Annotated in this window: 45 protein-coding genes, 1 tRNA gene and 1 pseudogene (1 of these 47 only partly in view); 23 read left to right on the top strand and 24 right to left on the bottom strand. The window is 71.6% G+C overall.

From position 1 onward, the window contains the following. Both nagA and ACZ49J_RS36975 read left to right on the top strand, forming a co-directional pair. Positions 1-706, top strand: the 3' portion of a protein-coding gene (gene nagA / locus ACZ49J_RS36980) for an N-acetylglucosamine-6-phosphate deacetylase (protein ID WP_467455068.1). Its footprint begins 563 nt before the window's first position; only the last 706 of its 1,269 coding nucleotides appear in the window; the start codon falls outside the window, past its left edge; the stop codon is at positions 704-706. A gap of 927 nt (positions 707-1,633) precedes the next feature. Beyond that, positions 1,634-2,560: a 1-phosphofructokinase gene (locus ACZ49J_RS36975; protein WP_467455069.1), complete on the top strand. Its 927-nt coding sequence runs from the start codon at positions 1,634-1,636 to the stop codon at positions 2,558-2,560. 206 nt (positions 2,561-2,766) lie between these two features. Here the strand turns inward: ACZ49J_RS36975 and ACZ49J_RS36970 are convergent, their stop codons facing one another. After that, positions 2,767-3,732, bottom strand: coding sequence for a CBM35 domain-containing protein (locus ACZ49J_RS36970; protein ID WP_467455070.1), 966 nt, complete (start codon positions 3,730-3,732; stop codon positions 2,767-2,769). A 208-nt stretch (positions 3,733-3,940) separates the two neighbouring features. Continuing rightward, positions 3,941-5,650, bottom strand: coding sequence for a diguanylate cyclase CdgB (gene cdgB, locus ACZ49J_RS36965; protein ID WP_467455072.1), 1,710 nt, complete (start codon positions 5,648-5,650; stop codon positions 3,941-3,943). Between the two features lie 468 nt (positions 5,651-6,118). On the opposite strand from cdgB, the gene ACZ49J_RS36960 reads away from it, so the two are divergent. Next, positions 6,119-6,628 carry a flavin reductase family protein gene (locus ACZ49J_RS36960; RefSeq protein ID WP_467455073.1) on the top strand — a complete coding sequence of 170 codons (510 nt, stop codon included), beginning with the start codon at positions 6,119-6,121 and terminating at the stop codon, positions 6,626-6,628. Between the two features lie 137 nt (positions 6,629-6,765). On the opposite strand, the gene arfB is transcribed toward ACZ49J_RS36960, so the two are convergent. Next, positions 6,766-7,203, bottom strand: a complete 438-nt coding sequence (arfB, locus tag ACZ49J_RS36955; RefSeq protein ID WP_467455258.1) for an alternative ribosome rescue aminoacyl-tRNA hydrolase ArfB — start codon at positions 7,201-7,203, stop codon at positions 6,766-6,768. 167 nt (positions 7,204-7,370) lie between these two features. On the opposite strand from arfB, the gene ACZ49J_RS36950 reads away from it, so the two are divergent. Continuing rightward, positions 7,371-7,946, top strand: coding sequence for a TerD family protein (locus ACZ49J_RS36950; RefSeq protein WP_467455074.1), 576 nt, complete (start codon positions 7,371-7,373; stop codon positions 7,944-7,946). 390 nt (positions 7,947-8,336) lie between these two features. Here the strand turns inward: ACZ49J_RS36950 and ACZ49J_RS36945 are convergent, their stop codons facing one another. Further along, positions 8,337-9,752 (bottom strand): M1 family metallopeptidase, encoded by a 1,416-nt coding sequence (locus ACZ49J_RS36945; protein WP_467455076.1) that lies wholly within the window; start codon positions 9,750-9,752, stop codon positions 8,337-8,339. A 36-nt stretch (positions 9,753-9,788) separates the two neighbouring features. Here ACZ49J_RS36945 and ACZ49J_RS36940 point away from each other — a divergent pair, with 36 nt between their 5' ends. Next, the gene (locus tag ACZ49J_RS36940; protein ID WP_467455077.1) at positions 9,789-10,289 is read left to right on the top strand and encodes a hypothetical protein; all 501 of its coding nucleotides are present in this window, start codon (positions 9,789-9,791) and stop codon (positions 10,287-10,289) included. A gap of 193 nt (positions 10,290-10,482) precedes the next feature. On the opposite strand, the gene ACZ49J_RS36935 is transcribed toward ACZ49J_RS36940, so the two are convergent. Beyond that, the gene (locus ACZ49J_RS36935; RefSeq protein WP_467455078.1) at positions 10,483-11,193 is read right to left on the bottom strand and encodes a pentapeptide repeat-containing protein; all 711 of its coding nucleotides are present in this window, start codon (positions 11,191-11,193) and stop codon (positions 10,483-10,485) included. A gap of 139 nt (positions 11,194-11,332) precedes the next feature. Between ACZ49J_RS36935 and ACZ49J_RS36930 the strand changes: the two genes are divergently transcribed. Beyond that, positions 11,333-12,514 (top strand): FAD-dependent oxidoreductase, encoded by a 1,182-nt coding sequence (locus ACZ49J_RS36930; protein ID WP_467455079.1) that lies wholly within the window; start codon positions 11,333-11,335, stop codon positions 12,512-12,514. 16 nt (positions 12,515-12,530) lie between these two features. Here ACZ49J_RS36930 and ACZ49J_RS36925 read toward each other — a convergent pair whose 3' ends face one another. Next, positions 12,531-13,955 carry an NAD(P)/FAD-dependent oxidoreductase gene (locus ACZ49J_RS36925; RefSeq protein WP_467455080.1) on the bottom strand — a complete coding sequence of 475 codons (1,425 nt, stop codon included), beginning with the start codon at positions 13,953-13,955 and terminating at the stop codon, positions 12,531-12,533. Between the two features lie 121 nt (positions 13,956-14,076). Between ACZ49J_RS36925 and ACZ49J_RS36920 the strand changes: the two genes are divergently transcribed. Then, complete coding sequence (locus ACZ49J_RS36920; RefSeq protein ID WP_467455081.1) at positions 14,077-14,958, top strand: aminoglycoside phosphotransferase family protein; 882 nt, start codon at positions 14,077-14,079, stop codon at positions 14,956-14,958. 2 nt (positions 14,959-14,960) lie between these two features. On the opposite strand, the gene ACZ49J_RS36915 is transcribed toward ACZ49J_RS36920, so the two are convergent. Then, positions 14,961-15,668 (bottom strand): AAA family ATPase, encoded by a 708-nt coding sequence (locus ACZ49J_RS36915; protein ID WP_467455082.1) that lies wholly within the window; start codon positions 15,666-15,668, stop codon positions 14,961-14,963. 181 nt (positions 15,669-15,849) lie between these two features. Here ACZ49J_RS36915 and ACZ49J_RS36910 point away from each other — a divergent pair, with 181 nt between their 5' ends. After that, positions 15,850-16,185, top strand: a complete 336-nt coding sequence (locus ACZ49J_RS36910) for a WhiB family transcriptional regulator (RefSeq protein WP_467455083.1) — start codon at positions 15,850-15,852, stop codon at positions 16,183-16,185. A gap of 39 nt (positions 16,186-16,224) precedes the next feature. Here ACZ49J_RS36910 and ACZ49J_RS36905 read toward each other — a convergent pair whose 3' ends face one another. Genes ACZ49J_RS36905 through ACZ49J_RS36895 form a run of 3 tightly spaced genes read right to left on the bottom strand, consistent with a single transcriptional unit; the run spans position 16,225 to position 28,005 of the window. After that, the gene (locus ACZ49J_RS36905) at positions 16,225-17,115 is read right to left on the bottom strand and encodes a mannose-binding protein (RefSeq protein WP_467455084.1); all 891 of its coding nucleotides are present in this window, start codon (positions 17,113-17,115) and stop codon (positions 16,225-16,227) included. A 22-nt stretch (positions 17,116-17,137) separates the two neighbouring features. Further along, entirely contained in the window at positions 17,138-19,774 is a 2,637-nt protein-coding gene (locus ACZ49J_RS36900; protein ID WP_467455085.1) for a right-handed parallel beta-helix repeat-containing protein, read from the bottom strand. Continuing rightward, entirely contained in the window at positions 19,771-28,005 is an 8,235-nt protein-coding gene (locus ACZ49J_RS36895) for a hypothetical protein (RefSeq protein WP_467455086.1), read from the bottom strand. The genes ACZ49J_RS36900 and ACZ49J_RS36895 overlap by 4 nt, the downstream gene beginning before the upstream one ends. A 183-nt stretch (positions 28,006-28,188) precedes the next feature. Here ACZ49J_RS36895 and ACZ49J_RS36890 point away from each other — a divergent pair, with 183 nt between their 5' ends. The 3 genes from ACZ49J_RS36890 (at position 28,189) to ACZ49J_RS36880 (ending at position 29,894) form a co-directional block, all read left to right on the top strand. After that, positions 28,189-29,121: a serine/arginine repetitive matrix protein 2 gene (locus ACZ49J_RS36890; protein ID WP_467455087.1), complete on the top strand. Its 933-nt coding sequence runs from the start codon at positions 28,189-28,191 to the stop codon at positions 29,119-29,121. 105 nt (positions 29,122-29,226) lie between these two features. Next, positions 29,227-29,535 carry a hypothetical protein gene (locus ACZ49J_RS36885; RefSeq protein WP_467455088.1) on the top strand — a complete coding sequence of 103 codons (309 nt, stop codon included), beginning with the start codon at positions 29,227-29,229 and terminating at the stop codon, positions 29,533-29,535. 29 nt (positions 29,536-29,564) lie between these two features. After that, a complete protein-coding gene (locus tag ACZ49J_RS36880) occupies positions 29,565-29,894 on the top strand; it encodes a WXG100 family type VII secretion target (protein WP_467455089.1) in 330 nt (109 codons plus the stop codon). 363 nt (positions 29,895-30,257) lie between these two features. On the opposite strand, the gene ACZ49J_RS36875 is transcribed toward ACZ49J_RS36880, so the two are convergent. The 4 genes from ACZ49J_RS36875 to ACZ49J_RS36860 form a co-directional block, all read right to left on the bottom strand. Further along, the gene (locus ACZ49J_RS36875) at positions 30,258-34,832 is read right to left on the bottom strand and encodes an FtsK/SpoIIIE domain-containing protein (RefSeq protein WP_467455090.1); all 4,575 of its coding nucleotides are present in this window, start codon (positions 34,830-34,832) and stop codon (positions 30,258-30,260) included. Beyond that, positions 34,829-35,971 (bottom strand): hypothetical protein, encoded by a 1,143-nt coding sequence (locus ACZ49J_RS36870; protein ID WP_467455092.1) that lies wholly within the window; start codon positions 35,969-35,971, stop codon positions 34,829-34,831. Before ACZ49J_RS36870 ends, ACZ49J_RS36875 begins: the two co-directional genes overlap by 4 nt. 49 nt (positions 35,972-36,020) lie before the next feature. After that, positions 36,021-36,530, bottom strand: coding sequence for a sigma-70 family RNA polymerase sigma factor (locus tag ACZ49J_RS36865; protein WP_467455093.1), 510 nt, complete (start codon positions 36,528-36,530; stop codon positions 36,021-36,023). Positions 36,531-36,951: 421 nt separating this feature from the next. Further along, a tRNA-Thr gene (locus ACZ49J_RS36860) sits at positions 36,952-37,028 on the bottom strand. Between the two features lie 262 nt (positions 37,029-37,290). Here ACZ49J_RS36860 and ACZ49J_RS36855 point away from each other — a divergent pair. The 3 genes from ACZ49J_RS36855 (at position 37,291) to ACZ49J_RS36845 (ending at position 39,868) form a co-directional block, all read left to right on the top strand. Then, the gene (locus tag ACZ49J_RS36855) at positions 37,291-38,382 is read left to right on the top strand and encodes an ABC transporter ATP-binding protein (RefSeq protein WP_467455095.1); all 1,092 of its coding nucleotides are present in this window, start codon (positions 37,291-37,293) and stop codon (positions 38,380-38,382) included. 195 nt (positions 38,383-38,577) lie between these two features. Beyond that, positions 38,578-39,033 (top strand): hypothetical protein, encoded by a 456-nt coding sequence (locus ACZ49J_RS36850; RefSeq protein ID WP_467455096.1) that lies wholly within the window; start codon positions 38,578-38,580, stop codon positions 39,031-39,033. A 103-nt stretch (positions 39,034-39,136) separates the two neighbouring features. Beyond that, positions 39,137-39,868: a nucleotidyltransferase family protein gene (locus tag ACZ49J_RS36845; protein WP_467455097.1), complete on the top strand. Its 732-nt coding sequence runs from the start codon at positions 39,137-39,139 to the stop codon at positions 39,866-39,868. A 170-nt stretch (positions 39,869-40,038) separates the two neighbouring features. Here the strand turns inward: ACZ49J_RS36845 and ACZ49J_RS36840 are convergent, their stop codons facing one another. The 6 genes from ACZ49J_RS36840 to ACZ49J_RS36815 all read right to left on the bottom strand — a co-directional run bounded on the left by ACZ49J_RS36840 (position 40,039) and on the right by ACZ49J_RS36815 (position 47,112). Beyond that, the gene (locus ACZ49J_RS36840; protein ID WP_467455098.1) at positions 40,039-41,814 is read right to left on the bottom strand and encodes a DoxX family membrane protein; all 1,776 of its coding nucleotides are present in this window, start codon (positions 41,812-41,814) and stop codon (positions 40,039-40,041) included. A 139-nt stretch (positions 41,815-41,953) separates the two neighbouring features. Further along, entirely contained in the window at positions 41,954-42,898 is a 945-nt protein-coding gene (rlmB, locus tag ACZ49J_RS36835) for a 23S rRNA (guanosine(2251)-2'-O)-methyltransferase RlmB (RefSeq protein WP_467455100.1), read from the bottom strand. Positions 42,899-42,995: 97 nt separating this feature from the next. Then, positions 42,996-44,396 carry a cysteine--tRNA ligase gene (cysS, locus tag ACZ49J_RS36830; RefSeq protein ID WP_467455101.1) on the bottom strand — a complete coding sequence of 467 codons (1,401 nt, stop codon included), beginning with the start codon at positions 44,394-44,396 and terminating at the stop codon, positions 42,996-42,998. Between the two features lie 615 nt (positions 44,397-45,011). After that, the gene (gene ispF / locus ACZ49J_RS36825; protein ID WP_467455102.1) at positions 45,012-45,533 is read right to left on the bottom strand and encodes a 2-C-methyl-D-erythritol 2,4-cyclodiphosphate synthase; all 522 of its coding nucleotides are present in this window, start codon (positions 45,531-45,533) and stop codon (positions 45,012-45,014) included. Next, on the bottom strand, positions 45,523-46,287 hold the full coding sequence (ispD, locus tag ACZ49J_RS36820; RefSeq protein WP_467455103.1) for a 2-C-methyl-D-erythritol 4-phosphate cytidylyltransferase: 765 nt from the start codon (positions 46,285-46,287) through the stop codon (positions 45,523-45,525). Before ispD ends, ispF begins: the two co-directional genes overlap by 11 nt. A 342-nt stretch (positions 46,288-46,629) precedes the next feature. Beyond that, positions 46,630-47,112 carry a CarD family transcriptional regulator gene (locus ACZ49J_RS36815; RefSeq protein ID WP_003953493.1) on the bottom strand — a complete coding sequence of 161 codons (483 nt, stop codon included), beginning with the start codon at positions 47,110-47,112 and terminating at the stop codon, positions 46,630-46,632. A 593-nt stretch (positions 47,113-47,705) separates the two neighbouring features. Between ACZ49J_RS36815 and ACZ49J_RS36810 the strand changes: the two genes are divergently transcribed. Next, positions 47,706-48,407 carry a copper chaperone PCu(A)C domain-containing protein gene (locus ACZ49J_RS36810; protein ID WP_467455104.1) on the top strand — a complete coding sequence of 234 codons (702 nt, stop codon included), beginning with the start codon at positions 47,706-47,708 and terminating at the stop codon, positions 48,405-48,407. A gap of 135 nt (positions 48,408-48,542) precedes the next feature. On the opposite strand, the gene phoP is transcribed toward ACZ49J_RS36810, so the two are convergent. Both phoP and phoR read right to left on the bottom strand, forming a co-directional pair. Beyond that, complete coding sequence (gene phoP, locus ACZ49J_RS36805) at positions 48,543-49,214, bottom strand: two-component system response regulator PhoP (RefSeq protein ID WP_464823599.1); 672 nt, start codon at positions 49,212-49,214, stop codon at positions 48,543-48,545. 5 nt (positions 49,215-49,219) lie between these two features. Beyond that, positions 49,220-50,524: a two-component system sensor histidine kinase PhoR gene (phoR, locus tag ACZ49J_RS36800; protein WP_467455106.1), complete on the bottom strand. Its 1,305-nt coding sequence runs from the start codon at positions 50,522-50,524 to the stop codon at positions 49,220-49,222. A 279-nt stretch (positions 50,525-50,803) separates the two neighbouring features. Here phoR and phoU point away from each other — a divergent pair, with 279 nt between their 5' ends. From phoU to ACZ49J_RS36785, 3 genes are all read left to right on the top strand, one after another. Next, complete coding sequence (gene phoU / locus ACZ49J_RS36795; RefSeq protein ID WP_467455107.1) at positions 50,804-51,493, top strand: phosphate signaling complex protein PhoU; 690 nt, start codon at positions 50,804-50,806, stop codon at positions 51,491-51,493. A gap of 160 nt (positions 51,494-51,653) precedes the next feature. Continuing rightward, positions 51,654-51,806: a hypothetical protein gene (locus ACZ49J_RS36790; protein WP_467455108.1), complete on the top strand. Its 153-nt coding sequence runs from the start codon at positions 51,654-51,656 to the stop codon at positions 51,804-51,806. Positions 51,807-52,013: 207 nt separating this feature from the next. Further along, positions 52,014-52,262 (top strand): SCO4226 family nickel-binding protein, encoded by a 249-nt coding sequence (locus tag ACZ49J_RS36785; protein WP_467455110.1) that lies wholly within the window; start codon positions 52,014-52,016, stop codon positions 52,260-52,262. A 121-nt stretch (positions 52,263-52,383) separates the two neighbouring features. On the opposite strand, the gene ACZ49J_RS36780 is transcribed toward ACZ49J_RS36785, so the two are convergent. Further along, a complete protein-coding gene (locus ACZ49J_RS36780) occupies positions 52,384-52,860 on the bottom strand; it encodes an ArsI/CadI family heavy metal resistance metalloenzyme (RefSeq protein WP_467455112.1) in 477 nt (158 codons plus the stop codon). 79 nt (positions 52,861-52,939) lie between these two features. Here ACZ49J_RS36780 and ACZ49J_RS36775 point away from each other — a divergent pair, with 79 nt between their 5' ends. The 4 genes and pseudogenes from ACZ49J_RS36775 to ACZ49J_RS36760 form a co-directional block, all read left to right on the top strand. Next, positions 52,940-53,320, top strand: a complete 381-nt coding sequence (locus ACZ49J_RS36775; protein ID WP_467455113.1) for an ArsR/SmtB family transcription factor — start codon at positions 52,940-52,942, stop codon at positions 53,318-53,320. Beyond that, positions 53,317-54,078: an aquaporin gene (locus ACZ49J_RS36770; RefSeq protein WP_467455114.1), complete on the top strand. Its 762-nt coding sequence runs from the start codon at positions 53,317-53,319 to the stop codon at positions 54,076-54,078. The genes ACZ49J_RS36775 and ACZ49J_RS36770 overlap by 4 nt, the downstream gene beginning before the upstream one ends. A gap of 27 nt (positions 54,079-54,105) precedes the next feature. After that, a complete protein-coding gene (locus tag ACZ49J_RS36765; protein ID WP_467455115.1) occupies positions 54,106-54,528 on the top strand; it encodes an arsenate reductase ArsC in 423 nt (140 codons plus the stop codon). Between the two features lie 319 nt (positions 54,529-54,847). Next, positions 54,848-55,006, top strand: a pseudogene (locus ACZ49J_RS36760) (HD domain-containing protein); the annotation flags it as partial. Between the two features lie 215 nt (positions 55,007-55,221). Here the strand turns inward: ACZ49J_RS36760 and ACZ49J_RS36755 are convergent. Then, a complete protein-coding gene (locus ACZ49J_RS36755; RefSeq protein WP_467455117.1) occupies positions 55,222-55,983 on the bottom strand; it encodes a phosphoglyceromutase in 762 nt (253 codons plus the stop codon). Positions 55,984-56,174: 191 nt separating this feature from the next. On the opposite strand from ACZ49J_RS36755, the gene ACZ49J_RS36750 reads away from it, so the two are divergent. Continuing rightward, on the top strand, positions 56,175-57,440 hold the full coding sequence (locus ACZ49J_RS36750) for an MDR family MFS transporter (RefSeq protein ID WP_467455118.1): 1,266 nt from the start codon (positions 56,175-56,177) through the stop codon (positions 57,438-57,440). Positions 57,441-57,504: the final 64 nt, after the last annotated feature.

Here is a 57,504-nt window from a genome sequence, read left to right as displayed (position 1 = left end):
CGTCCGCAAGGTGATCGACGCGGCGCGCGGCCAGGCCAGGATGGTCACGCTGGCGACCGAACTCCCGGGCGGCATCGACTCCGTACGGCTCCTGGTGGAGCACGGGGTGATCGCGGCGATCGGGCACACGGACGCGACGTACGAGCAGACGGTGGAGGCCATCGACGCGGGGGCGACCGTGGCGACCCACCTGTTCAACGCGATGCCGCAGCTCGGGCACCGTGAGCCCGGGCCGGTGGCGGCGCTCCTGGAGGACGAGCGGATCACGGTCGAGCTGATCAATGACGGCGTCCATCTCCACCCCGCCTCCCTCGAACTGGCGTTCCGTCATGCGGGCGGCTCGCGCGTGGCGTTCATCACGGACGCGATGGACGCGGCGGGGTTCGGCGACGGGCGGTACCGACTCGGTCCGCTGGAGGTCGAGGTCAGTGCGGGGGTGGCGCGGCTGGTGGAGGGCGGATCGATCGCGGGCTCGACGCTCACGCTGGACCGGGCGTTCAGGCGGGCGGTGACGGTGGACCGGCTGCCGGTGGAGGACGTGGTCGCCGCGATCTCCGCCAATCCGGCGCGGCTGCTGGGGGTGTACGACCGGGTGGGGTCCCTCGATGCCGGGAAGGACGCGGATCTGGTGGTCCTGGACGCGGAGTTCGTGGTGAAGGGTGTGATGCGGCGGGGTGAGTGGGTGGTGGACCCGCTGGCCCCCTGACCCACCTGGGTTCGCGCCCCCGCCGCCGCCCCTACCCGTCCCGGGTCAGCGCCCCCGCCGCCCCTACCCGTCCCGGGTCAGCGCCCCCGCCGCCCCTACCCGTCCCGGGTCAGCGCCCCCGCCGCCCCTACCCGTCCCGGGTCAGCGCCCCCGCCGCCCCTGCCCGTCCCGTCCCCAGGGGCTCCGCCCCTTCGACCCCGCCAAGAGGGCTGCGCCCCTTCGACCCTGCCAGGGGGCCGTACCCCCTGAACCCCGCCCACAGAGGCTGCATCTGCTGGGCCCCGGCCATGGGGTGGCTGCGGCCTCCGGGTCCCAGCCACGGGGGGCTGCGGCCTCCGGGCCCCGACCACGGAGGGCCGCGACCTCCAGGCCCCGACCACGGAGGGCCGCGACCTCCAGGCCCCGACCACGGCGGACCGCGACCTCCAGGCCCCGACCACGGCGGACCGCGACCTCCAGGCCCCGACCACGGCGGACCGCGACCTCCAGGCCCCGACCACGGCGGGCCGCGACCTCCAGGCCCCGACCACGGCGGGCCGCGACCTCCAGGCCCCGACCACGGCGGGCCGCGACCTCCAGGCCCCGGATTCGTCGGGGGCGCGCCCCCCCTGCCCCGCCCTTTCGGGGCTCCGGCCCGGACCCCGTTCGAGGGCCAGCCCCCGGACCCCCGCTCCTCAAACGCCGGAGGGGCCGAACTTTCGCGGCGGGGCCGTCAGGCCGACAGCGGGGGTCTGGGGGCGCAGCCCCCAGGGATGGGACGGGTAGGGGCGGCGGGGGCGGAAAACGCCCGGTGGGCCGACCGCCCCCTCTTTTGGCATGATCAGGACTCGCAACAGCCTTTCGGCAAGCGCATTCTGAAGGTCGGGACCACCGCGGCTCCCGGCACGACGAAGCGCGCCATCGAACCTGGGGGGAGGGGCGGCCCGGGTGATCCTCACGGTCACGCTGAACACCGCTCTGGACATCACCTATCGCGTACGGAACCTCACACCCCACACCACGCACCGGGTGACCGAGGTGACCGAACGCCCCGGCGGCAAGGGCCTGAACGTGGCCCGCGTCCTCGCGGCCCTCGGCCACGAGACGACCGTCACGGGCTTCGCCGGCGGCACGACGGGACACGCCCTGCGGGAGCAACTCGCGCACACCAGGGGGGTCGTCGACGCACTCGTCCCCACCGAGGGCACGACCCGCCGCACCGTCGCCGTGGTCGACGCGACAGGTGACACGACTCAGCTGAACGAGCCGGGCCCCGCCATAGCGCCCGCCGAGTGGGCCGCCTTCCAGGAGGCGTACGAGGACCTGCTGCGCGACGCCTCGGCGGTCGCCCTGTGCGGAAGTCTGCCGCCGGGGGTGCCCGTGGGCGCGTACGCGGTCCTGGTCCGGGCCGCGCGCTCCGCGAACGTGCCCGTGCTCCTCGACACCAGCGGCGAGCCCCTGCGCCGGGGTGTGGCCGCCCGCCCGGACCTGGTGAAGCCGAACGCCGAGGAACTCGCCGAGCTCACCGGCTCCCACGACCCCTCCCGGGCCGCCCGGGACGCCCGCCGCCGCGGCGCCCACACGGTGGTCGCCTCCCTGGGCGCCGAGGGCCTGCTGGCCCACACCGCCGAGGGCCACTGGCGCGCGACGCCACCCCGCCGCGTACGGGGCAACCCGACCGGCGCGGGCGACTCGGTGGTCGCGGGCCTGCTGTCGGGACTCGTGGAGCACCTGCCGTGGCCCGAGCGACTGGCCCGGGCCGTGGCCCTGTCGACCGCGACGGTCCTGACGCCGGTGGCGGGCGAGTTCGACCGAGCGGTGTACGAGGAACTGGTAGGGCGGGTGCGGGTGACGGGAGATGCGTCAGCGGCGTAGGTGTCCAAAAAACACTCCTACCGTTATGGCTGATTCAGCAAGATGCAGAAAGCATTCTTTCCCTGCAGATAGCGTTCATGACATGAACATGCCATTGACATGATGCAATGGCCCACCCAACCCCGGGTGGGCCATTGCATTGCTGAACAGTGAGCGTTACGGGCACTACTTGCATTCAGCAGGAATGCTTCGCCCCGCCATGCCCGTCAGTCACGCCAACCCGCCACGAGCCGCAACTGGTCGAGGTTGGCGTCACAGGAGTTGCCCTGTTCGCAGGAGATCTTGATGGCGTTGGAGCCCTTGTTCAGCTGTATCAGCGCGTAGGTGCTGGTCCAGCCCTTCTCGTAGTCGCCCTCGGAAGCCTTCGAGAAGTTGGCCAGATTCAGCGGGCGCGTCTGGGCCGTGCCATTGACCGAGAGCGTGGCATCGGCGTCCTTGCCCGGCACCCCGTAGTTCACGTACAGCGTGTACTTGCCGCTCTTCGGGACGCCGTTCACGTTCCACGTGACGGACGCGCCGACCGTGTTGAAGCCAGTGACGTACACGCCCCCGTCCGCCTTCGCCCCGGAGATGTCCGACGCCGTGGTGGCTCCGCCCGCGAGCTGCAGGGCCTTCGCGTCGATCTTCGGCAGGTCGGCGTCGGCGTCGGGCTTCTTGGAGGCCGACTGGCTGGGCTCGGTGGACTCCTTGCCGGCCGACGGGGCGGTGTTCGCGCCGGTGTCGCCGCCCGCGTTCTCGCTGTCGTCGCCGCCGAGCATGGCCACGCTGATACCGATCACCACGGCGGCGAGCACGGCGATCGCGCCGATGAGGAGGCCCTTGGTGTTGGGACCGCGGCCCCGGCCGCCCCCGCCGTCGCTGTACGCGGGTGTACGGGTCGTGGGGGCGCCGCCGGGGACGGTCTCGGGCGCCTGGTAGTGCGCGTTCGGCTGGCCGTAGGCCTGCTGCTGCGGCACCTGGCCGTACGCGGCCGTCTGACCGGACTGCTGAGGGGCCTGGGCGGCCTGCTGCCCGTACTGGCGCTCACCGACCGCCCGCACCCTGTTGACGGCGTTCGGGTAGCCGTAGCCCCCCGACGGCGGCTGGGCGCCCCGGGCCTGACCATCGGCGTACAGATAGCCGAACGGGTCATCGTCCTCGGGCGTGCTCGCGCCGTTGTTGCCGGGCGTCATCCCAAGATCTCCTCAAGCGGTGCGGTTCAGAAGCGGTACATGCGTGAGGCATGCGTGAATGGCGAGCCTACCCGCTCCGGCTGACCCAAACGGGTGACTCCGGTCGCATCATCTCGTCGGTCATGTCACCCGTCGTCTCCGGGATCAGGCTGCTGACCTGCCGGAAAGGGGTAGTGCACCCGGAGTGCACGGGGAATCCACCAGTGATTCACCCCGCACGCCGGTGCTGTCTGGGACGAGATCGTTTCTCGACGTACATCCGTTCGTCAGCGGACTTCAGCACCTCGTCGGCGGTCATGCCGCAGTGGGCCCAGCCGATGCCGAAGCTGGCGCCGACCCGCATGGCGCGGCCGTCGACGCGGATCGGCTGGATGATCTCGTTGCGCAGCCGTACGGCGAGGTCCTGGGCGTCGGCCCGGCCGAGTCCGTCGGCGAGGACCACGAACTCGTCGCCGCCGAGCCGGGCGACCGTGTCCCCGTCGCGCACGGCGCGGCTGAGGCGCCGGGCCACCTCGATGAGGACGGCGTCGCCCGCGTTGTGCCCGAAGCGGTCGTTGATCGACTTGAACCCGTCGAGGTCGCAGAAGAGCACCGCGAGCCCCTTGGTGCCGTCGTCGTGCTCGCTCTCGGGGGCGACGGTGTGCACGTGGTGGTCGAAGGCGTCGTATCCCCCGGCGCCGGACCCGGGGCCGGCGCCGAAGGTGAAGGCGTGGCCGTGGCCGTTCCCGTCGTACGCCGAGGGGTGGGCCTCGCCGAACTGGTCGTAGTTCTCGAACGCCGCGTTCATCGAGTCCGCCGCGCCGGCCGGCGACGACTGCGGCCGCTGGCAGAGGCGGGCGGACAGGCGGGAGCGCAGCTCGGCGGAGTTCGGCAGGCCGGTGAGCGAGTCGTGCGAGGCGCGGTGGGCGAGCTGGAGCTCGCGGCGCTTGCGTTCCTCGATGTCCTCGACGTGGGTGAGCAGGAAGCGGGGCCCGTCGGCGGCGTCGGCGACCACGGAGTTGCGCAGGGACACCCACACGTACGTCCCGTCACGCCGCCCGAGCCTGAGCTCCGCGCGTCCGCCCTCGGCGGAGGTCCGCAGGAGGGTGCCGATGTCCTCGGGGTGCACGAGGTCGGCGAACGAGTAGCGGCGCATCGCGGAGGCGGGGCGGCCGAGCAGCCGGCACAGGGCGTCGTTGGTGCGCAGGATCCGGCCGTGCTCGTCGCCGCCCATCTCGGCGATGGCCATGCCGGACGGTGCGTACTCGAACGCCTGCCGGAAGGATTCCTCACTCGCGCGCAGGGCCTGCTGCTCCCTTTCGAGCCTGACCAGTGCGCGCTGCATGTTGGCCCGCAGCCGGGCGTTGCTGATCGCGATGGCGGCCTGGAACGCGTACATCTGGAGCGCCTCGCGTCCCCAGGCGCCGGGGCGGCGGCCGTTGCGCGGCCGGTCGACGGAGATCACGCCGAGCAGCTCACCGCAGGAGGCGCCCGGGGCACCCGGGGTGTACATCGGCGCGAACAGGCGGTCGGAGGGGTGCCACTCGTCCTCGAAGCGGGGTGCGGGGCCCTCGGTGAACCACTGGGGGACGTCGTCGTCGTCGAGTATCCAGCCCTCGGTGTGCGGTATGAACCGCAGGTCGCCCCAGGCCTCGCCCATGGCGAGCCGGCGGTCCCAGGAGGCGCGGGAGCCGACGCGGCCGGTGATCAGTGCCTCGGCCGCGGAGTTGCCGGCGAGCGCGGCGACGACGAGATCGCCGTCGGGGCGCACGAGGTTGACGCAGGCCAGCTCGTAGCCGAGCCCGGTGACGATGCCGTTGGCGACGGTCTGCAGCGTGTCGGCGAGGCTGCGCGCGGTGTTCATGTCCGCCATGACCTGGTGCAGCTGCCGCAGCGTCCTCAGCCGGACATACGGCTCCGAGTCGGTGTCGGTCTCCATTCGCCCTCCCCCCGAGATCTCGCAGCAACTCCAGGGTTGTCTTCGGCGTGCTGGTCGGCGTACTACTCGTGCGTACTACTACTGGTAAGCGTCCCCGCCACTGAATCACAGCGCGCTGCCCACTCGGTACACAGGGTCAACAAAAAAGGGCACCTGTGACTCAAGTCACAGCAAAACATGAACAATTGAAGCGGGGTTCTGCGTTTTCGCCATGCGGTTGCTGAACAGATTCCAGGGTTCTTGTGTGAACACTGTGAGCGAACGTGACCGCGGCCGACCGCGAGTCTCCGGCGGCCCTTCCGCGAGTGTCCCGCAGGGCCTTTCTCACGCCCCTCCGGACGAAGGTCCTAGGACCGGCTCCGGACTCTGGTCGGATGTGGTGCCCACCGGACGCGGACTAGCGTCCCCACTGTGCCGAAGATCTCCCCCGCCCCGACCGTCTCCGTCCCCGCCGGGCATGCTGAGGGGGTGACCGAAGACGAGTTCCGTGCCGCCCTGTCCCGCCTGGCCGCGGGTGTGGTCCTGGTGACCGCGCACGAGCCCCCGCTGGACCCCGAGGGGCCGCGCGGCGAGGACGTCGGCATGACGGCGACGTCCTTCATGTCCGTGTCCCTGGATCCGCCCCTGGTCATGGTCAGCCTCCGTGAGGGCTCCCGGATGGACGACCTGCTCGCCGAGCAGCCTCTGTGGGCCGTCTCCGTCCTCTCCCAGAACCAGCGCCAGATCGCGGGCCGCTTCGCCATGAAGGGCCGTGTCAGCGACCGCCTCCTCTTCGCGGACATCCCGTACGAACGCGGCGAGGCCTCCGGGGCACCCCTCGTGAGCGGCGCCCTGGCGACCCTGGAGTGCCGCACCGAACAGCGCGTCACGGCCGGCGACCACACCCTCGTGATCGGCCGCGTCCTGACGGCTGCGGTACCGGGCGGGGACGGGGGGCCGCTGGCGTACTTCCGCGGGCGGTACCGGCAGTTGGGGTGAGGGGGAGCGCGCACCGAACCTGGTCGGCCGGCGTATGCAGAACGGCTGTGGACGCAGCCGAACGGTGTGGACGCAGCCGAACGGCTGTGGACGGAAACGGCTGTGGACGCGCTGGTCACCCACGCCGGTCCGGGGTGTCAGCCCCAGTCGCGTCCGGACCTTCCCCGCTTGGTGTCGGAGCGCTGCTTCTTCTCGCGCAGGCGGCGTTCGTTGATGCCGCGGGGGACGCGGGTCGGCCGGCGCGGCTTCGGCGGGGGTGCGGTGGCCTCGGCGAGGAGCGCGGCCAGCCGAACGGCCGCCGCCTCCCGGTTGCGCCACTGGGAGCGGTGCTCGGAGGCCCGGACGGTCACCACGCCGTCCACGAGCCGCCCGGCCAGCCTGTCGAGGGCCCGCTGCTTCCACACCTCGGGCAGCGCCTCGGTCCTCGCCAGGTCGAAGCGCAGCTCCACCTGCGAGTCGCTCGTGTTCACGTGCTGTCCGCCCGGCCCGCTCGACCGCGAGAAACGCCACATGAGCTCGGCCTCCGGCAGGGAGACGGAGCCACGGATGAGATAGGGACCGGACATGCCGTCCATGGTCGCGCGGCTGACCGGCACACGTCACGCGAATAAGTTCCACTGAGTTCCACCGGCTGCTCGGTAAAGAAAGCAAAGAGAGCCGGAACCTTGCGCACCCCCCTCGGCGTTCCTAGGGATGGCTGTAGTTTTCTGCCGTATCGCAACGAGGGAAGGGACTCCCAACAATGGCTGTAAGCCTGTCCAAGGGTGGCAACGTCTCGCTCACCAAGGAGGCTCCGGGCCTGACCGCCGTCACCGTGGGCCTCGGCTGGGACGTCCGCACCACCACCGGCACGGACTTCGACCTCGACGCGTCCGCGATCGCGGTCAACACGCAGGGCAAGGTCTACTCGGACGCCCACTTCGTCTTCTTCAACAACAAGCAGACCCCGGACCAGTCCATCGTCCACACGGGTGACAACCGTACGGGTGAGGGCGCGGGCGACGACGAGGCGATCAACGTCAACCTGGCGGGCCTCCCCGCTGACGTCGACAAGATCGTCTTCCCGGTCTCCATCTACGACGCCGAGTCCCGCTCCCAGAACTTCGGCCAGGTCCGCAACGCCTACATCCGCATCGTCAACCAGGCGGGCGGGGCCGAGATCGCCCGCTACGACCTGTCGGAGGACGCCGCCACGGAGACGGCGATGGTCTTCGGCGAGCTGTACCGCAACGGCGCGGAGTGGAAGTTCCGCGCGGTCGGCCAGGGCTACGCCTCGGGCCTGGTGGGCATCGCCCAGGACTTCGGCGTCAACGTCTGAGCCGCGCGCTGAACGACTGACGCACGCGCGGAGGAACGCACGGAGGAACGCACAGCGTTTGAGGGCCCCCGACTCCGGACATCCGGGCGGGGGCCTTCCGCGTGGGCGGCCCTTCCGCGCGCCGGCGGCGATTATGTGCGGGCGGGCCTTCCGCTTCGTGCGGGCGGCCGTTCCGCGCGCCGGGGGTGATTCCGCGTGGCGGCCCCTTCCGCGCGCCGGGGGTGATTCCGCGTGGCGGCCCCTTCCGCCCGCCGGGGACGACTCCGCGTGGCGGCCCCTTCCGCCCGCCGGGGACGACTCCGCGTGGGCTGCCGTTCCCTTCCGGCGGCCACCAGTAGCGGGCGCCGCGTGGTGTCCGCAGGCCGTCGGGGGCCGCGGCTCGCTGTGGGTTCAGGGCCTCGTCGGCTTTCCGTCCCCGTACAGCCACGCGTCCCAGATCCCGTCGAAGTCCTCGTCCGGGACCAGCTTCTCCACGTACGCCGTGAAGTCGTCGGTGTCCGCGTTGCCGTGGCGGTGCTCGGCGGCCCAGCCGCGCAGGAGCGTGCGGAAGGTGTCGTCGCCGGCCTTACGGCGGATCTCGTGGAGGACCATGGCGCCGCGTTCGTAGACCGGGCTGCCCGAGATGTGCGCGGCGCCTGAGGGCTTGCCGGGAGGGAAGGCCCAGATGTCCTCGTCGTCGGTGCGGTCCGGGTAGTAGGCGCCCTCGTACAGCGCGTCGAAGATCTTCTGGGCCGTGTCGCCGCCGTGCTCCTCCTGCCACAGCCACTCCGCGTACGTGGCGAAGCCCTCGTTGAGCCACATGTCCCGCCAGGTCCTGGGCGTGACGGAGTTGCCGTACCACTGGTGGGCCAGTTCGTGGACCAGGGTCTCGGTGTCGGGGGCGCCGGGGAAGACCGGGCGGTTCTGCGTCTCCAGCGCGTAGGCGGCGTCTCCCGGGCGGTCGACGATCGCGCCGACGGAGGAGAAGGGGTACGGCCCGAAGGTGTCCTCCGCCCACGTCATGACCTCGGGGATCCGCGCCAGGACCCCCCGGCTCGGCTCGTCCTGGGACGGGTCCACGGCCACGTACACGGGCAGCCCACGGTCCGTGGCGGACGCTCGGATCCGGTACGTGCCGATCGCCAGCGTCGTCACATAGCTCGCCATCGGTTCGGCGGTGTGCCAGGAGAACGTCGTCCGGCCCTTCCGCGTCGACTCGTCCTTCAACTCGCCGTTGGAGACCGCCCGCAGACCCTCGGGGACCGTGATGGCCAGGTCGTACGCCGCCTTGTCGGACGGGTGGTGGTTGCCGGGGTACCAGGCCATCGAGCCCGTCGGTTCGCCCAGCGCGAGCGCACCGTCGTCCGTGTGCAGCCAGCCCTCCTCGGAACCGTCCGGGTCGGTGATCGTCCTGGGCGAGCCCGAGTAGCGCACGGTCGTCCGGAACGTCTCCCCCTTGTCGAGGTCCCCCCTCGGGCGCACGGTCAGTTCCTGCCCGGCCCGGTCCCAGCGGGCCTCGCGGCCCTCGACGGTGACGGCCTTGACGTGCAGCCCCTTCAGGTCCAGGCCGAAGGCGTCCAGGCCCTGCGTGGCCCGTGCGGTGATCACGGCGGTGCCCCGCAGGTGGTTGCCGTCGGGGTCGTAGTCGAGGGTCAGGCCGTAGTGCGTGACGTCGTAGCCGCCGTTGCCCATCTTCGGGAAGTACGGGTCCCGCAGGCCGGTGGAACCGCTCCTCGATCCGTCGCATCCGGTGCACACGGACAGGGTGAGCAGGAACGCGAGCAGGGCGGCGGCTTTGGCGGGGACAACCGTCGCGGATCGGGACATGGCGCCGATCCTATGGGGACATGACACCATCGCCTCGTGCTCGACATCGGCTACGCCCTCTCCAACCGCTTCCCGGACCCGCCGCAGACCGACTACCGGCGTGCCGACGTGTACGCGCTGCGGCACGACCTGTTCTGCGGGGACGTGTACCTCGCCGACACGAAGGCGGACCGGGAGTTGTCCACAGCGTGGGGATGGGTGCCGGTGCTCGACTTCGCGTGGGCACTGTGCGACATCGCCGAGCGGCTCGACGAGGACCCGCGCGGCAGCCGGGCCGCGGGGCCCCAGCGGGCCGAGCTCGACTTCACCGAGTCCACCGACCGGATGCTCTTCGAGCGGCGGTTCGGGTGGGTGGACATCGAGGCGGAGTGGCTGCCGCCGGCTGAGCCGCCCCTCACGTTCTCCCACGCCGAGTTGCGCCGTGAGGCCCGCGACTTCCTGCACGACCTGATCGCCGACCTCACGGATCTGCACGAGGGGCTGCGGGAGAACTCGGTGATCTGGACGCTGGAGGCGCGGTTTCCCAGGGTTCGCTGAGTGGGCCGAGCGGGCCGAGTGGCCGGAGTGGCCCCAGTGGGCCGAGTGGACCGAGTGGGCCAGTGGGCCAGTGGGCCGAGTTGTGGGTCACTGTCCCTGGGGCTGCGCCCCCAGACCCCATCGGCCTCAACGGCCTCACCGCCTGAACGGCCTGAACGGCCTCACCCCCTGAACGGCCTGAACGGCCCCGTCCTCAAACGCCGGACGGGCTGTCGGGTATCACCCTGATCCCCATCTCCGCCGCCAGCACCGGCGCCAGCTCCAGCAGTTGCCCCGCACTGATCACCGCCCCCGCCAGCCGGTCGACCCCCCGCGTGATCTCCAGCTGGGCCGCCGCTCGCAGGTCCACGTCCGTGAGGACCGCCGCGCTGAAGTCCACCCGCTTCACCGCGCAGTCCACGAACTCGACCCGCTCCAGCCGGGCGCCCCCGAAGTCCGGCTCGACCAGGACGCAGTCCTCGAAGACCACGTCCTTGAGGTGGGCCTTGCGGAGGTTCAGGTAGTCGATCTTGCCGCCGCGAACCACCACACGCTCCAGCACCGAGCCGTGCAGCTGCACTCCCCCCAGCCGTGCGTCGACCAGCTCCACGTCCCGGAGGGTCGACTCGGCGAGGTCGACGCCGACTCCGCGTATGCCGGTGAGGACCGAGTCCAGCACGCGGGCGCGGTACAGCCGCGTCTCGTCCAGGGCGCAGCCCCTCAGCGCACAGTCCATGAAACGGGCGCCCGCCCCGTCCTGTGCCGCGAAGTCCTCCTCCGTGAACTCCAGCCCGTCGTAGTCCCCGTCCGGCTCCAGTCCCGCGCCGCCGTACGGCTCCAGCGGGGGCAGCCGCACCTCCGGCCGCCGCGCACCCTTCACCCCGGCACCGCCGGCACCCGTCCCGCCCGTCGCTCGCCCTGCCATGGCCCCATACTGCACTCCGCCACTGACAGCCGAGCTGACCTGCGCTTACTCCTCGTACCCGGCAGTGATGTCACATTCGGGCGCCCTGAACCGGTCGTACTGGCGACCGGAGAAACCGAAGCAGCAGGGAGCCCCCGTCATGTACCGCATCACCGTCATCGGTGGCGGCCTCGCCGGACTCACCGCGGCCATCACCGCCGCCGAGGCGGGCGCCAAGGTCACCGTGTACGAGGCCCATCACACGCTCGGCGGCCGGGCGCGGACCGCCGAGGGACCGTACCGGACGAACGAGGGTCCGCACGCCTTCTACAACGGCGGTCCGCACTGGATCTGGCTCAGGCAGCGCGACCTCATCGGCCCACTCGCCCCAATCCCGCCCCTGGAGGGAGCCCGGCTCAGGCTCCACCACAGGGGAGCCCTGCGCCGCACACCGCCCTTCGCGATGCTGAAGCTCCTGCGGCGGCGCACCGCCCACCGGGCGCCCGTCGACGTGGACTTCCTGACCTGGGCCACCGAGCAGGCGGGCGAGGAGGCGGCCCGGGCCGCGGCCCACTACTCCGCCGTCGCGCTCTTCCACCACGACCCCGGCTCGCTGTCCGCCGCCTTCGTGCAGGAGCGGCTGCTGAGGGCCACCAGGCTGCCCCCGGAGGCGCAGTACCCGCGCGGCGGCTGGGCGGGCGTCGTGGACCGGATGGCCGCCAGGGCCTGGAACCTGGGCGTCCGCGTGGAGACCCTCGCCCGGGTCGACGAGGTCCCCCGGGGGCGGGGACCGGTCGTCGTCGCCACCTCCCTCGACGCGGCCCGGCGGCTGCTCGGGGACGACTCGCTGACCTGGACCAGCGGTCGTACCGCGCTCGTCGACCTGGCCGTCCGCAGCCGTCGCGGCGACGCCTTCGCCGTGTCCGATCTGGACGCGCCCGGCTGGCTGGAGCGTTTCACCGCCCAGGACCGCACCCTCGCCCCGGCGGGGGAGCATCTGCTCCAGGGGCAGTTCCCGATCGGGCCGCGCGAGTCCCGTGCCGCCGGCGTCGCCCGCGCCGAACGCCTGCTGGACCTCGCCTTCGAGGGCTGGCGCGAGCGGGTCACCTGGCGGCGCGAGGCCACCGCGAACGGCCGTACGGGCGCGGTCGACCCGCCCGGCACCACCTGGCGCGACCGCCCCGCCGTCGACCGCGGCGACGGCGTCTACCTCGCCGGTGACCAGGTGGCGGCACCCGGCGTGCTCTCGGAGGTGTCGTTCAACAGCGCGCTGGCCGCGGTGTCCCTGGCCCTCGGCCGCCGGTCACCCGGCGCTCAGGAACTCCGCCTCAAGCACGCCTGAGGTGCCTCACACCGGCTCACACATGACGTCCCGCCACCCGGTCCGCCAGCCTCGCCAGACGCGACGACTCGGCGCTGTGCGTGGTCAGTTCGCGCTGGTCGGCCGCACGGTACGCGGCGTACAGGCCGTGGACGCCCAGCCAGCGCAAGGGTTCCGGCTCCCACTTGCGGACGCGGTGGCCCGCCCACGGCAGGGACGTCAGGTCCGTCGCGCCCGCCTGGCCGGAGTCCTGCTGGACGAGGTCGCGCAGAGTGCGGGCGGCCAGGTTCGCGGTCGCCACACCCGAGCCGACGTAACCGCCCGCCCAGCCCAGGCCCGTGGACCGGTCGAGGGTCACCGTGGCGCACCAGTCCCGGGGGACGCCGAGCACGCCCGACCACGCGTGGTCGACCCGTACACCGGTGAGGGACGGGAAGAAGCGGACGAGGATCTCGTAGAGCGCGCCGATCGTCTCCGGCCCGGTACGGCCGTCGTTGTCGGTGCGCGAGCCGTAGCGGTACGGCACACCGCGACCGCCGAGGGCGATGCGGTCGTCGGCGGTGCGCTGGGCGTACATGTAGGCGTGCGCCATGTCGCCGAGCGCCTCGCGGCCCGCCCAGCCGACCGTCTCCCACTGTGCCTCGGTGAGCGGCTCGGTCACGATCATCGAGGAGTTCATGGGCAGCCAGGTGCGCCGCTCGCCCTTCAGCGCGGCCGTGAAGCCCTCGGTGCAGCGCAGCACGTAGGGGGCGCGGACCGTGCCGTACGGCGTGACCGCGTGCTTGGGGCGGATCTCGGTGACCGGCGTCGACTCGTGAAGGGTCACGCCGAGAGCCTCCACCGCGGCCGCCAGTCCCTTGACCAGCTTCACCGGGTGCACACGCGCCCCGTGCGGGGTCCAGGACGCGCCGACGGCGTCCGCGACGCGTACCCGCTCGGCGGTCTCCCGGGCGCCGTACAGCTCGCGGTCCTTCTCGCCGTACGACAGCTCCGTCTCGTGGAAGGCCTTCAGCCGGGCCAACTGTGCTGGCGTGCACGCCACTTCGAGGACGCCGCCCTTGTGGATGCCGGCGTCGATCCCCTCCTCGGACGCGACCCTGACGACCTCGTCGACCGTGTCGTTCATGGCGCGCTGCAACCGTACGGCGGCGTCGTGGCCGTGCAGCTTCGCGTACCGGTCGCGGCCGGCGATGCCGTTGTAGAGCCAGCCGCCGTTGCGGCCGGAGGCGCCGTAGCCGCAGAACTTCTGCTCCAGCACGGTGATGCGGAGGAAGGGCGCCGCCTTCTTCAGGTAGTACGCCGTCCACAGGCCCGTGTAGCCGCCGCCGACGATCACGACATCGGCGGTGGCGTCCCCGGGCAGGGGCGCGCGGCGCTCCGGGAGCCCGTCGTCGGCGTACCAGTAGGAGATGCCTCCGTTGACGGCGTCGCCGGGGACGCCCGTGCCTGGTCTGCTGCTCATGGGGCGGGACGTTAGCCCGTACGGGGGGTGGGTGTCTCCTGCGGATTCCGGGGTCCGGGCATCGTGGCTCCGGCCGGTAATGCGCGTGCCTCGTACGGGAGTCGCCACTAAGGTCGGCTGGATGATCGAGGTCCCGGAGGAACTGGCGGCGTCACAGGGCGAGTTCAACGGGGAGGCGGGGCGCGCGTTCATCGCCGGTCTGCCCCGGCTGGCGGCGGACTTCCTCGACCGCTGGGAGCTGCGGGTCGACGGCCCGTCGATGTACGGCGTCTCCGCCCTGGTCCTGCCGGTGGTCCGCCCGGACGGCACCCCGGCCGTCCTCAAGCTCCAGCTGCTGGACGAGGAGAGCGCGGGTGAGCCGGTCGCGCTGCGCGTGTGGGACGGCGACGGGGCCGTACGGCTCCTCGACCACGACGACGCCACCGGCACGATGCTCCTCGAACGGCTCGACCCGGCCCGGATGCTCTCCCACGTGCCGGACACCCGCGAGGCCGTCCTCGTCATCGCCCGGCTGCTCGCCCACCTGACGTCCTTCCCGGCGCCCGAGGGCATGCGCCGGCTCGCCGACATCGCGGCGGCCATGGTCGAGCGGACCCCGGCGGCCGTGAAGCAGGTCGCGGACCCCTCCGCACGCCGTCTCCTCACGGACTGCGCCGCCGCCGTACGGGAGGTCCTCGACGAGCCCGGCGACCGCCTGCTCCACTGGGACCTGCACTTCGACAACGTCCTCGCCTCCGAGCGCGCCCCCTGGCTGGCCATCGACCCCAAGCCCCTCGCCGGCGACCCCGGCTTCGAGCTCTGGCCCGCCCTGGACAACCGCTTCGGCCCCGATGAGCTCCACTGGCGCTTCGACGCGATGACGGACGTCCTCTCCCTGGACCGCGCCCGTGCCCGTGCCTGGACCCTGGGCCGTGTCCTGCAGAACTGCCTGTGGGACATCGAGGACGGCCGTGACCTGGACCCGCGGCAGCTGGAGATCGGGCGGAGGCTGCGCGACGCCTGAGGTCAGTCGAGGATGTGCCGCAGATAGGCCTGGGGGTTGTCGAGGTAGCGGCGCCAGTGGTCGACCAGGTCCAGCTCATGCCACTTTGCCCGGCGCAGGCCGTGCTCTCCGACCTCGACGATGTCGGCGCCCGGCAGGGCGGTCAGCAGCGGGGAATGAGTGGCGCACACGACCTGACCCCCGTTCTTCGCCAAGTGGTTGAGGTGACCGAGGAGTTCGAGGCAGGAGGAGAAGGACAGGGCTGCCTCCGGCTCGTCCATCACGTACAGGCCGGGCTGGAGGAACGATCCCCGGAACGCCGCGAGGAAGCCCTCGCCGTGACTGACCGAGTCGGGCGCGAACCCCTCCCGGTTCAGCGCGTCCATCGCCGTCTCCGCGCGCAGGAAGAAGCCCTTGCGGGCCGCCCAGCTGCCGAGCATGCGCCGTCCGCGCGGCGCGGCGTCGAAGCGGATGCGTTCACCCAGCCTCGACTTGCCGCGCCGGCTTGCGTAGCGCCAGTTGTGCGAACCGCCCCAGGGGTCGAGGCCGAAGCCCTCCGCCAGGGCCTCGACGATCGTCGACTTGCCCGAGCCGTTCTCGCCGACGAGGAATGTCACCGGCGTGGTGAAGCGGAGCCCTTCCGCGAGGAGCCCCCGCACACAGGGCAGGGACCACGGCCACGTCCCCTCGTCATACGAGTCCACGTGTGCGTACGCGCGTTCGACGATCATCCGGTGAGTCTGTCATGACGCGGGGCGGGTGCAGGGAGCGATGGCGGTTGTGTGAAGGGGCCCGCCCAGGGTCGCTTCCGGTGAACCGCAGCGCCGCGGAACGCGTCGAGCAGGACGAACCGGTTCTCGCCGTGAGGGACCGGCCACTGGGCGACCGGCGTCCGCGGAGGAGACACAGAGAATGAGCCACCACCGGGACATCCCCATGCCCCCGCTGACGGGAGGCGAACCGTGCACGACGACCTACGGGTTCTTCCTCGACGACTACGACCCGCACAGCGGTGAGGTCGTGGCCGCGGCGACGATGTGCCGCCGCTGCCCGCTGGTCCGGGCGTGCTTCGTGTGGGCGCTGGCCAACCCGGCCCTGTCGACCGACGGGATCTGGGGTGCCACGACCCCGCCGCAGCGCCGGGCCCTCGGCAAGCGGTTGCGGCACCGGCTGGGCTCCCGGTCGATGCGGCGGACGCTCAGAGCGGAGTACGTGAGGGCGGTGGCGGCGTTGCCCAGGTCCACCTGACGCACGGGAGGCCGTACGTGGCGGGCCCGCAGGCCCAGATCAGGTGCTCCACAGCACGTTGCCCCCGGCGGCCACGATGACCACCTTGCCGTCCTTGCGGAGGACCAGCTGCGCACCTGGGTTGCCGCTGGTCTGCGAGGCCCAGACGGGCTTGTCGTCGCCGTTGTGGATCACGAGGTTGCCGTCCTGCTGGAACCGTGCCGTATGGCCCTGTCCGAAAGTCATGGACGCCCAGGTCGCCTTGCCGTCCTCGTTGTAGACGACGAGGTTGCCGTCCCCCTGCATGGTCATCCTGATGCGGTTCGTCTTCCAGGACTCGCCGGTGGAGAGGATGTTCGTGGCCGATATGACCGTCCTCGTCCACTCAGGGGTCTTGTCCTTCTCCTCCGTGGCCGACTTGCGGCTGGCGGAAGGCGAGGGCGGCGGGTTCTCGGGGGAGTTCTCGGTCTTCGGCGCCGGGGCCGCCGCCACGGCCGGTGCCTCGGGCGTGGCGGAAGGGCTCGGCTTGTCGGGCTTCTTCGACTTCTTGGGGCTCGGGGAGGGAGAGGGCTGCTCGGGGCTCTCGGGCGCCGCTGACACGGTCTGGGACGCCTTCTCCTCCGTGTCGTCGTCGTTCCCGGCCAGGAACAGGGGTACGGCGACGAGCGCGGCGACGACGGTGGCGGCCACGGCGGCCGTCCAGCCGGTGGCGGACCAGACGCGGGAGCCGGGGGTCATACCGCGCGGGGCGCGGGCGGGTTTACGGCGGAAGGTGTCCGCGAAACCCTTCGGGGCCGCGGGCCCCTGAGGCGGCTGTGCCGATGGGGTGGGCTGCGGCTGCTTCTGCGGCTGCTTCTGCTCCTGCGGCTCCTGCGACTGCTTCGGCTGCTGCGACTGCTGCTGCTTCGACTCCTGGGGCTGCTGGGACTGTTGCGGGCTGGGCTCGGGCATGGCTTCGGACTCCGGGGGTGTGTTACGGCAGGTCCTGTTCGTCCAGTTGCATCAGCTGGGCGGGATCGGGCGCGGTGAGTTCGGACACCCGCAGGGCCTGGCGTTCCGTCATGTGCTGGAAGAGCTGTCGTGCCGTCCGGCCGTTGCCGAACTGGGCGTTGCGCGGGATGAGTTCGACGTACTCGGCGAGTGCCTTGCGGGCGGCGGTCGTGAGTTCGTACCGGTGCCGCTGGGCATGGTGCTCGACGATGCTGACGAGTTCGGTCGAGCTGTAGTCGGCGAAGGTCAGGCTGCGGGTGAAGCGCGAGGACAGGCCCGGGTTCGAGGCGACGAAGCGGTCCATGTCGTCGGGGTATCCGGCGGCGATGACGACGACCTCGTCCCGGTGGTCCTCCATGAGCTTGACGAGCGTGGCGATGGCCTCGGTGCCGAAGTCGTTGGCGGCCCCCGCCGGGACGAGCGCGTAGGCCTCGTCGATGAACAGGACGCCGCCGCGGGCGCGCAAGAACGCCTCCGTGGTCTTGGGACCGGTGTGGCCGACGTACTCGCCGACGAGGGCGCTGCGGTCGACCTCGACCAGGTGGCCGTGGGAGAGCAGGCCGAGGGCCTTGAGGAGGCGGCCGTAGAGGCGGGCGACGGTGGTCTTGCCGGTACCGGGGTTGCCCGCGAAGACCAGGTGGCGGCTGAGCGGCGGGGCGGGCAGCCCGGCCTGCTCGCGCAGCCGCACGGTCTGCATCAGCTTGACCATGCCGCCCACGTCCCGTTTGACGCCGTCGAGGCCGACGAGCTCGTCGAGTTCGGCGAGCAGGTCCTCCAGGGTCTCGGGCTCCGGCTCTGGCTCGCCCTGCTGCCACAGCTCACCCCCCTCGGCGGAGACGGCCTCCGTGCCGGGGCTCGCCGGGGCGCGCGGGGCTGTCGGGGTGCCCGGGCCGGTCGGGGCGGTCGGACGGGACGGCGGAGGCGGGGGCGCGCCCGGACGGTCCGTCAGCGCCGGGAGCACGGACGTACGGACGCGGATCGCCGCGCAGTCCTCGAACACCGGCTCGGCCCCGTCGGCCAGCCCGACGTCCTGCCCGCAGTCGAAGACCCGGCAGCCCCGGAACCGCACCTCGGCGCCCTTGCCGACGTGCAGCGCGGGAAAGGCGGAACCCGTCAGGTCGCAGTGGTCGAAGGTGCCGCTGACCGACTCGCCGACCAGGATGCCGTTCTTGCCGCTCCCCTCGACGCGCACCGCGCCGACCTCGGCCGAGGCTCCCCGCCCCAGCACCAGCCCGCTCCCGGCCGCGCCCGACACACCGCCGCCCGTCATCGCGAGCCGTCCCCCGGCGTCGACGGCCACCCCGGCGCCGCCCGCCTCGGCGACCCGGACGCCCAGCAGCACGGCGGCGGAACCGGCGCCGACCTCGACGCCGCTGCGGCACTGGCCGAGGAGCGAGCAGTCCCGCAGTTCGGAGGGCTCCGCGGCGGTGGACCGCACCCGCACCCCGGTCTCCCCGCCCGTCACGCGCACGGCTGCCAGCACCGCCCGCGCCTCGTCCTCGACGTGCACACCGCAGGTCCGGACGTCGTCCAGCGTGCTCTCGGTCATCTCGACGTGCGCGCCGCCCACCGCGGCCACCCCGTGGTCGCCGCCCCCGCGTACCCGGCTCCCGCTGATCACGGCGACCGCCCGGTCCCCCAGGTGCAGCGCCGTACCGCCCGCCCGGTCGACCACGGAGTCGTCCAGCACCAGCGTCGTACCGCCCACGGCCAGCACCCCGTGTCCGGCCGGCGTGTCGACGCGGCAGCCCCGGGCGGTGAGCCGGGCGGTGTCGGCGGCCTCCAGTCCGTTGCCGCCGGGCTCGGTGATCCGGCAGTCGGTGAGCTCCGCCCGCGCCTCGTGCGAGACCCGCACCCCGGACCGGGCGGCCCCGTCGATCCGGCACTCGGTGAGCACGGCCTCGGCGGTGTCCTGCACGAGCACCCCGTTGCGGCCCGTGCCCGCCAGCGCGCAGTCCTGGGCCATCAGCCGCGCGCCGCCCCTCACTCGCAGCGCCGACCCGGAGGTGCCCCTCACCCGCAGCCGCTCGGCGAGCAGCACGGCGGAGCCGGACAGCACCGCGCCGATGCCGTCCACCTCGTCGATCAGCGTGTCCTCGGCGCGTGCGCGGGCGTCGCCGGTCAGGTGCAGGGCGGTGTTGCGGGCGTCGCTCAGTGTCGTGCGGCGCAGCAGCAGCACGCCTCCGCCGTTGACGGGGTCGGCCAGTTCGGTGGTGAGGTCGGCATCGGGGGTGAGTGCCGCGTTGGCCGCCGCCGACGAGCCCGCCGCCGAGCCGAGCACCTCGACGCGGCCGCCGCTCAGCTCGCAGTCCTCCAGCAACAGCCCGGCCGCGTCCTCGACCCGTACCAGCGCCTCGGCCGGGTCGGCGCCGAGCAGCGTCAGCCCGGTCAGCACGCAGTCCGGGGCGGTGACGGTGACGGCGGGCCCGGCGGGAGGGCGCACGACCACGGAACCGGTGCCGCCCTCCGGCTCCAGGACGACGCGGCGGGCGAGCCGCAGCGGCTCCGCGTACTCGCCGGGCTCGACGCTCACGAGCGCCCCGGCGGGGGCGGCGTCCAGCGCGGCGCCGATGGTCCGGTGCGCTCCGCGGCCCTTGGCGGCCACGCGGATCACGGTCATGAGGAGGACCCTCCGTTCTGGGCCCCGGTCGAGCCCCCGCCGGAGCCACCGGTGGAGCCACCGGTAGAGCCACCGGCGGAGTCCCCGCGCGGATCCGTGTAGTAGCCCGGGCCGGTCGACTCGGTGAGCGTCTTGCCGATCCACAGGTTGGAGAAGAGCTTGTCGATCATCTTGCCGACGCCACCGACGACGAAGATGTCGAAGGGGCCCTGGCGGTGGTACCAGCGCCCGCCGAGGTTCTGGGTGATGATCGTCTTGCCGAGGCCGGTGGTGACACCGCCGACCGCGCTGCCCGCCATGCCGACCAGCCCCGCCAGCAGCGCGTCCCCGCCGGACAGGTGGACGGTGTTGCCGTTCTTGTCCTTCACGCCGAAGATCGCCGCCGAGGCCGCGCCGCCGATGAAGCCGGCCGTCATGCCGCTGACCATGCCGAGGCCGAAGTCGTAGGTGCCGGAGCGCCAGCGGACCACCTTCTCGTTGCCGCCGTACTCGGCTCCCCAGCTGTCGTCGTTGGGGCGGCGGTTGTAGGGCTGGCCCATGTCGATCTGGCTGAACCCGGTCTTCCACGGGCCGCCCCGGAAGGTGGCGAGGTGCCCGGCGGAGAAGGTGCCCTTGACGCCCGCGCTGACGGTGGCGCCGAACGCGGCCTTGGCCACGTCCATGCCGCCGAACGGGGTGCCGGTGGCGGCCGCGACGATGCCGTAGACCATCAGGTTGATGGAGAAGTCCAGGATCCACTCCTGGACCATCTCGATGGCGATCTGCCGCGCGGCCCGGTTGATGAACGGGGTGTACGTGGACGCGCCGTTCGTGGTGGCGCCCCACTCCCAGTTGTTGGCGTCGCGCCACATCCGGTTGAAGCCGCGGTACTCGTTCATCAGGCCGGTGAAGTTGGTCTCCCGGCCGATGAGGGAGACCCGTCCGAAGGTGTCGGTGTGCCAGACGAACCCGGTCATGCTCCGCTCGTCGATCATCGTCACGCCGTCGGTGCCGTACCGGCGCCACTGCTTGTGCCAGTCCTCGCTCTCGAGGAAGGTGCCGTCGTCGAGCTCGATCTTGCGGCCGATCTCGATGCCGTTCTCGTACTCCTTCCACACGTGCGGGTTGGCGCCCGCGAGGCCGGCGGGGTCGGGCACGTACTCGCGCACGCGGTGCGGGGCGTCGGTGAACCAGGAGGTGCCGGCCGGCTTGGCCGGGATCTCCTGGACGACCCGGTTGCCCAGGCTGGGCACCTGGTCCTGCCAGGTGGCGCCGGGGCGCCAGTCGGGGATCGGGTTGCCGCCCGCGTCGAACCACTGGCGGATCCGGTCGCCCTGTCCGGTGCCGAAGTTCCTGACCGTGCCGTCGGCGTCGATCTTGTTCCAGTGCCAGGTCCTGCCGCCGTTCGGGTGGGGCACGGACCAGGAGTCGATGGTGGTGCCGTCGGCGAGGAGCCGGTGGTCGCGGACCAGTTGGCCTGCCCCGTCGAAGTCCTGGTACGACTCCCGGTCCCAGCCCCAGGGCGTGACGTCGCCCCGGTTGTGGTTCAGCTTGCGGATGCCGCCGTTGCCCAGGCTGTCGGTCCAGCGCACGTCGCCGTTCAGCATGCCGGTGGAGGTGACCTGGACGTGGTTGCCGCCTCCCGCCGGGTCGGGCCAGGTGTCCTGGCGGCTGACGACCAGGCCGTGGTGGTTGTAGCGGGTCCAGTCGCCGTTGTTCAGGTGGGCCGGGGTCTGCTGACCGGGGGCCGGCCGGTACTCGACGACCGTTCCGTCGTCCAGACCGGACCGGACGACGTTCCACTGGCGGCCCGCGATGTTCGGCGAGTACCAGTCGCCGTCGTTGAGCCCCGTGGCCACCCGGTCCTGCCAGACGACCCGGCGGCCGTCGATCGTGGGCGTTGTGAAGTCGTTCCCGTTGTAGGTGCGGTGGCCCTGCGGTTTGCCGTCGCCCTGGGACCAGGGCAGGTAGTTGTTCTGGCGGGCCACCCCGTCCGGCATCTTCACGTCGCCGACGGTGAGGGTGTCGCCGTTCGTGAGCTTGCGGGTCTCGCGGACGACCTCCCCGGTGCGGATGATGTCGGTCGTGGTGTTGTTGCTGACGAAACGCACCCCGTGGACGGGTGCCCCGCCGCCCGCCGGGGTCTGGGTGAAGTGGTGCACCTGGAGCTTGCTGTCCCACTTCAGCCAGGACACCTGGTCGAAGTTCATGGCCCGGTAGTCGCTGCTCATCAGCCAGCGCCAGGAGACCGGGGGCCGCTGCTCGGCGAAGCGGCGGCTCTCGAGGAAGTCGCCGTCCTTCAGGGTCAGTCCGCGGCCGTTCTCCTTGCCGTGCGCCGACCAGGACGTGTAGTCCTTCTTCGGTACGCCGTCCGCGCCGATCTCGGTCTGGTGGAAGCGGCGTACGTCGTGCACGGACCAGGTGAAGCGGCCCCACTTCTCGTGGACGAGGACGCTCTCGCCGGTCTTCGGGTTGACCATCGTGTCGGTGTAGCCGCGGCCCGGGCCCCAGTTGCGGGTGCCCTCCGCGATCGGCCGGGACGCGCCGTCGTAGCGGGTCCAGGTCGTCCTGGCGAAGCTCTGGGTCAGCGGCTTGTTGTCGAGGTTGGCCAGGATGTGCCCGCCGTCCGGTGTCTCCTGGAAGTGCCGGACGCGCGTGTCGATGCCCCTGGTGGTCGTCACGTCGAACCAGCTGCGGCCGCTCTCGCCCCAGTGCCGGGTGCCGAAGCGGGTCACCGCGCCGTTCGCGTCGTACTCGGTCCACACCCCGCGCTGGTTGAACCGCCCGTAGTCGCCGACCCCGGCGGGCGAGTGGTACGCGTCGACGACGTGGCCGCCCGGCAGGGTGCGCCGGTCGAGGACCTCGACGCCGGAGTGGCTGGTCAGCCGGACCCGGCCGTTTGCGAGTCCCTTCACGTCGACGGTGCCGCGGTCGTACCAGTCGCGGGCTCCGGTCGCCGGCCGCGGGTTGCCGTGCCCGTCCAGCCGCACCCGCTCCCAGCTCGGCTTCGTGACGCCGTCCGTCGGGTGGGTGACCTTGAGGTACTCGTTCGGCTTGAGGGTGCCCTTGTTGACGACGTTGATCCGCTGCTCGGTGAGCTTGCCCAGGTTGTCGTACAGCTTGTACTCGCCCGCCCGCGAGCCCGCGAAGCCGTCGATCCGGTACCCACCGCCCGGCTGCGGCGTGACGGTGAGCTGCCCGCCCGGAGGCACCGGGGCAAGGTCGCCGTCGAGAAGCGCGTGCGTATCGGTACGGACGAACCGGACGCCGACGGAGTCGGAGAGCTGGACGGCGTCGAACTGACGGTTGCCCTGCCCGTCGAAGACGCGGAAGGTGCCGTTCCCGGCCGTGTCCGTGGCCGCGAGGTCGACCCGGCCGTTCGTGTTGACGAGCAGGATCTCGCCGTCCTGGCTGACGCGGAAGCCGCCGCCGTTCGGCCGGGCGGCGATCCGGACGTCGTCCATCCGGACCAGGTTGCCGTCCAGCATGTCGACGGCGCCGCCGGGGTGGAACTGCAGGGACCGGCCGATGGGGCCGCCGCTGCCGTCGACGACAGCGCGGGTGACGGTGAAGGCGCCGCCCGGACCGGCACTGACGGTGGCATGCGGCACGGGGTTGCCGCCGGCGTCCTTCAGGACGGGGACCGGGTTGGTGCCGGTCACCGGGGTGTGCACGAGGCCGCTGCCCTGGGCGGCGGTGACCGAGGCGACGTTGTCGGTGTGCGCGCCCTGGGCGTTGACGACGATGTGGTCGTTGCCGTGCTGGATCCGGAAGCCGCCGTTCGGCTGGGGGACGACGATGGCGTCGTCCATGCGGGGCGTACCGTCCAGACCGATCCGGAGGTCACGGCCGCCCAGCGGGCCACCCTGGAGCGTCAGCAGGTCGTTGGTGTGCGCGCCGGTACCGTCGTACACCGTCGTACGGTTGCCGCCGGCCGGGACGTGGAACTCGTTGCCGACCCGCGTGACCGCGCCCTGGTCCACACCGCCCGTGCTGACCCGGCCCAGCGGGCCGCCCGGGGTGTTCGGCACGAGCACCAGGTCGTTCGTGCCCTGCAGCGCGACCACGTTGTGCGTCTGAACGCCGCCCCCGTCGACCACCCGAGTGGGCGTGCCGTTGAGGTTCACGTCCAGACGACTGCCCGCGAGCGGACCGCCCTGGATCGACAGCAGTTCGTTGGTGTGCGCGCCGGTACCGTCGTACACCGTCGTACGGTTGCCGCCGGCCGGCACGTGGAACTCGTTGCCGACCCGCGTGACCGCGCCCTGGGGCTGGCCGGCGCCGTCGACCCGGACCAGGGTGCCGGTCGGGGTGTTCGGCACGTGCACCAGGTCGTTCGTGCCCTGGAGGGCGATGACGTGGTGGGTCTGGCGGCCGTCGGGGCCGACCACGATGTGGCGGTTTCCGTGGTCGATGCGGAAGGCGTTGCCCGGCTGCGGGGTGACGGTGGCGCCCGTGATCCTGGCCCCGCCGGCGTCGACCAGCTGCTGGGTGCCGCGGTGGATGTAGCCGCCGCCCTGAACGGTGAGCGCCTGGTGGCTGAAGCCGCCGTTCGTGGTGTGGACGTCGACGACTCCGGCCGGGGTCTGCGTCGTACGGACGTGGTACACGCCGCCCGCCGACGTGACCGAGCCGCCGGGGTGCGGGACGGCGGACGCGTCGGTGAGCTGCAGGCCCCTGCCGCCCGGGGCGGGGATCACGTAGACGTTGTTGCCGACGCCGCCTCCGGTCAGCTGGGTACCGGAGCGGCCCGGCATACCGGTCGCCGGGTCGTACAGCTGGAAGCCGCCGTTGGTCGGGATGTTGAGCTCGCCGCCCACGTACCGCGCCTGCCCGGCCGGCAGTGGGTTGCCCGACACGTGCCGTACGGCGCCTGCGCCCAGCAGGTCGATACCGACCGTGGTCCCTCCGTGCGGTCCGCCCGCGAGGGTGATCAGGCGCTCGTCGCGGACCGGGCTGAGCGCGCCGGCGTTCAGGGTCAGGTCGAGCTGCCGGACCTCGACCGCGCTCACGGCGTGGTCGACGCGCAGCAGGTCGGCACCGTTCGGGCCGGCGCCGGGGAGGTGCAGGGTGGTGATCGTTGGCATGCCCTGGCCGCCCTGGACCGGACTCACCCCGGTGATCTGGCCGGGCGTGCCACCGAAGCGCACCTGGATCTGGGCGTTGTTCACGCCCGGCACGTTCAGGGTGGCGGGCGGGACGGCGTTCGTGGGAGCGGTGGTGGGGAGGGGCTGGTTGGCGGGGCCGGCGACGGTGGTGTTGGTGAGGCCCTGGTTCGCGGGCGGCATCGCCCCCAGCACGTGGGACTGGCCCAGGGTGCCCGGCGGGAAGTGCTGTACGCCGCCGACCTGCGCCCAGTTGTTCGCGGCGTTCAGGGAGTACGTCCACTGGTCCGTGCCGCCGTTGTTCGGCAGGGTGCGCTGGACGCGCAGGACGTCCGCGCCGTTCTCGAGGTCGTGCCAGGCGGTGACGCCCTGCACGCCGCCCGTGTTGACGGTGACGTTGGTGCCGTGCGGGCCCGATCCCGGGGTCACCCGCACGCTGACGCCGGGCAGCGAGGCGTCGAGGTTGGTGAACGTGTGCAGGAAGTTGAACTGCTGACCGGACATCATCCGGACCTCGACGGTCCGGGGCACCAGCGTCGTCAGGTCCACCCGGCCCAGCTTCGGCAGGTCCACGATGAGGGCGTCGTTGCCGGGGCCGTTGAGGCCGCCGGTGTTGGCGGGGGTGGGCGTGGGGGTCGGCGCGACATGGGAGGCGGGAGTGGCGCTCAGGTCGCCGGCGGGGGTGCTCAGGCGGCCCGTGCCGACGGCGTCGACCTGGGCCGGGTTCACCGACGGGGTGTCGACGTGGATGGCGGCCGGCCCGTTGACGCCCGCCGTGGGAACTCCCGCCGTGGGCACGTCCACCCGGGCGCCGTCGGCCTGTCCGGCGTGCACCCCGCCGGAGTTGACGGACGAGACGTCCACCCGGGCGCCGTTGACGTCGACGCCGTTCACTCCACCGGAGTTGACGGACGAGACGTCCACGCGGCCGACGTTCACGTTGACGCCGCTCACCCCGCCCGTGTTGACCGACGGGACGTCCACGCGGCCGACGTTCACGTTGACGCCGCTCACCCCGCCCGTGTTGACCGACGGGACGTCCACCCGGCCGACGTTCACGTCGACGCCGTTCGCCCCGCCGGCGCTGACGGACGGGACGTCCACCCGGGCGACGTTCACGGAGGGAATGTCCACGTGGGCGGCGCTCACCGACGGGGCGTCGACCCGGCCCGGGTTCGCCGACGGGACGTCCAGCTGTCCGACCGACGGCATGTCGACGCGCGAGACGGAGGCGCCCGCCGACGGGATGTCGGTGATGCGCGCGTCGACGCTCGGCATGTCGACCCGGACGGCCGTCGGCCCCGACGACACCGAGCCCAGGCTTGGCACGTTGATCTGCCCGACGGAGGGAACGTCGACCTGCCCTGCGGCCGGCACGTTGACGGAGCCCACGGAGGGCGTCGGTACCGACGCCAGGCCGTCCATCTGTCCCACGCCCACCGTCGGCAGGTTGATCCGCGTGGCCCCGGCGCCGACGGCCCCCAGGCCCGGCACATTGATCTGGCTCCCGTCCAGCGCACCGGCTCCCGCGCCCAGCGACGGCACGTTCAGACCGCCCGTCCCGGGTGTCGTCACCGACGAGACCGGGCCCAGCTGCGGCAGGTCGAGCCCGCCCATGGTGCCGAGCCCGCCCGTCGACGGGATGTCCACCACCTTGGCGTCGATGCCCGGCACCGACGCGGCGAGCCTGCTGCCCAGCCCGTTGAAGCCGCTGAGGTTGATCGTCCCGATCGGGCCGGACACCGACACCGGCGGCAGACCGCCGAGGTTCGACCCGACTCCCCCGCCCGCGCCGTTCGGCGTGAACTGCCCGGTGTTGATGCTGGGCAGCGAGCCGAGGCCCGCCCCGGGCCGGAACAGGTCGAGGCCGGCCGCGACCCCGCCGCTGATCTTGCTGGTCGCCCCGAGGAACTGGCCGCCCGCGAAGGCCCCGTACCGGTACATGCCGAAGACGCCGCGGTCGATGACGCCGATCCTGAGCGCGAAGGCCAGTCCGTTGCCCATCTCGTCGGCGGCCACCGGCAGGAAGAACCGCAGCCCGTTGAGCCCCCGCACGCCGTTGACCATGCTGTGGCCCAGCGAACTGCCCAGCCCCCGGATCCCGTTCAGGCCGGTGATCGCGGACCGAAGCCCGAAGAAGGTCTTCGCGCCCATCAGGTTGATCACGGTCAGCTCGCTCGCGGCGGGGATGATGCTGAAGGTCCTGCCGAACGCCCCGCCGCTCATCGTGAAGCCCTTGATGCCCGGCATGAAGGTCATGTTGGGGACCCTCAGTCCGCTGATGCCCTTCAGCCCGTTGTTCAGGAAGACGTTGGTGGCCCGGAAGGCGTCGTCGATGCCGAGGGTGAGGCGGCCGAAGAGCCCGAGCGTGTTGGGGCCGCCCAGGAACAGGTTCCTGCCGCCGTTCCAGGCGCCGACGCCCGCGCCCTTCAGGCCCTTCCACACGTTCGCGAGGTTGATGCCCTTGGTCGTGGGCGCGATGACACCGATGATCGACAGCACCAGGTCCGTGATGCTGGCCTTGCCCTGCGAGAAGGCCACCGCGGTCTTGATCAGCAGCGCCACGTTGAGCGCGATGGTGAACAGCGCCAGCGGGCCGCCGACGATCATCGCGGGGATGACGAGGATCAGCGCCAGCCAGCCCAGCGCCTTCCAGATCTCCTCGCACTCGTCCACTGGCGAGGCGATGCTGTCCGCCGCCTCACGGATCGCCTCCGCGGCCGTGCTCGCCGCGCCCTCCAGGATGTCCTTGGCGTCCTCGGCGGTGGCCTTGTGGGTCTCGCGGCCCTCTTCGTCGTCCTCGGCCAGCGCGGCCGCCGCCTCCAGCGCGGCGTCCGCCCGCCGCTGCTGCTCGCGCATCACGCCGACGTACGTCCGCAGCGCCGACTGCACGTCCACGTGCGCCTGCCGGAAGGTGGACACGTAGTCGCGCAGGTCGCCGTCGATCACGTCGCGGAGCGCGTCGGCGGTCTTGCCGACGAAGGCCCCGTCGGTGGTGTCCATGATCTCGGTCAGTCCCGAGTCGATGGTGTCCGCCAGCTCGACCAGGTCGTCCTGGGAGGTGATGACGGAGTCGATCCGGTCCGGGTCGCCCGGTGTCGGGTCGCTGCCCAGACCGAGCGCGCTCCAGTCGGCGGGACGGGCCATCGGGACACTCGCTCCTTCCGGTCAAAGGGTCTGCTGCACCGTCCACGCACCAGGGCGGTGAAAAGGTTCAACTCCTCTGCCGGAATTTTCGATCGAGCCAGTTGAACCTTTTGGGGTCGCTGTTGCGTGGAGGGTCCAGAGGGGACCCGGGGCGACCCGGGCCAGGACCGAGCGGGAGGCACGGTGCCCGACTTCTCCATCGACTACGGAGCCCTGCACGAAGTGCAGCGGCAGATGCGCGAGCTGGCCGACGCCGCGGACTCGGGCGGCGCGAACGGGGTGTTCAAGGATGTCGGCGAGGCCTCCAGCTCCGAACGCAAGGCCCTGTTCGGCTCCTCCGACCTCTCCTACGCCTTCAACCTCTTCTACACCCGCTCCAGTTCGCGTACGAAGCAGGCCAAGGACGGCCTCAAGGAGCTCGCCGACACCTTCAGCGGCGTCGCCGACACGTTCTTCAACGCCGACGCCCAGCTCTCCAGTGCCGCGGGCCTGATGAGCGGCAGCATCGGCCTCGACGAGTGGAAGAGCGACAAGGAGGCCTACGACGCCTGGCAGGAGGACAAGAACGCCTGGGACGCCTACCTGGAGGAGATCGGCGCCGCCGACTACTTCGAGCAGAACCCGGACGCCGAGATCGGCACGGTCTGCAAGGCCGACGACGCCCCCGGCTGGTGCGAGACCTGGATCAACGACGACAACGCACCCGACGACCCGGGCGACCCCCCGGACAAGCCCTCCGAGACCCCGCCGACCGAGTACACGTACGAGGACGAGCAGGGCAAGGTCCACGTCTCGGTCGAACTGGACGACGACTACAACGTCATGAAGGAGACGTCCACCATCACCACCCCGGACGGCCAGTCCTACACGTCCACCACCACCTACGACTCCGCGCCGCAGGTCATCGAGCCGGAGAACGGCGAGTCCTACGACGTCCGCGACTACACGATGGAGACCACCTACGCGGACGGCTCGAAGACCACCACCGAGGTCGTGATCGACGACGACGGCTCCGGAACCATGACGACCACCGACGCCGACGGCAACAAGACCGTCTCCACACGCTCCGGCCCGTACGACGAGTGGTCGGAACCCGAGGAGGAGGACGAGGACTAGGTCCTCGAGGACGAGGACCACAGGTCCTCGCGCAGCCCCTCCCCGGCAACCCCAGCCGCCAAGGCGCCCATGGCCCGCAAGGCCCCCGAGAAAGGTCAGTCACGCATGGCAGCGAACATCTCCCTGTCGTACTCCGAGATCGAACGCGTCTCGAATCTCCTCGACACGAGCGTCGAGGAGACCCTGGTCCCGCGCATGGACGAGGCCAAGACGGAGGTCGACGCCCTCCTGGACAACGCCCTGGTCCTGACCAAGGCCAGCCCGGCGCTCCAGGGACAGTACGAGAAGTTCACCCAGTCCCTGAAGGACGCCACCGAGAGCATCAAGGGCTTCGCGGAGCAGTTCCGCCAGATCATGACGTCCGTCCAGGAGATGGACCAGGACATCGCCGACAAGGTCAGCAGCAACGGTTAAGCAGTAACGGCCAGCAGGAGGCACACACCATGGCAGTAACCATGAGCGGCAACCAGGACGTCGTCTTCGACTACGACGAGATCTCCCGCGTCGCCACGAACATGGGCACCAAGCTCACCGACATCAGCACCGAGCTGACCAACCTGGAGACCACGGTGAGCAACCTCCTCCAGGACGGCCTCGTCTTCGAGAAGGCCAGCCCGGCGCTGCAGTCCGCGTACGAGAACTTCAGCAAGCAGATGCACGAGTCCGCCGCCAACATCAAGGCCTACGCGGACAGCTTCAACGACATCGCCGCGGCGATCGCGGAATCCGACACGACGATCGCGAACGACGTCCAGGCGGCGCAGGAGGGCTGAGTCCCGCCCCGGTGGCAACGGGCGCGCACCACCCGCCCGTTGCCACCGGGGTTCGCTGCCCACGGCACCGGCACCCGCACCGGCCCCCGCGACCGCCGGCGAGCTCGTCCGCCCGGTGACCGAGGTGCTCCTGCCGCCTTGTCGGTTCCCCCCACAGCCGGGGCCGTCCCGCCGGTCGGCGATGGGCGGATCCGGCCCGGCCGTGACGGCTCCGGCCAGGCCGGACAGGGGCGACGGTGGTACCGATCCGCCCACCGCTCACGCCGGGCCACCGCTCGACTCCGAGCCGCGCGCCGACCCGCCGCAAACGCAGGGGCCGTCCGCGAGAGGCACCTCACGGACAGCCCCTCGCGGACCGGCGCCTCAGCCGCCCAGAACCGTCAACGGCACCTGGACCATGATGGCCGTGCCCGCCTCGCTCGCCGTCCAGCCGCGACCCGCGGGGAGCGGGGTGCGGGCCTGTTCCGTGGAGATGCGGACACCGATGAGGTCGCCCTCGGCGATGCTCTTGGGGCCCAGGAGGATGCCGCGCCGGGAGCGGCGGGCCATGCCGACCCAGCCGAGGGAGCTCATCGACTCGGGCAACCCGGCCAGCAGCAGCCCCTGTTGGCGGTCGCGTCCGGCGGCGGCGACCTGCCGGAGGACCTTGTCGGCCCGGCAGCTGAGCAGCAGGTCCGCGTCGTCCACGACGACGACCGTGGGCCGCCCCGCGACCGCCTTGAGGGCCTCGGTGACCGCGTCCGGCGAGGGGTCGGGATCGGTGAGGACCTGAGCGAGGTCGTGCGCCGCGAGCTGCCTGAGCTGGGACTCGCGCGGCGTGATCACGACGAGCGAGGTACCGCCCAGGAGCAGCGACACGCACATGGAGGCGAGCGTCGTGCTGCGCCCCGTACGCGGGGGACCGGCGACCATGAAGGACCCGCCGCCGGCGGCGAAGTCGAAGCCGAGGGGCTCGCCGGCGTCGCCGCCGACGCCGAGGAGCGCCCACAGCGGGCGGCGGTTCGCCTCCGGGACCTGGTCGACGGCGTCCTGGAAGCCGATCAGCGGCGGCAGTTCCGCGATACGGAACGGCCGCCGGGTCTGAGCGATTGCCGCGTCCCGGGCCGTCGTACGGCGGCCGATCTCGCGCAGCGCGTCCCCCTGGTCGGCGCAGTCCTCGGCCGGCAGCAGCGCGACCTGGGCCTCGATGCCGCTGGGCGCGAGCCAGCCGCGGCCGGGGGGAATGTGCGCGGGAACCTTGTTGCGGCTCATTCCGGCGAGGTTGTAGTCGCTGGGGTCGGCCTGCTTCAGCAGCAGACGGTTGTCGTTGTGGGCCGCCAGGCGACCGCCGAGCAGGAGGCGTTCGGAGGTGGCGATGACGTGGATGCCGGCCGCCGTGCCCTCGCGGAGCAGCCGCACGACCTCGGTGTAGACGCGGCCCCCGTCGTAGTCGTCGAGCATGGCGCTGAGCGCGTCCCAGCCGTCGATGAGGAGCAGGAGCCGGGCCGGGCGGCGGTCCTTGGAGAGCTTGGCACGCAGTTCGCCGAGTCCGGCGCAGTCGTGCTGCGAGATGAGCCGCTGGCGTGTCGTCAGCTCACTGCTCAGGCGGGCGATGAGCCGTTCCAGCCGCTCGGTGTCGTGCCGGGAGACGACGGCCCCGCAGTGCGGCAGCGATTCGAGGGCGGCGAGCCCGCCGCCGGACGCGTCGATGCCGTAGACGTGCAGGTCGGAACTGGGGATGGCGAGGGCGGCGGCCCCAGCGATCGTCCGCAGGACCTGGGTGCGGCCGGAGCGGGGCGAGCCGATGACGTAGAGGTGGCCGAAGGAGGCGAAGTCGATGGTGCCGAGCCGCTGTTGCTGGAGCTGCGGGATGTCCAGCAGGGCATACGGGACGAGCGGCAGGGCGCCCGGCGGGGTCTTCGGCACCGGTGGCAGGTCCTCGATGCCGACGCGGTCGGCCATCGGGGGCAGCCAGGGGCTGGGCTGCGGCTCGTAGTCGTCGAGCAGGTCCGCGGCCCGGCCGATGGACTCGACGAGTGCGCGCAGGTCGGTGAGCGGCTCCTCCCCGGGGACCACGGTCGGGGCCAGGTCGTCCTCCTCCTGGGCGGTGACCTCGGCGGGGCGGCCCAGCCGTGCCCAGGTGAGCTCGACGCCGCGTACGGGCCGGGCGGCCACCGTCTTCTCGGCGGGCGCCGCACCGCCGCGTTCCGCGCCGACCCAGGCGCTCTGGAAGGGAGTGGGTGCCCCGGAGCCGCGCCGGATCAGGGCCCGGCCCGGGTTGCTGGGAGAGATGCTGACCGCGTCGGGGGCGTTGATGATGTCCTGGCTCTCGGCGCGGTCCGTCACCCGCAGCGCGATCCGCAGGTTGGTGTTGGCGCGGATCTCGTTGCTGACCGAGCCGCCGGGCCGCTGGGTGGCCAGGACGAGGTGCAGGCCGAGGGAGCGCCCGCGCTGGGCGAGGCTGATCAGGCCCGGTACGAACTCCGGCAGTTCCCGTACGAGGGTGGCGAACTCGTCGATGACGAGCAGCAGGCGCGGCAGCGGCGGCAGCTGCGGGTCGCGGGCCCTCTTGGCCCGGTACTCGGGATGGTCCTTGGCCTCGACGTCGGCCAGCACCTGCTCGCGGCGGCGCAGTTCGGCGTCGAGGGAGGCCAGGGCCCGCTGGACGAGGTGCCCGTCGAGGTCGGTGATCATGCCGAGGGTGTGCGGGAGCTCGGCGCACTCGCGGAAGGCGCTGCCGCCCTTGTAGTCGACGAGGACGAAGGCCAGTTCGTCGGGCCGGTTGACGGCCGCCAGCGAGGCGATCATGGTCTGCAGCAGCTCGGACTTGCCGGAGCCGGTGGTGCCGCCGATCAGTCCGTGCGGCCCGTCCCTGACCAGGTCGAGGCGGAGCGTTCCCTCGTACCCGGAACCGAGCACGAACGCGGTGGACGCCGGGCGGCGGGCCCACTCGGCGGCCAGCGCGGCCGGGTCGGGCGGTTCCTGGCCGAGCAGCGGCAGCAGCCGTACCTCGGTGGGCAGTCCGGATTCGCTGTCGACCGTCACGTCCCGCACGGGGGCCAGCGCCCGCGCGGCCTCCTCGCACCAGTCGGCGGTGACGAGGTCGGCCCGGATGCCCTCGACGGCGGGGGCCCCGGAGGTCCGTACGGTCAGCCGGTTTCCCTCGGTCGTGACGACCGCCGTGCACTCCTCCGGCAGCAGCCGCTCGCGCTCGTCCACGCACAGGCTGAAGATCCGCACCGCGGGCCCCTGGGTGAGCAGTTGCACCACGCCGGGCACGTCCCGCAGCCGGCGGGCGCCGTCGAGCACGACGAGCACGTCGGGCTCGCTCAGCAGTGTGTGGCCGAGGGCGGAGGACGCCTGGGCGGTGGTGCGGGCCTGGATGTCGGCGATGAGTTCGTTGACGCGGTGGGCGGTGCTCTCCGGGTCGTTGCCGAGCGCGATGACGCTGCCCGGCCGGCCGGGCCTGAGGTGCGGCAGCCAGCGCACCCAGCTCCACGCGTCCGCGTGCTCGTCGCCGGTCAGGACGACGATCCGCAGGTCGCGCGGGCTGTGCAGGACGGCGGCCTGGGCGACGGCCCAGCAGGCCACCGTGCGCGGGGTGTCGCCCTGTCCGGCGAGGCCGACGACGCCGAGGTCGGCGAGTTCGACTCCGAACGGCGCGTCGGCGAGGCGCCAGTGGACCTGGCGGTGGTTGGACTCGCGGGCGTGGTCGTCGATGCGTTTGAGGGAGGGGCGGGTGACGGTGCCGAGCCGCAAAGTGAGGTGGTCGGGATCGCGGCGGCGGCGCTGCCAGAGCAGGCTGCCGGGGCCGGTGGCGGTGAGCAGCACGGTGGCCGGGTCGGGGAACGTCGTGTTGCGCAGGTCGCGTTCCTCGACGGTCGCGTCCCGCATCTCCAGCTCCAGGGCCGCCCGGCGCAGCCGGTACAGGCGCAGCGCCTCCTCCTGCGCCTTGCGGCCGGAGCGACGGCCCATGATCCAGTTGCTGACCGCCATCATCGGGGTGAAGAAGATGAAGATGACGAAGTAGAACGTGCGGAACAGGCTCATCATGACCAGGCCCATGACCAGCGGGGCCATCATCATCATGAACGGGAAGGGCCGGTTCCTGCGCTCACCGGGCGGGCCCTGCATACGGATCGACTCGGTGTCGAGGTGCGGGGCGATGCGCGGCGGCCGGTTGTACTCGATGCCGAGCCCGTCGGCCGACGGGTTGACGGCCGCGTCCGGCTCGAAAGGCGGGACCCGGCGCAGCAGGTGGTCGCCGAGCGAGAGGTCGGCGTACGGGGGCCAGGGCTCGGCGCCGTCGTCCGGGGGCGGCAGCTCGCCGACGGGAGGCAGCGGGGCCGGGGCCGGCAGGCCGTCGGGGCCGGGCGGGGCGGGGCGCGGGGTGTGCCCGCCGGGGCCGCCGTCGTACGGTCCCGCGGGTTCCTCGGCGGTGAGAGGGGTGCCTGTCTCGGGGTCGACGGGCGGCGGAGGGGTGAGACTCCGCAGACCGTGCCGGGCCGGGTCGGCGTCCTCCGGCAGGCGGAAGGTGACCTCTCCGTCGGTGCCCACGGTGAGCCAGACGCCCTGCTCGGGGGCGTCGCCGCCGTCCAGCCTGAGGGCGCAGCCACGGTCGGTGCCGACCTCGTGGCTGCCGGGGCCGAGCCACCAGGACCGGCCCGCCCCGGGGCCGCCCACGTGCCGGATCTCGACCAGCACGGGGTCGGTGGAGGGCGGCTCCCAGGCCCGGGTGGCGGTACGCGTCGGGACGGGGACACCGAGGCCGAGGACGGCGCCGGCGCGTATGCCGCTGGCGGTGACGGGCAGATCGGGGCTGACGGGCCGTTCACCGAGGTAGAGCCTGGGGCTCTCCAGCGCCGTGCCGAGATCGGCGACGGTGGCGTCCTCGGGGAGATCCAGCAGATGGTCCGTCCGGCGCCCGGCGGGGTCGGCGGTGGTGAGGGTGAGTTTCACGGGGCGATCCGTTTCACGGCGGGGCTCGGCGTCGAGGTCTGGGCCGGGCGGGCGGCCGGTGCGGTGACGGCGGTGAGGCCGGCGGTCCCCGGCGGGCCGGTGCGGAACACCTCGGCGGGCTCCTCGCCCTCCTCGAACAGATCCGCCTCGCCCAGTCCGGTGACGGCCTCCGCGGACGGGGCGGGCGGCAGGACCGGCGGGATGCCGCCCAGCACCCGGGCGACGGCCCTGCTCAGCGCGTCGCAGCGGGCCAGCAGCGGGGTGCCGGGGACGGCGACGCGGCCGTGCGCGTCGGTCAGCAGGGTCCGTACGTAGCCTCGTCCGGGTCCCCGGACGAGGACCCGCAGGGCAGGGGTGTCCCCGGGCGGCGCGGCCAGCTCCGGGGGCAGGGGGTCCGGCAGCTCGGCGGCGATCAGGACCGGTGCGATGCCGAGCCGGGGCGGGGTCTCGCGGGCCGCCCGGTAGGCGGCGCGCACCGGTTCGCCCGGGTGGTCCCGGTGCACCCCTGCGGCGACGACGACCAGCGGGCGGGGCAGCCGTACGTCGAGCTGGGCGGCGAGCGCCTGGAGCAGGGCCCGGGAGGCACGGTCGTCGCCGGTGACGGAGAGCACGGGCGGGCCGACGGCCAGGTCGAGGAAGGCACATTGCTGCTCACCGGCGTGGTCCGCGACGCCGACGGCCACGACTATGGGGCGGGCGTCGGCGGCTTCCGGCGTCACTGGGGGCAGGTCGGCGCGGGCCACGGTCCAGGGCTCCGGATCACCGCGGCCCGCCAGCAGAACGGTCACCGTGTCGGCTCCCACCAGCGCGGCGTAGGGGCGCGCGGGTGCGGCGGCCAGGCGGGCTGCGGCCAGGGCGCGTTCGGCGTCGCGCCAGGTGTCCTGGGCGCCGAGCCGCCGGACGAGCAGCCGCAGCGCGCGCCGGTATCGCGACCAGGCGCGGGCGGGTTCCGCGAAGGCGCAGGCCGTGGCCTTCAGTTCCCGGCGTAACCGTGCCCAGGCCGCGCGCCAGCCGCCCCACCGCACGGCCCACACGCGCAGGAGGAGGAAGACGAGCAGCGCCGCGCCGGCGATGCCCAGCCAAAAGAAGATGGCGTCGCTGTTCTCGCGGAACCAGACGAAGGGGTCGGTGTTCCTCACTCGGTGTTCCTCATGCCGTTCCTGCCGTTCTTGGCGTTCCTGCCGTGGCTCATGCCGCCGGAATCTCGCGTCGCATGGCTTCCAGCGCGTAATGGTTCCGCGACTTCACCGTGCCTTGCGGCACACCGATGGTGCGGGCGGCCTCGGCCCGGGTGCGATCGCGCAGGTGAACATGGAAAAGCACCTCGCGGTGCTCGGGGGACAGCTGCGCCATGGCCCGCCGGACAACCTGCCGGACGACCACGGTATCGGCCAGGTCGCCGGTGCCGTCCGGACGGTGCAGCATGTCGTCGGGCAGCGCGCCGACCGGCACCGCCCGGTCCCGTCGACGGGCGTCGACGGCCAGGTTGCGGGCGACCCGCAGGAGCCAGGCGAGGCAGTGCTCCTCGTCGTATCCGTCAAGGTCCGTGAGCCAGGCCCGCAGCATCGTCTCCTGGACGATGTCCTCGGCACGGTGCGTGTCACCCGAGGTGAGCCGGTTCGCATAGCGCAGCAGGCGGGCCCGGTGGCGCTCGGCGACCGGCGGTACGGGTAAGTGAGGGGGGTGAGCGTTGAACATGGTCTGCTCCGGGACGTGAGTCTATGCAGAGAGACGCTATTCACACTCGGCTGCTTTTTCCTCCCTCAGTTTCCGTGAAAAAGCCGACAAAGGGAAACAGAAAGAGCTCAGATCAACCTCAGAATTAATTTTCCATTCTGTTACCAATACAGACCAGCACCCCAAAAGCCGCCAAACGGCACGGCGCGAACCGCGTCTGACGCCCCGCCAGGTGACCGTGCCCCGCCATGGCTTGCAGGCGCGGCGCGACTCGGAGGGGAATCCGGTTGAGCGCCCACGGGCAGCCGCACACGAATGGTCCGTACGGGGTTCCGGGCGGCCCTCGTCGAGGCTCACCGCCACTGCCGCGACCCGCCCGCGGGGCTTCGTCCGTTGCCGGAACCGCGAACGCGCGGGCCGGCGGACGGGTCGGCCATGTCCTTGGAGCCCCCTGTCGGATTCGAACCGACGACCTTCGCTTTACAAGAGCGGCGCTCTGACCAGCTGAGCTAAGGAGGCCCGTGCACGGCGGGCTCGTCGCCCGCACATGCACGCCCGTGCAGTGTACCCACCTCCCGGGCGACGTCCGTCGAAAATTTCCGCGAAGTTCACAGGGCCCGGACTACTGACAGACCAGGTGAACGCCAGGTACCGTCCTGACCCAGTTCACCCCTGTGGACTACACCACCGTGGAAGCGTACGAAGCTCCCGTGGTGGATCACCACCTTCCTACAACGGATCGTCCGGCACGTTCCTGCCGGTAGAAGGGGGCCTACGACCCATGGCCACTGTCTCGTTCGACAAGGCGACCCGGATCTACCCGGGTTCCGAGAAGCCCGCCGTAGACGCGCTCGACATCCAGATCGAGGACGGGGAGTTCCTCGTCCTGGTCGGCCCGTCCGGTTGTGGAAAGTCCACCTCGCTCCGGATGCTCGCCGGGCTCGAGGACGTGAACGCCGGCGCCATCCGCATCGGTGACCGCGACGTCACGCACCTGCCGCCGAAGGACCGGGACATCGCCATGGTGTTCCAGAACTACGCGCTGTACCCGCACATGACCGTCGCGGACAACATGGGCTTCGCACTCAAGATCGCCGGCGTGCCGAAGGCCGAGATCCGCCAGAAGGTGGAGGACGCGGCGAAGATCCTCGACCTCACCGAGTACCTCAGCCGCAAGCCGAAGGCGCTCTCCGGTGGTCAGCGTCAGCGTGTCGCGATGGGCCGCGCCATCGTGCGTGAGCCGCAGGTCTTCCTCATGGACGAGCCGCTGTCCAACCTGGACGCCAAGCTCCGTGTGTCCACGCGTACGCAGATCGCGTCGCTGCAGCGCCGCCTCGGCATCACCACCGTCTACGTCACCCACGACCAGGTCGAGGCCATGACGATGGGCGACCGGGTCGCCGTGCTCAAGGACGGTCTGCTCCAGCAGGTCGACACCCCGCGCAACATGTACGACCGTCCGGCGAACCTCTTCGTGGCCGGCTTCATCGGCTCCCCGGCGATGAACCTGGTCGAGGTGCCGATCACCGACGGTGGTGTGAAGTTCGGCAACTCGGTCGTCCCGGTCGACCGGGACGCGCTCGCCGCCGCCCCCGACAAGACCGTGACCGTCGGTGTCCGCCCCGAGCACTTCGACGTGGCCGGCCCGGACTCGGACCAGGGCCTCGCGGTCACCGTGAACGTGGTCGAGGAGCTCGGCGCCGACGCGTACGTCTACGGCACCGCGAAGGTCGGCGGCGACGACGCCAAGGACCTCGTGGTGCGCGTCAGCGGCCGTGACGTCCCGGAGAAGGGCAGCACGCTGCACATCGTCCCGCGCTCCGGCGAGACGCACGTGTTCTCGACCTCCACGGGCGAGCGTCTGTCCGACTGACGCACACGCACCCAGGTTGACGAAGAGGGCCCCGCGGACCACCACGGGGCCCTCTTCGCTGCTCGCGGACACTCCGGCAAAACCGGTCATTTCGAGCGATGTGCGTCAACCCCTACCCAGAAAACCGCCCTTCCACATCCCCCAAACCGGTGACCAAGTGTCGTCACACGACTACCGCACGCTACCCTCGCTCGCGTGAAGCACACCACCACCCAACGGACCCAGCGCGGCCCGGGCCCCGCCCGCCGGATCGGCCGCAGTCTCGCCCTCGTCCTCCCCGTCGTCCTGGTGCTCTCCGGGACCCTGGCGGTCACCCGGGTCAACTGGTCCGGGGGCTCGTCCTCGGACTCGGTGCTCGCCGCCGCCGAGGCCGCCTCGGGCAGCAAGGCCCGCACCAAGGCCCGCGCCGCGCACGAAGTGCTGCGCGACAAGCTGCTGCTCGAGCTGCAGGAGCGGGACCCGGGCGTCGCCCTCACCCACCTCCAGCAGGCCGTGAACGACCGCCCGTCGCTGGCCCGCCACTGCACGTCGATCGCCCGTTCCCTGGGCCGCGCCGCCGTCCGGGTGTACGGCCCGTCCCGCGCCCAGTCGTACGCCCGCCCGGTCTGCGACACGTCCTTCGCGTCCGGCGTCCTCGCCCAGCACGGCTGAGCGCCCGCCGAGCCCACCCGTCCGCCGTCCGGGCGGTGACCGCCGCGCAACCGATCCCCAGGGTCGTGCTCCCGCGAACGGGGTGCCACGTACAGTTCCGGTCATGACCGATCCGAACGCCGCGTCGCGCCCCGTTCAAGCCGTTGTCCTGGCCGGTGGCCAGGGTTCCCGGCTGCGTCCGTACACCGACGACCGGCCCAAGCCCATGGTCGAGATCCCCGGTACGGGCACCCCGATCATCGGCCATCAGCTCGCCTGGCTCGCCGAGGAGGGCGTGACCGACGTCGTCGTCTCCTGCGGCCATCTCGCCGACGTCCTTCAGAAGTGGCTGGACTCGGCCGAGCTGCCCGTCCGCGTCACCACGGTCGTCGAGACGGAGCCCCTCGGCCGCGGCGGAGGCCTGAAGTACGCTGCCTCCCACCTCCCCCACCCCGAGCAGCCCTGGTACGCGACGAACGGCGACATCTGGACCCGTTTCTCGCTGCGCGACATGGCGGACTTCCACACCGAGCGCGACGCGCTCGCCACGCTGGCCCTCGCCCGCCCGCGCATCCCGTGGGGCGCCGTGAAGACGGACGGCTTCGGCCGGGTCACGGACTTCATCGAGGCCCCGCAGGTGACGCACGAGATCAACGCGGGCGTCTACGTCTTCTCCCCCGAGTTCGCCTCCCTGCTGCCCGAGCGCGGTGACCACGAACGCACCACGTTCCCGCGCCTGGCCCGGGAACGCCGCCTGGCCGGCTTCCCGATCCCGCAGGGCGCGTACTGGCGCGCCATCGACACGGCGAAGGACCTGACGGAGGCGGCGAAGGAGCTCGCGGCGCTGGGGCGTTGAGCTCCGGCACGTCCCGCGTCCCACGTCTTCGGCACACCCATGCCCTTGCACGTCTGCCCATGCACGTCTGCATCACTACGTCTGCCTCTGTACGTCGATGGGGTCCCGCACATGCCCTGTGCGGGACCCCATCGTCGTGAGAACGGTCGTACGGGCCGAGCCCCTGGTCGTCAGCCGAGGAGGCCGCCCACGAGTCCGTCCCTGCCTCCCTCGGAGCCGCCCGAGCCGGAGCCGGCCGAGCCGCCGGAGCCGCCCGTGGAGGTGCCGCCCGACGCTCCGCCGCTGGAGGTGGGGCCCGTGGTGGTGCTGGGGGCCTGCCGGCCCGGGGACGTCTGCTGCGGCGGCACCTGGCCGGCCGTGCCCTGGGTCTGGCTGGGGCGGCCGCCGGTGACGGCACCCGTGTCGCGGGTCGCGCCCGGGCTGCTCGCGCCCTGGGAGGGGCTGGCGGACGTGGCGCCCTGCGTGGGTGAGTCGGCCGACGACGGGGCGCGCTTCTTGCGCTTGGCGGGCTCCTTGGGGAGCGGTGAGCCGGGCTGTTCGTTGCGCGGTGCCTCGCCCGGGCCGGGGACGACGACGCGGTCGGCGTCGCGGACGGCTCCGCCGAGGACCGAGCCGACGAGCAGGGCGAGTCCGACGGCGACGGCGGTGACGAGGGCGCCGCGGCGCAGCACGTACCGCCGCAGCTCCCACAGTTCCGCGCGCGGGCCGAGCCGCCGCCAGGCGTTCCCGGCGAGGCGGCCGTCGGCGGAGTAGACGGGTGCGCCGGCGATGATCAGGGGGGACCAGGCGGCGAGATAGATGATGTCGGGGGTCTCGTAGGCGGGGACGGTCTTCCAGCTGACGGTGACGAGCAGCGCGGCCGACAGCAGGGCCCCGAGGACCGCTGCGACGCGCTGCCACAGGCCGAGGACCGTGAGGACGCCGACGACGACCTGGGAGAAGGCGATGGCCAGGCCGGCGCCCACGGGGTGTTCGAGGCCGAACTGGCGCAGTGGCTCGGCGACTTCCCAGGGGTGCAGCGTGTTGAGCCACTTCACCATGGAGCCGCGTTTGCCGCCGTCGAAGTAGTGCGGGTCGCAGAGCTTGCCCATGCCGGCGTAGATGGAGATGAAGCCGAGGAAGACCCGCAACGGCAGCAGCACCACGCCGAGGTTCATCCGGCGCCCGGGGTAATAGGCGTGCCGTAGCGGCTCGTTGCCCTGGCGCTTGCCCTGGGGGCGACTGTCGGCTTCCTCGTACGGCTCGTCGAACTCCTCGTCCGCGTACCGGGGTTCGGCGTACCCGGCGTCGCCGTACCCGGGCTCGTCGTACGCGCTGCCCGCGCCGCGCATGGTGGGCAGGATGCGGGTGCCGGCGGCGGCGTGGTCGCTGTGGCTGCGCTGGGCGCCGACGACGGGGGTCTCGACGGTCAGGTCGCCGTCGTGACCGGCGAGTGCGTCGTGACCGGTGTGAGCGCCGTGTCCGCCCTGTCCGGTGCCGTAGCGGTCGGCCCCGGTGCCGTAACCGGGCCCTGAGGGGTATCCGGCGGGGGTGTCGACGCGTGGGATGACCTGGGTCGCGCCGGCGTCGCCCACCGGGTCGGTGTGGTGGGGCACGCTCGTGCTCCGCACCGCCTGCAGCAGCCGGTGGGCGCCGGTGTCGTCGGGTGCGGACCGCCCGCTCCAGACGACGGGTGTACGGCGGCGGGCCCCGGCGGCCGCGCCCGCCCTGCCCGCCGCGCCCACGACAGGGACGCGCGCGGTGTCCTCGGTGGCGCTCGAGTACCGGGTGATCCGCGGGGACTGGGCCCGCGGCGCGGCGCCCAACTGCACGCGGAAGCTCGCGTGATTGACGATGACCTGCGCCGGATCGCTCGGCACCTTCACCATGCTCAGCGCGGGAGCGTCGTCGAATCCAGACGAGCGGTCCCCCGTGGGTGTGCGGGGTGTTCTGGTGTCCACACTCATCTAACCGAGTGACGTGTCGTTAGGACACTGCCTTGACCGCCCCGATCTGTCCGGACACCATCAAGATCATCCGGAATACCCCGGACACCCCGTGACGTCCGGTCTCACGCGCGCCACCGCGCCACCTCCTACGACATCCTCAAGCACGCCGCCGAGCGGCCTCGTACAGCACAACTCCCGCCGCCACACCCGCGTTCAGCGACTCCGCGCCACCCGGCATGGGAATCCGCACCCGGAAGTCGCAGGTCTCGCCCACGAGTCGGGACAGGCCCTTGCCCTCGCTGCCGACGACGATGACGACGGGCCCTTCCAGCGCCTCCAGTTCGCCGATCTCGACCTCACCGTCGGCGGCGAGCCCGACGACCACGATCCCGGCCTTCTTGTACGCCTCCAGGGCACGCGTGAGGTTGGTGGCGCGCGCGACGGGCGTACGGGCGGCCGTGCCGGCGGACGTCTTCCAGGCACCGGCGGTCATGCCGGCCGCGCGCCGTTCGGGCACCACCACTCCGTGCCCGCCGAACGCGGCGACGGACCGGACGACGGCGCCCAGGTTGCGCGGGTCGGTCACCCCGTCGAGGGCGACGATCAGCGGGTCCTCGCCCTCGTCGTACGCGGCGTCCGCGAGGTCCTCGGGGTGCGCGTACTCGTACGGCGGGACCTGGAGCACGAGGCCCTGGTGGTTGAGGCCGTTCGTCATGCGGTCGAGCTCGGGGCGGGGAGCCTCCATGAGGTTGATGCCCCCGCGCTCGGCGGCGAGCTGAAGCGCCTCGCGGACCCGCTCGTCGTTGTCGATGAACTGCTGCACGTACAGCGTGGACGCGGGGACGCCCTCGCGCAGTGCCTCGACGACGGGGTTGCGGCCGACGACCAGCTCGGCGGAGGACTTGCCGCCCCGGCCCCTGGCCTGCGGCCGTCCCCCCTGCGCCCGCCGCGACTTGGCGTTCGCGGCGCGCTGCTTGGCGTGGCCCTTGCGCATCTCGGCGGGCGGGGTCGGCCCCTTGCCCTCCAGTGCGCGGCGCCGCTTGCCGCCACTGCCGACCTGCGCGCCCTTCTTGCCGGACATGCGGCGGTTGTTTGCGGCCATGACCTACCCGTCTCCGTGAACTTTCGTACGTACGTCTTATGCGTCTTATGCAGTGTGCCGCCCGGAGAGCCGGGCGGCACAATCGATCAAGCGGGGTTCAGCGCGGGCCGAGCGACCAGCGCGGTCCCTGCGGGCTGTCCTCGATGACCAGACCCGACTGGCCGAGCTGGTCCCGGATGGCATCCGCGGTCGCCCAGTCCTTGCGGGCGCGGGCCGCCTCACGCTGGTCGAGCACCAGCCGTACGAGGCTGTCGACGACCCCCTGCAGGTCCTCACCGCGGTCGCCCTCACCGGACCACCGCGGATCGAGCGGGTCGAGGCCGAGGACCCCGAGCATGGCGCGGACCTCGGCCAGCCGCGCCACGGCGGCTTCCTTGTCGTCCGCGGCCAGGGCGGAGTTGCCCTGCCGGACCGTGGTGTGCACGACGGCGAGTGCCTGCGGCACCCCGAGGTCGTCGTCCATGGCCTCGGCGAAGGCGGGCGGCACCTCGGGCGACGGCTCGACCACACCGCCGGCCAGCTCGGCGGCCCGCTGGATGAAGCCCTCGATGCGGGCGAACGCCGCCTCGGCCTCGCGCAGGGCGTCCTCGCTGTACTCGATCATCGACCGGTAGTGCGGCGTGCCGAGGTAGTAGCGCAGGACGATCGGCCGCCAGTGCTTGACCATCTCGCTCACGAGCACCGAGTTGCCGAGGGACTTCGACATCTTCTCGCCGCTCATGGTGACCCACGCGTTGTGCACCCAGTAGCGGGCGAACTCGTCACCGAAGGCCTTGGCCTGGGCGATCTCGTTCTCGTGGTGCGGGAAGATCAGGTCGAGCCCGCCGCCGTGGATGTCGAACTCCCGGCCCAGGTACTTGTGGGCCATGGCGGAGCACTCCAGGTGCCAGCCCGGCCGCCCGCGTCCCCACGGTGTCTCCCAGGTCGGGTCGCCGGGCTTGGCGGCCTTCCACATGGCGAAGTCGCGGGGGTCCCGCTTGCCGGTCTCGCCCTCGCCGGAGGGCTGCAGCAGGTTCTCCAACTCCTGGTTGGACAGCCGCAGGTACTCCGGGAAGGAGCGCACGTCGAAGTACACGTTCCCGTCGGCCTCGTAGGCGTGGCCGCGCTCGATGAGCCCGCGCATCATCTCGACCATCTCGGTCACGTGCCCCGTCGCGCGCGGCTCGTACGTGGGCGGCAGGCATCCCAGCGCCTCGTAACCGTCGTTGAACGCGCGCTCGTTCTCGTAGCCGATCGCCCACCACGGGCGGCCCTGCTCCGCCGACTTGGTGATGATCTTGTCGTCGATGTCCGTGACGTTCCGGATGAACGTCACCTCATAGCCGCGGTAGGCGAACCAGCGGCGCATGATGTCGAAGTTGAGGCCCGAGCGGATGTGCCCGATGTGCGGTGCTGCCTGCACGGTGGCACCACACAGGTAGATCGAGACGCAACCCGGCCTGAGCGGGGCGAAGTCACGGATCTGCCGGGCGCTGGTGTCGTACAGGCGAATAGTCACCACTCCAGGGTAGTGGGCCGGGAGCAGTGCACCGCGCTCCATGACACGAGGGCCGCGTATTCGTGACATGTGTGTGTTCCTCGCCCCCGCCGCCCCTACCCGTCCCATCTCCAGGGGCTCCGCCCCTTCGACCCCGCCAAGGGGGCTGCGTCCCCTGGGCCCCCGTCCTTTCGGGGCTCCGCCCCGGACCCCGTTTCGGGGGCCGGCCCCCGGACCCCCGCTCCTCAAACGCCGGAGGGGCTTGGATGGTGCGGCGGGGCTGGCTTTCAGGGCGCGGGGGAAGTGCGCGCCTTCAGGGCTGCGGGGAACCGTGCGACCTTCAAGGGGCGCGGGGAACCGCGCGGTCTTTCAGGACTGCGGGGAACTGCGCGCCTTTCAGGGACACGGGGAACCGCGCGTCCTTCAGGAGCGCCGGGAACCGTGCGACCTTCAAGGGGCGCGGGGAACTGCGCGGTCTTCAAGGGGCGCGGGGAACTGCGCGACCAGCCACACCCAACCCGCACCGACCCACCCACCCCAGACACCCCCACGGGGGTCTGGGGCGCAGCCCCAGGGATGGGACGGGTAGGGGCGGCGGGGGCGAGGAAACCCAGGAACCCCAGGAAACCCCGCGAATCAGCCGACCCGTACGACCAGCGCCGTAGCCACCGCCATCAGCCCTTCATCCCTCCCCGGGAACCCGAGCCCGTCCGTCGTCGCCCCGGAGACGGACACCGGAGCCCCCACCGCCTCCGACAACACCTTCTGCGCCTCGTCCCGCCGCTTCCCGATCTTCGGCCGGGGCCCGACGACCTGGACCGCGACGTTCCCGATCGTGAAACCCGCCGCCCGCACGATCCGAGCGGCCTCCGCGAGCAGCACGACCCCCGCCGCCCCGGACCACTCCGGCCGCCCCGTACCGAAGTGCTGCCCCAGGTCCCCCAGCCCGGCCGCCGAGAACAGCGCGTTGCACGCCGCGTGCGCGACCACGTCCGCGTCGGAGTGACCGGCGAGACCGGGCCCCTCCCCCTCCCAGAGCAACCCGGCGCACCACAGCTCCCGCCCCTCCTCGAAGGCGTGGATGTCGGTGCCGATACCCACCTGGGGCAGCGGGAAGGGGACGGCGCCCCCGGCTCCCTCGGCCGACTCAGAAGCCATCGTTGAGCCTCCTCCGCGCGAGAACCGCCTCCGCGAGCACGAGGTCGAGGGGCCGAGTGACCTTGAAGGCCTCCTCGTGCCCCGGAACCACCACCACCCGCGACCCCAGCTGCTCCACCATGCTGGCGTCGTCCGTGACGTTCTCGGTGACGGTCTTGTGCGCCCGCACGAGCGTCTCGCGGTCGAAGCCCTGGGGCGTCTGCACGGCGCGCAGCCGGGAGCGCTCGGGCGTGGCGACCACGGGCTCGGGCGCACCGGGCGTGTCCGCCGGTTCGACCTGCTTGACGGTGTCCGCGAGCGGCAGCGCCGGCACCACGGCGGGCGCCCCGTCCCGTACGGCCTCGATGACGGCGTCCACCGTGTCCACGGGCACCAGTGGCCGCGCCGCGTCGTGGACCAGCACGATGTCGATGTCGGGCGGCAGCGCGTCCAGCCCTAGCCGCACCGACTCCTGCCGGCTCTCACCGCCCGGTACGACGACGAAGTCGGTCCGCTCGGGCAGCGCGTGCGCGTCGAGCAGGCTCTTGGTCTCGGCGGTTCCGTCGGGCGGCGCCACCACCACCACGAGTGAGACGGCACGCGAGGCGGCCATCGCGCGCGCCGCGTGGATCAGCATCGGGGTGCCGTTCAGCGTGCGAAGCGCCTTGGGGGCGCCCGGACCAAGGCGTACGCCCCGGCCCGCGGCCGGAATCACGGCCGCCGTACGAGCCCCCGTACGAGCGCCCGGAGACGAAGGGCGCGGATCGTCAGACATCGGTTCCTGTCAGGTTTGTGTGCTCGGCATGCGTGGGTATGGCCTGGAGGAGTGCCGGGCGCGAGCCTTGACCGGACCCTTCCGTGACACCTGGTCGAGCCAGCTGCCCGGGCCCGGCACGCCAGTATCGGGGGAATCCCCGTCCACGTACGGCACGGCGGCACGACACAGGCGTACGAGCGCATGAACGGACCGTCAAGGATATCGGCACGAGCATGCCGCATGCGAACATGCCGCAGCGCCCGGCGACAGCTGATGCGTCATCGGGCACCGCGGCATTTCACTGCACTGACTGTACTGACCGCACTGAAGCGAGCTGCTGGCGCGCTGGGGGCGCCTGCGTCAGGACGCGAGGACCTCGTCGAGCAGTGCCTCGGCCTTGTCCTCGTTCGTGTTCTCCGCAAGAGCGAGCTCACTCACCAGGATCTGCCGGGCCTTGGCGAGCATGCGCTTCTCACCGGCGGAGAGTCCGCGCTCACGCTCTCGACGCCACAGGTCACGCACCACTTCCGCGACCTTGATGACATCGCCGGAGGCGAGCTTCTCCAGATTTGCCTTGTAACGACGCGACCAGTTCGTGGGCTCCTCGGCGTACGGCGCGCGCAGCACCTCGAAGACCCGGTCCAGCCCGTCCTGACCGACCACATCACGCACGCCGACGAACTCCGCATTGTCCGCTGGCACACGCACCGTCAGGTCGCCCTGAGCGACCTTCAGCACCAAGTAGGTCTTGTCCACGCCTTTGATCTGACGAGTTTCGATGGCCTCGATCAGCGCGGCCCCGTGATGGGGATAGACCACGGTGTCGCCAACCTTGAACGTCATGTGACAGGTACCCCTTCCGTGGCTATCCAGGGTAACACGGATACGGCGTCTTCTGAATGGCGTTTTCGCAGGTCAGGGCATATCTCGGGGCTTGACAACAGCGACAGGAACGTGCATCGGAGGGGGAACGGAGGCGGGTATTCGCAGGTCGGAGCGGCTCTGCGGGCGGGGGGAAACGCGTACGTTACACACATCCGGAGCCGGTCGACGAAGGCTGAACATCCCGTTATGTCCGACTCCAGGTGTGCGAGTCACGCTACTCCGTTCGGCGAGCGGAGGCGGATCCGAGACGAATCCGGAATTGATCACGGCGGTGATCTTCGACCGTGATCAATTTCCCGGTACGGCCATGCATTCCTTACCGGAAATCCCCACGCTGTTGCCCAAGAGGCCAGTGGTGCTTATGTGAATGCGGGGCGGGGTCACGCGGACGACGGCACCGCCCGGGCGAAGGCGGCGGTCCAGGGGAGGGTCGGGTGCGGGGGCCGGGGGACGGCTCGGTAACCTAAGCCCGCTGCCCCGTGCTCAGGGCGGCTTTACGGCCGTACGGCCGCCGATCCCGTATCGCCCACGTTCAAGGAGTTGCCGCCGCCGTGAGCAGCAGCCTTCGACGCGGCGCCCTCGCCGCCGCCGCCATCGCGTTCTCGATCGCCTCGCTCGCCGCGTGCGGTGCCGGCAACAACGCCGAGACGCTGCAGATCAAGCCGGACAACGCGGCCACGGCCGTCGGCGACATCAAGATCCAGAACGCGGTCGTCGTCACCCAGCCCGACCTGGAGTCGACGGGGCCGGCCGTGGTCTCCGCGACCGTGTTCAACAACGGACGCACCGCCCAGACGCTGGACTCCATCACCGTGGACGGCACCGGCAAGTCCGCGGAGATCAGCCCCGCGAAGGGCAAGGGCAAGCTGACCATCCCGGCCGGCGGCTCCGTCGTCATCGGCGGCGAGGGCAACGCCACCGCCGTACTGCCGAGCAGCCGCGAGGCCGTCAAGGACGGCAACGCGCAGAAGATCACGTTCACCTTCAGCAGCACGGGTGCCGTGAGCCTGCGGGCGTTCGTCGTCCCTGCCGAGAGCTACTTCGAGAAGTGGGGCCCGAGCGAGATGCCCGAGGCGCCGGGCGCCACGCCGTCCGGGAGCCCCGACCCGTCCACGTCCTCCAACGCCCCGTCCGGCTCCCCCTCCGGGACCCCCTCGGGCACCGCCGGGGAGGAAACGGGCGGCGGTGACACCGCCGGCGCCGGCGCGGCATCGGCCTCGTCCTCGGAGACCGAGGGCTCCACCGGCCACTGAGCCCGGACGCGCGCACACGACCGCACGGACACGTACGAAAGGGCGGCGCCCCCCTCGGAGGGGCGCCGCCCTTCTCGTCACCTTCCCACCTGCGGGAGGCTCACGGCCTACGGCTCGGCCTCACGTGCTCACGGCCTACGGCTCGAACTTGTACCCCAGCCCACGCACCGTCACCAGGTACCGCGGCGCACCCGGGTCCGGTTCGATCTTCGCGCGGAGGCGCTTGACGTGGACGTCGAGGGTCTTGGTGTCGCCGACGTAGTCGGCGCCCCAGACTCTGTCGATGAGCTGCATGCGGGTCAGGACGCGTCCCGCGTTGCGCAGCAGCATCTCCAGCAGGTCGAACTCCTTGAGGGGCAGGTCGACCTTGGACCCGGAGACCGTGACCACGTGGCGGTCGACGTCCATGCGGACCGGACCTGCCTCCAGCGCGGCCGGGGCCACCTCCTCGGGCTCGCCGCGGCGGCGCAGTACGGCCCGGATGCGCGCCACCAGCTCGCGCGAGGAGAAGGGCTTGGTGACATAGTCGTCGGCTCCTATTTCCAGGCCCACGACCTTGTCGATCTCACTGTCCTTGGCGGTGACCATGATCACCGGGACGTTGGAGCGGCCGCGCAGCTGCCGGCAGACCTCGGTGCCCGGCAGCCCGGGCAGCATGAGGTCGAGCAGCACGAGGTCGGCGCCGTTGCGCTCGAACTCGTCGAGACCGTCGGGCCCGGTGGTCGCGATGGCCACCTCGAAGCCCTCTTTGCGGAGCATGTAGGACAGGGCGTCGGAGAAGGACTCCTCGTCCTCGACGACGAGCACTCGGGTCACGGAAGGACCTCCGGGGCGGGAAGCGGTTCGTACGGGGATGAGTCAGCAGGGGGGTGTCCGTCCTCGTCGTCGAGGTCCGGGTGCTGTGACGCGCGGTCGCGGGCCGCGCCCGCCTCCGGCAGTCTGAGGGTGAACGTGGAGCCCTGACCCTCGGAACTCCACACCCTGACCTCCCCGCCGTGCGAGGCGGCCACGTGCTTGACGATCGCGAGACCGAGCCCCGTACCGCCGGTCTGGCGGGACCGGGCCGGGTCGACGCGGTAGAAGCGCTCGAAGATGCGCTCCCTGTCCTTCTCGGATATGCCGATTCCCTGGTCGGTCACGGCGACCTCGACCAGGTCCCCGCCCGGAGCGCTCACCCTGCGGGCGGCGATGCCGACGCGGGTGCGGGCGGGCGAGTAGTTGACGGCGTTCTCCACGAGGTTGCCCAGGGCCGCGGCCAGCTGCCCGCGGTTGCCCCACACACGCAGGTCCGCGGCACCGCCCGCCCGTCGCCCACCGCTCTGATCGAGCCCTTCGGGCAGCCCTACGTTCGTAGCCATCGTGATCTGCTTGGTGCCGGCCTGGTGGCGGCACCGGTCGATGGCCTCGGCGACCAGCTCGTCCACGCGGACGGGTTCGGCGTCCTCCAGCGGATCGTCGTTCTGCACGCGCGAGAGGTCGATGAGCTCCTGTACGAGGTTCGTCAGCCGGGTGGCCTCGATCTGCATGCGCCCGGCGAAGCGTTCCACCGCCTCGGGGTCGTCGCTGGCCCCCATGACGGCTTCGGAGAGGAGGGAGAGCGCCCCCACGGGTGTCTTCAGCTCATGACTGACGTTCGCCACGAAGTCCCGTCGTACGGCTTCTATGCGGCGGGCCTCGGTGAGGTCCTCGACCAGGAGCAGGACCAGCCGGGAGCCCAGCGGGGCCACGCGCGCGGACACCGCGAGGGCCTCGCCGCGGCCGGTGCCGCGCCGGGGCAGGTCCAGCTCGACCTGGCGTATCTCGCCGTCGCGCCGGGTGTCCCGGGCCATGTGCAGCATGGGTTCGATGGCGAGCTTGCCCCCGCGCACCAGCCCGAGGGCGTACGCGGCGGAGCTGGCCTTGACGACGGCGTCGCCCTCGTCGAGCACGACGGCGGAGGAGCGGAGCACGGACAGCACTGTGTCGACGCCGGGCGGCAGCACCGGGTCGGTGTGCAGGGAGGTCCGGGTGGGACGCTTCTGCTCGCGCTCACTCCAGCGGAACGCCAGCATGGCGATGACACCGGTGAGCACACCGGCGATCGCTGCCGCTGCGGCGACCGCCGCGTTCACGTCCATGCAAACAGGTTAGGCACGACGTCGTGCCCGGCCACAGCCATCGGAGTGCGAGCTCGAACACTCGTCGCCCAGAGTTCACCTTGGAGCCAGTATTGGTTCATTTGTGGTGCCGGAAACGGACGCGTCGGGGCCCGAACGTGGCAGCGTGGGGTTCACCGGGCCTGTGGCGGCCGTCCGGGAGGCGCCGTGCCCGGCGGCGTCCGATGGTGGACGCGGCGGGTGGAGACCCCAGAACGCCTGGAACCCCCGAAAGAACACGTAAGAGAAGAGGGACCCCTGATGCGGGACGCGTACCACGAGGAACTTGACTCGATCGGCGACGACCTGGTCGAGATGGCCCGCCTGGTCGGGTCGGCGATCGGGCGCGCCACTACGGCCATCCTCGACTCCGACCTGAAGCTGGCGGAGAACGTGATCGAGGCCGACTCCAAGGTCGACGACCTCCAGCACGACCTGGAGGCACGTGCGATAGCACTGCTCGCCCGCCAGCAGCCGGTGGCGACGGACCTGCGGATCGTCGTGACGTCGCTGCGCATGAGCGCCGACCTGGAGCGTTCGGGCGACCTGGCCCAGCACGTGGCGAAGCTGGCCCGCCTGCGCTTCCCCGAGCGCGCGGTCCCGCGGGACCTGCACGCCACGATCCTGGAGATGGGCCAGCTGGCCCAGCGTCTGATGGCCAAGGCGGCCGAGGTCCTCATCACCAAGGACGTGGACCTGGCCCTGCAGCTGGAGCAGGACGACGACGAGATGGACCTCCTCCACCGCACGCTCTTCCAGCACCTCATCGATGACCGCTGGAAGCACGGCATCGAGACCGCGGTCGACGTCACCCTCCTGGGCCGCTACTACGAGCGCTTCGCGGACCACGCGGTGTCCGTGGCCAAGCGCGTGGTGTACCTGGTGACGGGCGAGCACGCGGACGACATCCAGTCGGAGATCCAGCCGGTGGCGGGGGTGGAGGGGGCGTAGGCCCCCGGGCGGGGGGCGAGCTCCCGCCCGCAGGGGGCGTGGCTTTCTTGGGAGCGTGCGTTCGGTACTGGCGGGCGTGTGCGAGCCTCAGTGCGCCGTTGATGCGCCCAGGCGAACGGGCGTCCACTGGGCACAGGCACCAGCCTTCGAGGAGGGACCCATGGCCGAATCCCCCAACACGCCCGACCCCACCCAGGACCGCGAGACGGAGCAGCCCACCGAGATCCGGGCCCTGCCCCTGGTCGCCGCCTGCGGCTGCGGCTCCGGGTGCGGCTGCGGCTGTCAGTCGGGCAACCCCTGCCAGTGCGGCTGAGTACGACGGTGCGACGGTGAAGGGCCCCGGGACGATGCCCGGGGCCCTTCACCGTCGCAGAGACTCACCGTACGGACTCACCCGCACGGGCTCACCTGTACGGACCCACCTGTACGGACCCACCTGTACGGACTGGCCCTCTCCCGCCGTCCGGGAGCAGCATGGAGAAAAGGAGTGACCAACCGAACCGGAAGGAGGCGCGAGCCCATGACCCGGTTCATGGACGTCCACCACGGCATGAAGGGCATCACGGCCGAGCAGCTGCGCGACGCGCACCAGGCCGACCTCGCCATCGAGAAGGACGAGGGCGTCCACTTCGAGAAGGCCTGGGCGGACCCCGAGTCCGGCACGGTCTACTGCCTCTCCGAGGCCCCTTCGGCCGACGCGGTCCAACGCATCCACGAACGCACCGGCCACAAGGCCGACGAGGTCCACCCGGTGCCGCTGACGGTCTGACAGATGGGGGTGCTGCTCATCTCACCGTGATTTCCTGCTGTTCCCCGCTGCATCTGGTGCGGTAGTGGTGCAGGGAGGAAACCGCCTGGCGGGTTCCACTCGTCGAGCCAGGCTGTTCGAATCACTGGCCGCAGGCGCATCCGGCGGCCGCCGGGGCCTCCTCCTCGGCGGCCTGGCCGGTGCAGCAGCCGTCGCCTCCGGCGTCGGGGTCGGCGCTCTTGCCGAGGGTGTCGGCGTCGGCCTTGACCACGTAGACCTCCCACGGCTCCTTGCCGGGGCCATGCACCCACACCTTGTCCTGGAGGGCGTAGCAGCAAGAGGTGTCGTTCTCCTCGAAGGTGGCCAGGCCGGCGTCCTTCAGTCGGGTGGTGGCGGCGTTGACCTGCTCGGTGGACTCGACTTCGACGCCGAGGTGGTCCAAACGGGTTTCCTCGCCGTCCTCACCTTCGATCAGGACGAGCTTGAGCGGGGGTTCGGCGATGGCGAAGTTGGCGTAGCCCTGGCGCTGCTTGGCCGGTTCGGTGCCGAAGAGCTTGGAGTAGAAGGTGACCGAGGCTTCGAGGTCACTGACGCGCAGGGCGAGCTGGGCGCGGGGCATGACACGACTCCCATCTGCTTGCATTGATGTCTGTCGATACAAGCTTGCGCCTTGGATCGAGAAACGTCAACATAGAAGCATGTCGAAGCAAGAACTCACGGTCCTCGGACAGGACGATCAGTCCGATGCGTGCTGCCCGGGGCTGGTGGTCGCGGCCCTGGACGAGGGCCAGGCGGCCGAACTGGCGAAGATCTTCAAGGCGCTGGGCGACCCGGTCCGGCTGCGCCTTCTCTCGTTGATCGCTTCGAGGGCCGGCGGGGAGGTCTGCGTGTGTGACCTGACCCCGGCCTTCGACCTGTCACAGCCGACGATCTCGCATCACCTCAAGCTGCTCCGGCAGGCGGGTCTGATCGACTGCGAGCGCCGGGGGACGTGGGTCTACTACTGGGTACTGCCTGCCACCCTGGACCGGCTCTCCACATTCCTGGCCACCGCGCAGAAGGCGGAGGCGACCGCGTGAGCGCATCGCTCGGGCGCCGGGCCCTCGCTGAGGCGGTGGGCTCGGCCGCGCTGGTCGCGGTGGTGGCCGGCTCCGGCATCCAGGCCACCGAACTGACCGACGACGTCGGCATCCAGTTGCTGGCCAACTCGCTGGCCACCGTGTTCGGCCTGGGCGTGCTCATCGCACTGCTCGGTCCGGTCTCCGGCGCGCACTTCAACCCGGCCGTCACACTTGCGGCCTGGTTCACCGGCCGTCACACCCACGACGGGCCGGCCCTTCGGGACATCGCCGCGTACATCCCCGCGCAGACGGCCGGGGCGATCGGCGGCGCCGTCCTGGCCGACGCCATGTTCGCCAAGCCGTTGGTGCACTGGTCCACACATGACCGCACCGCTGGTCACCTGTGGCTCGGCGAGGTCGTGGCTACTGCGGGGCTCGTCTTCCTCATCTTCGGGCTCGCTCGTAGCAACCGGGCCCACTTCGCGCCGGTGGCCGTGGCCTCCTACATCGGAGCGGCGTACTGGTTCACGTCCTCAACGTCGTTCGCCAACCCGGCCGTCACCATCGGCCGCGCCTTCACCGACACGTTCGCGGGGATAGCCCCTGCCTCCGTTGGGCCGTTCGTCGCGGCACAGATCGCCGGTGCCGCACTCGGCTTGGGCCTCATGTCCGCCGTGTTCGCCCGGCCCGCACCCACACCCGCACCCGCACCCGCACCGACCGGGGACGTCCCCGTCCCGGGAGAGCCCGAACTCGCCCCTCCCGCCACCTCCTGACCCGCCGCGCCCAGAAAGACACCCGCCATGCCCCCTCCCGCCGAGCGCCCGTCCGTCCTGTTCGTCTGCGTCCACAACGCCGGGCGTTCACAGATGGCCGCTGCCTTCCTCACCCACCTGGCGGGCGACCGCGTCCAGGTACGCTCCGCCGGCTCCGCTCCCGCCGACACCGTGAACCCCGCCGTCGTCGAAGCCCTCGCTGAGGTGGGCATCGATATCTCGGCCGAGATTCCCAAGATGCTCACCGTGGAGGCGGTACAGGCATCCGACGCCGTCATCACGATGGGCTGCGGCGACACCTGCCCGGTCTTCCCCGGCAAGCGTTACCTCGACTGGGAGCTCCCCGACCCCGCCGGGCAAGGAGTCGAAGCCGTCCGCCCGATCCGCGACGAGATCGAGAGGCGCATCCGCGGGCTCATCGACGAGATCGCCCCGGCGAACCGACCGTGAGTCCGGCCGCCGGGATCCGCATCGCCGCCATGACGCCCGAGCATGCGGCCACGCGCCCGTACGGGGCTCATCTCCGGGTACGTCTTCCGAGTCATACGGGAGCAACGAGGCCCCACCCAGGAGTCCGGGCCGGCACCTCGGAATGGCTTGCGTATCAGCAGAGCACCGAGCGGCGTGGCCCGGCGACAAACTCCTGGCCCACCTTGCTCAGGGCCTCGCCCGCACCACGGGTACGTCGACCTCAACATCCACACCGTGTGGTCGCTGCTCCAGGCCCTCCCCAAGCTGCTGCGTGCTCGGCTCCCCGTGGAGTCCGACGGTGGCTGAAGACCTGTCCGCGGTGGCGAGGTTCCTGTACGAGGCGGGGACGCTGAAGCAGACCAGGCGCACTGGTGGGTGGATGGCCGACGTATGCGACCCCGAGTCGGTGGCCGAGCATTCCTGGGATACCGCCCCGATCGCGACGGTCAACGCGAAGACCGGCTCCCTGGCCTGGTCTCGTACGGCGCTCGGCGAGAAGCAGAGCTGACAGGCGGCTGCGGCAAGGGCCAAGGCCAGGGCCGGACTTCCTCACCGCACTGACAGCGGACCGATCAGGCAGTTGACGTGCGGAGACGGCACCAGCTCACCGCAAAGGCCTACGAAGCCCCCTGCCTGCGGAGAACCGCAGGCAGGGGGCTTACTGGCGTCGGGTTACTTCTTCTTGCCCTGGTTCTTGACCGCCTCGATCGCCGCCGCGGCCGCGTCGGGGTCGAGGTACGTGCCGCCCGGGTTGACCGGCTTGAAGTCGGGGGTCAGTTCGTAGGAGAGGGGGATGCCCGTGGGGATGTTCAGGCCCGCGATGTCGGCGTCCGAGATGCCGTCGAGGTGCTTGACGAGGGCGCGGAGGCTGTTGCCGTGGGCCGCGATCAGGACCGTGCGGCCGGCGAGGAGGTCGGGGACGATGCCGTCGTACCAGTACGGAAGCATGCGGTTCACGACGTCCTTCAGGCACTCCGTGCGGGGGCGGAGCTCCGGGGGGATCGTCGCGTAGCGGGCGTCGGAGGACTGGGAGAACTCCGTGCCGTCCTTGAGCGGGGGCGGCGGGGTGTCGTACGAGCGGCGCCACAGCATGAACTGCTCCTCGCCGAACTCGGCGAGGGTCTGCGCCTTGTCCTTGCCCTGGAGGGCTCCGTAGTGCCGCTCGTTCAGGCGCCAGCTGCGGTGGACCGGGATCCAGTGGCGGTCGGCGGCCTCCAGGGCCAGCTGCGCGGTGCGGATCGCTCGCTTCTGGAGGGAGGTGTGCAGCACGTCCGGGAGCAGGCCGGCGTCCTTCAGCAGCTCTCCGCCGCGCGTCGCCTCCTTCTCGCCCTTCGCGGTGAGGTTGACGTCCACCCAGCCGGTGAACAGGTTCTTCTCGTTCCACTCGCTCTCGCCGTGGCGGAGGAGGATCAGCTTGTACGGTGCGTCGGCCATGGCCCCGAGCGTAATCCAACCCTTTGATCACTTGGGCGGGCGGTCACCAGGCGGACAGAGGGTGGAGAGACGGGTGGACAGTTCACGGCGGTTGTTAATTGAGTGGTCCTCCCCCACGACACGCTCGTAATGTGTGGCAACGACCAGCACCACTTACGTCCGTACGTCAGTTCCGTCCGCGGGGGACCCCTATGCCATCAGCCGCCCTGAGGCGTGCCGTCCGTGAGAGCGTCTCCGGGTTGCCCCGCGAGTTCTGGTGGCTGTGGACCAGCACACTGGTCAACCGGCTCGGTGCCTTCGTCGCCACCTTCATGGCCCTCTACCTCACGCTCGACCGCGGCTACTCCGCCTCCTACGCCGGTCTGGTCGCCGCCCTCCACGGGCTCGGCGGCGTGATCTCCTCGCTCGGCGGGGGCGTCATGGCCGACCGGCTCGGGCGACGGCCCACGCTGCTCGTCGCCCAGGCCTCCACGGCCGTGTCGGTCGCGCTGCTCGGCTTCGTGCGCGACCCCGTCGCGATCGCGGCCGTCGCCTTCCTGGTGGGCGCGGCCGCCAACGCCTCGCGGCCCGCCGTCCAGGCGATGATGGCGGACATCGTGCGGCCCGAGGACCGCGTCCGGGCCTTCTCCCTCAACTACTGGGCGATCAACCTCGGTTTCGCCGTCTCGTCCATGGCGGCCGGGTTCATCGCCGAGGTCAGTTATCTCGCCGGGTTCCTGATCGAGGGCGGCATGACCATGGCCTGCGCCATCGTCGTCTTCGTCAAGCTGCCCGAGTCGCGGCCCGCGCCCGCCGCCAAGGGGCCCGAGGACCGGACCGAGGTCGGACTCGGGACCGTGCTGCGCGACGGGCGCTTCATGGCCGTGGTCGGACTGTCCTTCCTGGTCGCGCTCATCTTCCAGCAGGCTTCGGTCGGACTCCCGGTCGCGATGGGCGAGGCCGGCTTCGCCCCTGCCGACTACGGGCTGGTCATCGCGCTCAACGGCGTCCTGATCGTCGTCCTCCAGCTCCCGGTCACCCGGTTCATCGAGCACCAGGACCCGCGCCGCCTGCTCGTGGTCTCGTCCGTCCTCGTCGGGTACGGGTTCGGGCTCACCGCGTTCGCCGGCTCGGTCGGCGTGTTCGCCCTCACCGTGTGCGTGTGGACCCTGGCCGAGATCGTCCACGCGCCCACCCAGACGGGGATCGTCGTGCGCCTGTCACCGGTGCGGGGGCGTGGGCGGTACCAGGGCATGTACACGATGTCCTGGTCGGTCGCGGGGCTGGTCGCGCCGCTGATGTCCGGGTTCGTCATCGACCGGTGGGGGGCCGAGTGGCTGTGGGCGCTGTGCGCGGTGGTGGGAACCGTGGCGGGGGCCGGGTACGGGGTGCTGATGCGGCGGGTGCCGGTGGAGGAGCCCTCGCCTCAGCGGACGGATGCCCCCGCGTCGAAGCTTCTTCCCGAACAGGCGGCCTGACCCACCGGTGCCGGCGATGGCGGGGAGCCGTGGGCTGCGGTAGGCGCCACTCACCGGGTGCTGC

Source organism: Streptomyces sp. NPDC030840 (assembly GCF_055572015.1).
The sequence above is the reverse complement of the archived record's forward strand: the minus strand, read 5'-3'. Positions and strand labels throughout refer to the sequence as shown.

Coding starts and splice junctions, on each gene's coding strand:
- ACZ49J_RS36970 (WP_467455070.1), bottom strand. CDS start 3,732: ATGACGCCCGGCAACAACGGCGCGAGCACGCCCGAGGACGATGACCCG.
- cdgB (WP_467455072.1), bottom strand. CDS start 5,650: ATGGAGACCGACACCGACTCGGAGCCGTATGTCCGGCTGAGGACGCTG.
- arfB (WP_467455258.1), bottom strand. CDS start 7,203: ATGGACGGCATGTCCGGTCCCTATCTCATCCGTGGCTCCGTCTCCCTG.
- ACZ49J_RS36950 (WP_467455074.1), top strand. CDS start 7,371: ATGGCTGTAAGCCTGTCCAAGGGTGGCAACGTCTCGCTCACCAAGGAG.
- ACZ49J_RS36945 (WP_467455076.1), bottom strand. CDS start 9,752: ATGTCCCGATCCGCGACGGTTGTCCCCGCCAAAGCCGCCGCCCTGCTC.
- ACZ49J_RS36935 (WP_467455078.1), bottom strand. CDS start 11,193: ATGGCAGGGCGAGCGACGGGCGGGACGGGTGCCGGCGGTGCCGGGGTG.
- ACZ49J_RS36930 (WP_467455079.1), top strand. CDS start 11,333: ATGTACCGCATCACCGTCATCGGTGGCGGCCTCGCCGGACTCACCGCG.
- ACZ49J_RS36925 (WP_467455080.1), bottom strand. CDS start 13,955: ATGAGCAGCAGACCAGGCACGGGCGTCCCCGGCGACGCCGTCAACGGA.
- ACZ49J_RS36920 (WP_467455081.1), top strand. CDS start 14,077: ATGATCGAGGTCCCGGAGGAACTGGCGGCGTCACAGGGCGAGTTCAAC.
- ACZ49J_RS36915 (WP_467455082.1), bottom strand. CDS start 15,668: ATGATCGTCGAACGCGCGTACGCACACGTGGACTCGTATGACGAGGGG.
- ACZ49J_RS36910 (WP_467455083.1), top strand. CDS start 15,850: ATGAGCCACCACCGGGACATCCCCATGCCCCCGCTGACGGGAGGCGAA.
- ACZ49J_RS36905 (WP_467455084.1), bottom strand. CDS start 17,115: ATGCCCGAGCCCAGCCCGCAACAGTCCCAGCAGCCCCAGGAGTCGAAG.
- ACZ49J_RS36900 (WP_467455085.1), bottom strand. CDS start 19,774: ATGACCGTGATCCGCGTGGCCGCCAAGGGCCGCGGAGCGCACCGGACC.
- ACZ49J_RS36895 (WP_467455086.1), bottom strand. CDS start 28,005: ATGGCCCGTCCCGCCGACTGGAGCGCGCTCGGTCTGGGCAGCGACCCG.
- ACZ49J_RS36885 (WP_467455088.1), top strand. CDS start 29,227: ATGGCAGCGAACATCTCCCTGTCGTACTCCGAGATCGAACGCGTCTCG.
- ACZ49J_RS36880 (WP_467455089.1), top strand. CDS start 29,565: ATGGCAGTAACCATGAGCGGCAACCAGGACGTCGTCTTCGACTACGAC.
- ACZ49J_RS36865 (WP_467455093.1), bottom strand. CDS start 36,530: ATGTTCAACGCTCACCCCCCTCACTTACCCGTACCGCCGGTCGCCGAG.
- ACZ49J_RS36855 (WP_467455095.1), top strand. CDS start 37,291: ATGGCCACTGTCTCGTTCGACAAGGCGACCCGGATCTACCCGGGTTCC.
- ACZ49J_RS36845 (WP_467455097.1), top strand. CDS start 39,137: ATGACCGATCCGAACGCCGCGTCGCGCCCCGTTCAAGCCGTTGTCCTG.
- ACZ49J_RS36840 (WP_467455098.1), bottom strand. CDS start 41,814: ATGAGTGTGGACACCAGAACACCCCGCACACCCACGGGGGACCGCTCG.
- rlmB (WP_467455100.1), bottom strand. CDS start 42,898: ATGGCCGCAAACAACCGCCGCATGTCCGGCAAGAAGGGCGCGCAGGTC.
- ispF (WP_467455102.1), bottom strand. CDS start 45,533: ATGGCTTCTGAGTCGGCCGAGGGAGCCGGGGGCGCCGTCCCCTTCCCG.
- ispD (WP_467455103.1), bottom strand. CDS start 46,287: ATGTCTGACGATCCGCGCCCTTCGTCTCCGGGCGCTCGTACGGGGGCT.
- ACZ49J_RS36815 (WP_003953493.1), bottom strand. CDS start 47,112: ATGACGTTCAAGGTTGGCGACACCGTGGTCTATCCCCATCACGGGGCC.
- phoR (WP_467455106.1), bottom strand. CDS start 50,524: ATGGACGTGAACGCGGCGGTCGCCGCAGCGGCAGCGATCGCCGGTGTG.
- phoU (WP_467455107.1), top strand. CDS start 50,804: ATGCGGGACGCGTACCACGAGGAACTTGACTCGATCGGCGACGACCTG.
- ACZ49J_RS36790 (WP_467455108.1), top strand. CDS start 51,654: ATGGCCGAATCCCCCAACACGCCCGACCCCACCCAGGACCGCGAGACG.
- ACZ49J_RS36785 (WP_467455110.1), top strand. CDS start 52,014: ATGACCCGGTTCATGGACGTCCACCACGGCATGAAGGGCATCACGGCC.
- ACZ49J_RS36780 (WP_467455112.1), bottom strand. CDS start 52,860: ATGCCCCGCGCCCAGCTCGCCCTGCGCGTCAGTGACCTCGAAGCCTCG.
- ACZ49J_RS36775 (WP_467455113.1), top strand. CDS start 52,940: ATGTCGAAGCAAGAACTCACGGTCCTCGGACAGGACGATCAGTCCGAT.
- ACZ49J_RS36765 (WP_467455115.1), top strand. CDS start 54,106: ATGCCCCCTCCCGCCGAGCGCCCGTCCGTCCTGTTCGTCTGCGTCCAC.
- ACZ49J_RS36755 (WP_467455117.1), bottom strand. CDS start 55,983: ATGGCCGACGCACCGTACAAGCTGATCCTCCTCCGCCACGGCGAGAGC.
- ACZ49J_RS36750 (WP_467455118.1), top strand. CDS start 56,175: ATGCCATCAGCCGCCCTGAGGCGTGCCGTCCGTGAGAGCGTCTCCGGG.